44 protein-coding genes and 1 riboswitch (1 of these 45 cut by a window edge) are annotated in these 47,355 nt (G+C 64.2%); of the genes, 17 read left to right on the forward strand and 27 right to left on the reverse strand.

The genetic code is table 11. The annotated features are described in order from the left end of the window. From KBB36_RS03695 to KBB36_RS03715, 5 genes are all read right to left on the reverse strand, one after another. A protein-coding gene (locus KBB36_RS03695) for a tripartite tricarboxylate transporter substrate binding protein (protein ID WP_290977039.1) crosses the window boundary here: on the reverse strand, positions 1–230 show its 5' portion. The gene continues 754 nt to the left of window position 1, outside the view; the window shows 230 of its 984 coding nt (coding positions 1–230); it begins with the start codon at positions 228–230; its stop codon lies off the left edge, out of view. Between the two features lie 43 nt (positions 231–273). Continuing rightward, positions 274–1,419: an acetyl-CoA acetyltransferase gene (locus KBB36_RS03700; protein WP_290977041.1), complete on the reverse strand. Its 1,146-nt coding sequence runs from the start codon at positions 1,417–1,419 to the stop codon at positions 274–276. Next, positions 1,419–1,805, reverse strand: a complete 387-nt coding sequence (locus tag KBB36_RS03705; RefSeq protein WP_290977044.1) for a Zn-ribbon domain-containing OB-fold protein — start codon at positions 1,803–1,805, stop codon at positions 1,419–1,421. The genes KBB36_RS03700 and KBB36_RS03705 overlap by 1 nt, the downstream gene beginning before the upstream one ends. A 203-nt stretch (positions 1,806–2,008) precedes the next feature. After that, a complete protein-coding gene (locus KBB36_RS03710; protein WP_290977047.1) occupies positions 2,009–2,794 on the reverse strand; it encodes a GntR family transcriptional regulator in 786 nt (261 codons plus the stop codon). Between the two features lie 96 nt (positions 2,795–2,890). Further along, positions 2,891–4,381: a cobyric acid synthase gene (locus KBB36_RS03715; RefSeq protein WP_290977050.1), complete on the reverse strand. Its 1,491-nt coding sequence runs from the start codon at positions 4,379–4,381 to the stop codon at positions 2,891–2,893. A 72-nt stretch (positions 4,382–4,453) separates the two neighbouring features. On the opposite strand from KBB36_RS03715, the gene cobU reads away from it, so the two are divergent. Beyond that, positions 4,454–4,978, forward strand: a complete 525-nt coding sequence (cobU, locus tag KBB36_RS03720; protein ID WP_290977052.1) for a bifunctional adenosylcobinamide kinase/adenosylcobinamide-phosphate guanylyltransferase — start codon at positions 4,454–4,456, stop codon at positions 4,976–4,978. On the opposite strand, the gene cbiB is transcribed toward cobU, so the two are convergent. Genes cbiB through KBB36_RS03735 form a run of 3 tightly spaced genes read right to left on the reverse strand, consistent with a single transcriptional unit; the run spans position 4,964 to position 7,507 of the window. Next, entirely contained in the window at positions 4,964–5,929 is a 966-nt protein-coding gene (cbiB, locus tag KBB36_RS03725) for an adenosylcobinamide-phosphate synthase CbiB (protein ID WP_290977055.1), read from the reverse strand. The genes cobU and cbiB overlap by 15 nt on opposite strands. Then, positions 5,929–6,546 (reverse strand): cob(I)yrinic acid a,c-diamide adenosyltransferase, encoded by a 618-nt coding sequence (gene cobO / locus KBB36_RS03730; protein WP_290977057.1) that lies wholly within the window; start codon positions 6,544–6,546, stop codon positions 5,929–5,931. The genes cbiB and cobO overlap by 1 nt, the downstream gene beginning before the upstream one ends. Continuing rightward, positions 6,539–7,507 carry an aminotransferase class I/II-fold pyridoxal phosphate-dependent enzyme gene (locus KBB36_RS03735; protein ID WP_290977059.1) on the reverse strand — a complete coding sequence of 323 codons (969 nt, stop codon included), beginning with the start codon at positions 7,505–7,507 and terminating at the stop codon, positions 6,539–6,541. The genes cobO and KBB36_RS03735 overlap by 8 nt, the downstream gene beginning before the upstream one ends. Positions 7,508–7,592: 85 nt before the next feature. Here KBB36_RS03735 and cobT point away from each other — a divergent pair, with 85 nt between their 5' ends. From cobT to cobJ, 9 genes are all read left to right on the forward strand, one after another. Next, positions 7,593–8,612, forward strand: coding sequence for a nicotinate-nucleotide--dimethylbenzimidazole phosphoribosyltransferase (cobT, locus tag KBB36_RS03740; protein WP_290977061.1), 1,020 nt, complete (start codon positions 7,593–7,595; stop codon positions 8,610–8,612). Beyond that, on the forward strand, positions 8,609–9,391 hold the full coding sequence (locus KBB36_RS03745) for an adenosylcobinamide-GDP ribazoletransferase (RefSeq protein ID WP_290977063.1): 783 nt from the start codon (positions 8,609–8,611) through the stop codon (positions 9,389–9,391). Before cobT ends, KBB36_RS03745 begins: the two co-directional genes overlap by 4 nt. Beyond that, positions 9,380–9,576, forward strand: a riboswitch (cobalamin riboswitch). Its footprint overlaps the gene before it by 12 nt. A gap of 104 nt (positions 9,577–9,680) precedes the next feature. Further along, a complete protein-coding gene (locus tag KBB36_RS03750; RefSeq protein ID WP_290977066.1) occupies positions 9,681–10,052 on the forward strand; it encodes a DUF1636 domain-containing protein in 372 nt (123 codons plus the stop codon). 4 nt (positions 10,053–10,056) lie between these two features. After that, entirely contained in the window at positions 10,057–11,106 is a 1,050-nt protein-coding gene (gene cobW / locus KBB36_RS03755) for a cobalamin biosynthesis protein CobW (RefSeq protein ID WP_290977069.1), read from the forward strand. Continuing rightward, the gene (gene cobN / locus KBB36_RS03760) at positions 11,090–14,458 is read left to right on the forward strand and encodes a cobaltochelatase subunit CobN (RefSeq protein WP_290977072.1); all 3,369 of its coding nucleotides are present in this window, start codon (positions 11,090–11,092) and stop codon (positions 14,456–14,458) included. The genes cobW and cobN overlap by 17 nt, the downstream gene beginning before the upstream one ends. Then, positions 14,455–15,501, forward strand: a complete 1,047-nt coding sequence (locus KBB36_RS03765; protein WP_290977075.1) for a hypothetical protein — start codon at positions 14,455–14,457, stop codon at positions 15,499–15,501. Before cobN ends, KBB36_RS03765 begins: the two co-directional genes overlap by 4 nt. Before the next feature lie 5 nt (positions 15,502–15,506). Continuing rightward, entirely contained in the window at positions 15,507–16,133 is a 627-nt protein-coding gene (locus KBB36_RS03770; protein ID WP_366933167.1) for a precorrin-8X methylmutase, read from the forward strand. Further along, complete coding sequence (locus KBB36_RS03775) at positions 16,130–16,855, forward strand: precorrin-2 C(20)-methyltransferase (protein ID WP_290977080.1); 726 nt, start codon at positions 16,130–16,132, stop codon at positions 16,853–16,855. The genes KBB36_RS03770 and KBB36_RS03775 overlap by 4 nt, the downstream gene beginning before the upstream one ends. Beyond that, positions 16,852–17,610 (forward strand): precorrin-3B C(17)-methyltransferase, encoded by a 759-nt coding sequence (gene cobJ, locus KBB36_RS03780; protein WP_290977082.1) that lies wholly within the window; start codon positions 16,852–16,854, stop codon positions 17,608–17,610. Before KBB36_RS03775 ends, cobJ begins: the two co-directional genes overlap by 4 nt. A 5-nt stretch (positions 17,611–17,615) precedes the next feature. On the opposite strand, the gene KBB36_RS03785 is transcribed toward cobJ, so the two are convergent. Continuing rightward, positions 17,616–18,356: a cobalt-precorrin-6A reductase gene (locus KBB36_RS03785; RefSeq protein ID WP_290977084.1), complete on the reverse strand. Its 741-nt coding sequence runs from the start codon at positions 18,354–18,356 to the stop codon at positions 17,616–17,618. Here KBB36_RS03785 and cbiE point away from each other — a divergent pair. Genes cbiE through cobM form a run of 3 tightly spaced genes read left to right on the forward strand, consistent with a single transcriptional unit; the run spans position 18,349 to position 20,704 of the window. After that, positions 18,349–19,575, forward strand: coding sequence for a precorrin-6y C5,15-methyltransferase (decarboxylating) subunit CbiE (gene cbiE / locus KBB36_RS03790; protein ID WP_290977087.1), 1,227 nt, complete (start codon positions 18,349–18,351; stop codon positions 19,573–19,575). The two genes, KBB36_RS03785 and cbiE, sit on opposite strands and share 8 nt — an antisense overlap. Further along, positions 19,572–19,958, forward strand: coding sequence for a cobalamin biosynthesis protein (locus KBB36_RS03795; protein ID WP_290977090.1), 387 nt, complete (start codon positions 19,572–19,574; stop codon positions 19,956–19,958). The genes cbiE and KBB36_RS03795 overlap by 4 nt, the downstream gene beginning before the upstream one ends. Then, positions 19,955–20,704 carry a precorrin-4 C(11)-methyltransferase gene (gene cobM / locus KBB36_RS03800; RefSeq protein ID WP_290977092.1) on the forward strand — a complete coding sequence of 250 codons (750 nt, stop codon included), beginning with the start codon at positions 19,955–19,957 and terminating at the stop codon, positions 20,702–20,704. The genes KBB36_RS03795 and cobM overlap by 4 nt, the downstream gene beginning before the upstream one ends. A gap of 2 nt (positions 20,705–20,706) precedes the next feature. On the opposite strand, the gene KBB36_RS03805 is transcribed toward cobM, so the two are convergent. Beyond that, positions 20,707–21,795, reverse strand: coding sequence for a cobalt-precorrin-5B (C(1))-methyltransferase (locus KBB36_RS03805; RefSeq protein WP_290977095.1), 1,089 nt, complete (start codon positions 21,793–21,795; stop codon positions 20,707–20,709). A 61-nt stretch (positions 21,796–21,856) separates the two neighbouring features. Here KBB36_RS03805 and KBB36_RS03810 point away from each other — a divergent pair, with 61 nt between their 5' ends. Together KBB36_RS03810 and cobA are read left to right on the forward strand one after the other, a co-directional pair. Continuing rightward, complete coding sequence (locus KBB36_RS03810) at positions 21,857–23,179, forward strand: cobyrinate a,c-diamide synthase (RefSeq protein WP_290977098.1); 1,323 nt, start codon at positions 21,857–21,859, stop codon at positions 23,177–23,179. After that, positions 23,169–23,906: a uroporphyrinogen-III C-methyltransferase gene (gene cobA, locus KBB36_RS03815; RefSeq protein ID WP_290977100.1), complete on the forward strand. Its 738-nt coding sequence runs from the start codon at positions 23,169–23,171 to the stop codon at positions 23,904–23,906. Before KBB36_RS03810 ends, cobA begins: the two co-directional genes overlap by 11 nt. Here cobA and KBB36_RS03820 read toward each other — a convergent pair. Then, positions 23,903–24,772: a ribose-phosphate pyrophosphokinase gene (locus KBB36_RS03820; RefSeq protein WP_290977103.1), complete on the reverse strand. Its 870-nt coding sequence runs from the start codon at positions 24,770–24,772 to the stop codon at positions 23,903–23,905. The genes cobA and KBB36_RS03820 overlap by 4 nt on opposite strands. 105 nt (positions 24,773–24,877) lie before the next feature. Here KBB36_RS03820 and KBB36_RS03825 point away from each other — a divergent pair, with 105 nt between their 5' ends. Then, positions 24,878–26,398, forward strand: coding sequence for a thymidine phosphorylase family protein (locus KBB36_RS03825; RefSeq protein ID WP_290977105.1), 1,521 nt, complete (start codon positions 24,878–24,880; stop codon positions 26,396–26,398). Between the two features lie 3 nt (positions 26,399–26,401). After that, positions 26,402–28,009, forward strand: coding sequence for an MBL fold metallo-hydrolase (locus KBB36_RS03830; RefSeq protein WP_290977108.1), 1,608 nt, complete (start codon positions 26,402–26,404; stop codon positions 28,007–28,009). Here KBB36_RS03830 and edd read toward each other — a convergent pair. The 16 genes from edd to cofH all read right to left on the reverse strand — a co-directional run. Continuing rightward, positions 28,006–29,829, reverse strand: coding sequence for a phosphogluconate dehydratase (gene edd, locus KBB36_RS03835; protein WP_290977111.1), 1,824 nt, complete (start codon positions 29,827–29,829; stop codon positions 28,006–28,008). The two genes, KBB36_RS03830 and edd, sit on opposite strands and share 4 nt — an antisense overlap. Before the next feature lie 57 nt (positions 29,830–29,886). After that, positions 29,887–31,542, reverse strand: coding sequence for a hydantoinase B/oxoprolinase family protein (locus tag KBB36_RS03840; protein WP_290977113.1), 1,656 nt, complete (start codon positions 31,540–31,542; stop codon positions 29,887–29,889). Beyond that, positions 31,539–33,638, reverse strand: a complete 2,100-nt coding sequence (locus KBB36_RS03845) for a hydantoinase/oxoprolinase family protein (protein ID WP_290977116.1) — start codon at positions 33,636–33,638, stop codon at positions 31,539–31,541. The genes KBB36_RS03840 and KBB36_RS03845 overlap by 4 nt, the downstream gene beginning before the upstream one ends. 48 nt (positions 33,639–33,686) lie before the next feature. Next, the gene (locus KBB36_RS03850; RefSeq protein ID WP_290977119.1) at positions 33,687–34,310 is read right to left on the reverse strand and encodes a flavin reductase family protein; all 624 of its coding nucleotides are present in this window, start codon (positions 34,308–34,310) and stop codon (positions 33,687–33,689) included. Between the two features lie 19 nt (positions 34,311–34,329). Continuing rightward, positions 34,330–35,334, reverse strand: coding sequence for an LLM class flavin-dependent oxidoreductase (locus KBB36_RS03855; protein WP_290977122.1), 1,005 nt, complete (start codon positions 35,332–35,334; stop codon positions 34,330–34,332). Continuing rightward, the gene (locus tag KBB36_RS03860) at positions 35,331–36,308 is read right to left on the reverse strand and encodes an LLM class flavin-dependent oxidoreductase (protein WP_290977124.1); all 978 of its coding nucleotides are present in this window, start codon (positions 36,306–36,308) and stop codon (positions 35,331–35,333) included. Before KBB36_RS03860 ends, KBB36_RS03855 begins: the two co-directional genes overlap by 4 nt. After that, positions 36,301–36,777: a (2Fe-2S)-binding protein gene (locus tag KBB36_RS03865; protein ID WP_290977127.1), complete on the reverse strand. Its 477-nt coding sequence runs from the start codon at positions 36,775–36,777 to the stop codon at positions 36,301–36,303. Before KBB36_RS03865 ends, KBB36_RS03860 begins: the two co-directional genes overlap by 8 nt. Then, positions 36,770–37,645 carry an FAD binding domain-containing protein gene (locus tag KBB36_RS03870; protein WP_290977130.1) on the reverse strand — a complete coding sequence of 292 codons (876 nt, stop codon included), beginning with the start codon at positions 37,643–37,645 and terminating at the stop codon, positions 36,770–36,772. Before KBB36_RS03870 ends, KBB36_RS03865 begins: the two co-directional genes overlap by 8 nt. Next, positions 37,645–38,073, reverse strand: a complete 429-nt coding sequence (locus KBB36_RS03875) for an SRPBCC domain-containing protein (RefSeq protein WP_290977133.1) — start codon at positions 38,071–38,073, stop codon at positions 37,645–37,647. Before KBB36_RS03875 ends, KBB36_RS03870 begins: the two co-directional genes overlap by 1 nt. 18 nt (positions 38,074–38,091) lie before the next feature. After that, positions 38,092–40,383 (reverse strand): xanthine dehydrogenase family protein molybdopterin-binding subunit, encoded by a 2,292-nt coding sequence (locus tag KBB36_RS03880; protein WP_290977135.1) that lies wholly within the window; start codon positions 40,381–40,383, stop codon positions 38,092–38,094. Next, a complete protein-coding gene (locus KBB36_RS03885) occupies positions 40,380–41,900 on the reverse strand; it encodes a tripartite tricarboxylate transporter permease (protein ID WP_290977138.1) in 1,521 nt (506 codons plus the stop codon). The genes KBB36_RS03880 and KBB36_RS03885 overlap by 4 nt, the downstream gene beginning before the upstream one ends. Further along, the gene (locus KBB36_RS03890) at positions 41,893–42,330 is read right to left on the reverse strand and encodes a tripartite tricarboxylate transporter TctB family protein (protein WP_366933168.1); all 438 of its coding nucleotides are present in this window, start codon (positions 42,328–42,330) and stop codon (positions 41,893–41,895) included. The genes KBB36_RS03885 and KBB36_RS03890 overlap by 8 nt, the downstream gene beginning before the upstream one ends. Positions 42,331–42,342: 12 nt before the next feature. Then, positions 42,343–43,302, reverse strand: a complete 960-nt coding sequence (locus tag KBB36_RS03895) for a tripartite tricarboxylate transporter substrate binding protein (protein WP_290977144.1) — start codon at positions 43,300–43,302, stop codon at positions 42,343–42,345. A 1-nt stretch (position 43,303) separates the two neighbouring features. Further along, positions 43,304–44,173: an IclR family transcriptional regulator gene (locus KBB36_RS03900; RefSeq protein ID WP_290977146.1), complete on the reverse strand. Its 870-nt coding sequence runs from the start codon at positions 44,171–44,173 to the stop codon at positions 43,304–43,306. Positions 44,174–44,354: 181 nt separating this feature from the next. Continuing rightward, positions 44,355–45,122, reverse strand: coding sequence for a coenzyme F420-0:L-glutamate ligase (gene cofE / locus KBB36_RS03905; protein ID WP_290977149.1), 768 nt, complete (start codon positions 45,120–45,122; stop codon positions 44,355–44,357). A 4-nt stretch (positions 45,123–45,126) separates the two neighbouring features. Continuing rightward, positions 45,127–47,355, reverse strand: a 2,229-nt coding sequence (gene cofH / locus KBB36_RS03910; protein ID WP_290977152.1) for a 5-amino-6-(D-ribitylamino)uracil--L-tyrosine 4-hydroxyphenyl transferase CofH, incomplete at its 5' end; no start/stop codon positions are given.

Consider the following 47,355-nt stretch of genomic DNA (forward strand, 5'->3'; position numbering starts at 1 on the left):
GCGATCATGCCGTTGGCGCCAGTGCGGTTTTCCACCACAAAGGGCTGGCCCAGCTTGGTGGCCAGATGCTCGCCAATAATACGCGCCACCACATCAATGGTGCCACCCGGGCTGAAACCCACGACCAGCTTGACCGGCCGGCTGGGATAAGACTGCGCCATTGCTGCTGTGGACAGGCCCGCTACGGCAAGGCCAAGCAACGCAGCGCGCAAGGTGTTGACGAATTTCATTCTGTGTTTCCTCCGGTTTTTGGTTTTTGTTTATGAAAAATCGTTACAGCGTGGCTTTGCTGCCCAGAATGTTGGTGACCTGGCTGGAAAACACACCGCCGCTGCCCTGGCACAAAGCCAGTTCGGCACCCTGCACCTGGCGGTCGCCGGCTTCGCCACGCAATTGCCGGATCGCTTCCACCAAAGTGAACAGGCCATACATGCCGGGATGGCAGCAGGACAGGCCGCCGCCATTGGTGTTGACCGGCAGATCACCGCCCGGCCCTATATGGCCATCGGCAACGAAGCGGCCGCCCTCGCCCTTGGGGCAGAAGCCGAGGTCTTCCAGCAGCATCACGGTGTTGATGGTGAAGGCATCGTAGAGCTGCACCACATCGATATCCGCCGCGCTGGTGCCGGCTTCAGCATGGGCACGACGGCCGGAAGCCAAAGCCGCCGTGTGGCAGAGATCAGGCATGGCGGAAATTGCCTTATGGCCGATTTCGGCCGCAGCACCGAGCAGGTAGACCGGCGGCTTCGCCGTATCGCGAGCCAGATCGGCGCGGGTCATGATCACGGCCGCCGCGCCATCGGTGACCAGGCAACAATCCAGCTTGCCGAGCGGATCGGAGACCAGCGGCGCCGCCAGCACGGCATCGCGGCTCAGCGGATTGCGGGCGAAAGCCTCCGGGTTGAGCCGCGCCCAGTCGCGTGCCGCCACCGCCACGGCGGCGAGCTGTTCGCGCGTGGTGCCGAATTCATGCATATGGCGCGCGGCTGCCAGGGCATAGGAGCTGACCGGAAACCGCGCCGCATAGGGCGCCTCAAGGTCAGACCAGTTACCCGCCACCGAGGTTTGCAGCCGGCCAAGGGCGCTGCGCTGGTTACTGGCGTAGCAGATCAGCGCCACATCGCAGAGCCCGGCATTCAGCGCCAGCGCGGCCTGTTGCGTATGGCACAGGAAAGACGAACCGCCAACCCGGGTATTCTCGGAAAACCTTGGCTGGATGCCGAGATATTCGGCGAAAGCCAGGGTGGAGAGGAATTCCTGCTGCATGCCGACAAACAGGCCATCAACCTGGCGCAGTGACAAACCGGCATCGGCGGCAGCTTGCCGCGCCACCAGCGCCATCATCTCCAGCGCGCTATAGCCCCGGGCGCCCTGGATGAAGCCGGTGGCGGCACCGGCAAAGGCCACGCTGCCACGCATCAAGCTGCCTCCGGCAGGAATACCGGCGCCAACTGGCCGTTCACATCGGCAATCCTCACCTGCACACGCAAACCGATGGCCACCTGCTCGGGCGCCAGACCATCGACGCGCGACATCAGCCGCACACCTTCATCCAGTTCGATCAAGGCGACATTATAAGGCCCACCCTTATCGGCCGGGCGGCGCACCACGGTGGTGGAATAGACCACGCCGCGCCCGCTGGGCTGCACCCAGCGCAACGCCGTACTGGCACAATGCGGGCAGACCACACGCGGATAAAACACATGCTTGCCGCAATCGGCGCAATGCTGAATCTGAAACTGGCCGGCCTTCAGCCCGGCCTCATAGGCCGCCATGGCCGCACCAATCGGCGCCTCCGTCAGCATGGCTTTCCCATCCTCCGTTTTGGGCCGGCACTGGGCGGCGGCCTGGAACAGAATAGATGACAAATTTTATGTCATCTGAAAACTGTCTACATATATTTTTGAAAGTAATGCCTTTTCACCACAGCGTCAACGCAGAAATCTCAGCAACGCTATGCTGGCGGCCTATGCAGGGCTGGTGAATGCAATATGGCTAAAGCGGCCGGCTAAGCTTCGGCGCGGATGCGCGGCTTGCGCTTGGCATGGGCGCCAAGCCCGGTGCTTGGCGGGGCGGCTGCCGGCGCCAGCATGGCCTGGGCCGCAGCATGCTGCTCAATCTCGCGCTGCTCATGCTCTTCCACATAGGCGCGGGCATTACGCAGATGCTGACGCATGGCGGCTTCGGCACGATCAGGGTCGCGGCTGGCAATGGCCTCCACGATGGCCTGATGTTCCTTGAAAGCCTGCACCGCACGGCCGGCCCGGGTGCTCGACTTGAAGCGGTAGACCCGCAATAGGTCGTAAAGCCCGTCGCACAGCATGTCGATCAGCCAGTTATTGCGGCTGCCTTTGACGATGCAGAAGTGAAAATCCTGGTCCTTCGGATTCTGGTAATAGCTGGTGCCTTCCACCACGCCATCCTGCCGGCCATGCTCGGCCAGCAGCCGGCGCAATTCGACAATTTCCTTGTCGGTCATCGCCTGGGCAGCCAGCCGGCAGGCCATGCCCTCCAGCGCCTCGCGCACTTGCAGCAGGTTCTTCAGATCCTGGATCGAAACATTAGCCACATGCACGCCGATATTCGGCGTACGTTGCAACAGCTTGCGGCCTTCAAGCCGGCGGATCGCCTCGCGCAGCGGACCACGGCTGACCCCCAAAGCCGCCGCCAGGGCCTGTTCGCTGATGCGGCTGCCGGGCTGTAATTCGCCGGCCATGATCGCGGCTTCAAGCCGCTCGGCTACGGAGTCGACCAAGGATTGCGGCCGTACCTGGCTGGTCAGGATGCTATTCATCGGCTCCGACAGGATTTCAATTCTAAAACAAAGGATTACCGCCTTTTATAATATAATTGTCGGCAGTTTGCACCTGAATTTATCGGTTTCGGCGCCTCAAGCGCTGTGGCCGCGCACCGGGGCGGCCAGCGCCAGCAGCCTATCGGCATCCAGATGCTGCTCCAGATGGGCCGCCAATTCATCCAGGATGGCCTCAACCTGAAGCTCATAGGACACCTGGCTGCGCCGTTCGGGCCGCCATTGCGCCAGAAAATGCCGCCGGAAGGCATCGCTGGCGAACAGGCCGTGCAGATAACAACCCGCCACCAGGCCATCGGCCGAAACCGCCCCATCCAGCCGGCCATCGGCAAAACGCAGCAAGGGCCGCGCCAGGGCCGTGCCAAGGCTGCGCCCGGCATGGATTTCATAGCCCTGCACCGGCACAGCATCGATCAGGGTTTCACCCTGCATCGGCCCAACGATCTTATGCGCATCCAGGCTGGTTTCCAGATCAAGCAGGCCAAGGCCGGCGATGCGGCCGGGCGGACCTTCCAGGCCGAGCGGATCGTCGATCCAGCGCCCCAGCATCTGATAGCCGCCGCAAATGCCGAATACCGGTTTGCCCTGGCGGTGATGCGCCAGCAGATCGATATCCCAGCCCTGCTGGCGCATAAAAACCAGATCGGCAATGGTGGTTTTGGAACCAGGCAGCAGGATCAAGTCGGCATCCTGCGGCAAGGGCCGGCCGGCAGCGATGAATTCCACCGCCACATCGGCTTCACTGGCCAGCGGGTCAAGATCGTCGAAATTGGCGATACGCGGAAAACGCGGCACAATGATGCGGAAGCCGGCACCCTGGCGCACCTGGCGCTGTTCGATCTGCATCGCATCTTCCGCCGGCAGCAGGCCGGCGCGCGGCAGCCAGGGAATCAGCCCCAGCCCGGGCCAGCCGGTATCCTGTTCGATCCGCGCCATGCCGGCCTCAAACAAAGCCGGATCGCCGCGAAACTTGTTGACGATAAAACCCCGAATCAGCGCCACATCGGCTGGCGCCAGCACCGCCTTGGTGCCAACCAGGCTGGCGATCACACCGCCGCGCTCGATATCACCCAGCAGCACCACCGGCAGGCCGGCGGCATGGGCAAAGCCCATATTGGCAATGTCATTGGCGCGCAGATTCACTTCCGCCGGGCTGCCGGCACCTTCCACCAGCAGCAGATCGGCCTCGGCGGCAAGTAGCTGAAAACTATGCAGCACCGCCGGCATCAGGCTCTGGCGCTCGGCAAAATACTGCCGCGCCTGGCTCTGGCCCAGCACGCGGCCCTGCACCACCACCTGCGCCCCGGTATCGCTTTGCGGCTTGAGCAGCACCGGATTCATATGGACCGAAGGCGCGGCAAAACAGGCCCGTGCCTGCAAAGCCTGGGCGCGGCCAATCTCGCCGCCATCCGGCGTGGCGGCGGCGTTGTTGGACATATTCTGTGGCTTGAATGGCCGCACCCGCAGCCCACGGCGCGCAAACAGCCGGCACAGGCCGGCCACGATCAGCGACTTGCCGGCATCGGAATGGGTGCCCTGGATCATCAAGGCGACGGGCGGCTGAGCCATGGTGCCGTTTCGGTTGCGGATGTTATAGGGTTCGGGCCTAGGGTGCGGACCCTAGCTTGTATCGGAATTGAAATGCCCGGAACAACCCTCATCCTTGGCGGCGCCCGTTCGGGCAAGAGCCGTTTTGCCGAAAGCCTGCTGGCCGACAAGCCGGGCGATGCCCGACTCTATCTGGCCACCGCCGAGGCGCGCGATGCCGAAATGGCCGAACGCATTGCGCGCCATCGCGCTGATCGCGGCAGCGCCTGGATCACCATCGAGGAGCCACTCGAAATCGCCCCGATCATCCAGCGCGAATGTGGCCTGGGCCGGTATGTGCTGGTGGAATGCCTGACATTGTGGCTTAGCAATCTGATGGAAGCCGGCCGCGATGTGGCGGCGGAAACCGGCCGGCTTTGCGCCGCACTGCCGCAGCCGGGCAGCGCCGGCGGTGCCGTGCTGGTCAGCAACGAAGTTGGCCTGGGTATCATGCCGATGAATGCATTGGCGCGGGCTTTCGGCGATGAAGCCGGGCGCCTGAATCAGCGCATCGCCGCCGCCGCAGACAAAGCCTATTTCATCGCTGCCGGCCTGCCGCTGAAGCTAAAGGGCGAGTGAAAGGCCCCAGGCCACGGCCAGGCCCGACCATAACAGCAGCAGGCATTGCCGATAGAGCCGCAGGGCGGCGCGGATATCTGCGGCGCCGGCCTCAGGCCGGCCATCGCCCATCCAGGCATCAGCCACGATTTCGCCGGCATAGCGGCGCGGCCCGGCCAGGCGCAGGCCCAATGCCTGTGCCATCGCCGCTTCCGGCCAGCCGGCATTGGGCGAACGATGCCGTGGCGCATCGCGCCAGATCACCCGCCAGGCAGCAACCAGCCGGCCCGGCGCCACAAGACTGAGCAGCAAGGCGCTGAGCCGCGAGGCCGGCAGATTGACCAGATCGTCGATCCGCGCTGCCGCCCAGCCGAAGGCCAGATAGCGCGGACTCTTGTGACCGATCATGCTATCGGCGGTGTTGATTGCCTTGTAGAGCAGGATGCCCGGCAGGCCGCCCAGCAACAGCCAGAAAAACGGTGCCACCACACCATCGGAAAAATTCTCGGCCAGACTTTCTATCGCCGCACGCGCCACACCGGCTTGATCCAGGCTTTGCGGATCACGGCCAACAATCTGGCTGACTGCTTCGCGCCCGGCTGCCAGACCGCCGGTTTCCAGCCCCAGGGCCACGGCGGCCACATGGCGCCCCAGACTCTGCTGCGCCAGTAGTGAGCAGGCCAGGGCGGCTTCCAGCAGAATGCCGTAGGGCAAAGCCCGCAAAATCTGGCTGATCGCAAAGCCGATGCCGCCGCAGACAACAAGCAGCACCAGCAAAGCCAGTACACCGCCGGCGCGGCGCCAGAAAAAAGACCAGGCAGTGTGGTTCAGGCTCCGTTCCAACAGGCTGATCAGGGCGCCGATCCACACCACCGGATGACGGATGATACGGAACAGCAAATCCGGATAACCGCAGGCGGCTTCCAGCAGCAAAGCCAGCAGGCCCAGTAGCAGATGGTCGCTGAGCGGCATCAGAATTCTATGCCGCGCTGTGGCTTCACACCCTGGCGGAAGGGATGTTTGAGCAATGTCATCTCGGTGGCCAGATCGGCCAGCTCAAGCAATTCCGGCTTGGCATTGCGGCCGGTTATCACCACATGCTGTGCCGGCAATTTGGCCTGCAATGCCGCCAGCACCTCGTCCAGTGCAAGATAATCATAGCGCAGCGCGATATTCAGTTCATCCAGCAGCACAAAATCAAAGCCCGGGTCTTGCAGCATCGCCACCGCTTCGGCCCAGGCGGCCTGCGCGGCGGCGATGTCGCGGACACGATCCTGGGTTTCCCAGGTAAAGCCTTCGCCCATGCTGACAAAACGGCACAATTCTGGAAAGCGATTGAAAAACAGCTTCTCGCCGGTGGGCCGATCCCCCTTGATGAACTGCACCACACCAACCCGCAGGCCCCAGCCCAGGCAACGCAGCGCCATGCCAAAAGCCGCCGAGGATTTGCCCTTGCCATTGCCGCTATGCACGATCAGCAGGCCCTTCTCCACGGTCTTCTCTGCCATCATACGGTCGCGTGCGGCCTTGATGCGGGCTTTCTTCTCGGCATGCTGGCGATTGATTTCCACTTCGTCGGCTTCAGTCATCATAAGCCTCCAATGCCGCTTGCAGGCGCTGCCATTCAGCATCAGCGCCAGGCAAGCCAAGGCGCAGCCAGCTGCTGTCATAGGCGAAGATACGCGTGAGAATGCCATGCCGCGCCAGATGGCGGAACAGGCGTGGTGCGCGGCGATCTGCAATCAGGCGAAACAGATCGGTGCCGCCGGCGGCATGCCAGCCGAACCGGGCCAACAGCTCATCCAAGCGTTGCCGTGCCGTAGCAAGATGCTGGCCGGTTGCCGCGATCCAGGCATCGTCGCCATAGGCCCGGCAGGCCACATGCAGCGCCAGCGCATTAACCGGCCAGGCCCCCAGCGCATCGCGCAATCGCGCCGCCCAAGCCGCTGAGGCCACGGCAAAGCCGAAGCGCAATCCCGGCAGACCAAAGAATTTTCCGAAGGAATACAGCGACACGATATTCGCGTTATCGGCGGCTGGCGCAAACGGCGCGAAGGCGCGGTCCAGCACCAGCAGGCCATCCGGTGGCGCTGCCATGTCGAACACCCGGCCATCGGGATTATTGGGCGATACGATCACCCGCACTGCCGCCGGCTCGGAGAGCGGATTTTGGCTCGGCATCACCTGATGCCCGGCCAAGGCCCAGGCCTCGGCATGGCCGCCATAGCTCGGCGCCAGGATTGCCACGCGGTCCGGCGGCAGCAGGCGCGGCAACAAACGGATCAGGCTCTCACTGCCCGGCGCCAGCACGATGCGGTGCGGCTGATCCAGACCGAGTCGCTTGGCAATGGCGTGGCACAAAGCGGCTTCCAGCGCTGCATCCGGCAGGCGGTGCAGATCGGCCATATCCTGCGGCAAGAGCGGATAGGGCCAGGGGTTGATGCCTGTGCTGAGATCAAGCCACGGCCTGGGCGCGGCCGGAAACCGCGCTTCAGCCCAACTCAGATTGCCGCCATGGGCGGGATAGGAAACAGCCGCATCATCTGTCATCGCGGCGCAGCCTATAGCAAAGGCCGCCGCTTGCAATAAAGGGCCGGGCCGGTATGGTCGGCGCCATTCTTCAGGATTTGCCGCCATGTCAGACCAACTGCGCCAGAAATTGCAAAGCCGTATCGACGGCAAGACCAAGCCGCCAGGCTCGCTGGGGCGGCTGGAGCATCTGGCGCTGCGCCTGGGCCTGATCCAGCAGAGCGAGCAGCCAAGCATCCAGCTTCCCAGCCTGGTGGTGTTTGCCGGCGATCATGGCGCCGCCAGCGCCGGCATTTCAGCCTATCCGCAGGATGTGACCTGGCAGATGGTGCTGAACTACCTGCAAGGTGGCGCCGCCGTGAATGTGTTTGCCCGCCAGGCCGGCTGGAACCTGCTGGTGGTGGATGCCGGCGTGAAGCATGATTTCGGCATCATGCCGGGGCTGCTGGATCGCAAGATCGCGCCCGGCACGGCGAATTATCTGCATGAACCGGCGATGACACCGGCGCAATGCACGGCGGCCCTGGCTGCCGGCCGCGCCATCGTGGCAGACTTGGCGGCGCAGGGCTGCACCTTGCTGGGCCTGGGTGAGATGGGCATCGGCAATACCGCCGCTGCCTCGCTGCTGGCGCATCGCCTGCTGGGCCTGCCGCTGGCCGATCTGGTGGGGCGCGGCACCGGGCTGGATGATGCCGGCCTGGCGCGCAAGACCGCCTTGCTGGAACAGGCCTCATTGCGCTGCCCGGAAAACCTGAACGCCTTTGAGACGCTGCGGCAATTCGGCGGCTTCGAGATAGCCATGATCTGCGGCGCCATGCTGGAAGCCGCCGAACGCCGCATCGTCATCCTGGTGGATGGCTTTATCGTTACCGCCGCCCTGCTGGTGGCACGCGGCATGGCACCCGCTGTTGTTGATGCCTGCCTCTATGCGCATTGCTCCGAGGAACGCGGCCATCGGCTGCTGCTCCAGCATCTGCAAGCCGAACCGCTGCTTGATCTGGGCCTGCGCCTGGGTGAAGGCACCGGCGCGGCACTGGCCCTGCCGCTGGTGCAGGCGGCGGCAGCCTTCCTGGCTGAGATGGCAAGTTTTGACGATGCCGGTGTCAGCCAGCAGACAACGCCATGATCGGCCAGGAAATCCGCCTGCTGCTCACTGCCGTGCAGTATTTCACCCGGCTGCCGGTGCCGGCCTGGATCGGCCATGGTCCGGCACAGCTTAATCAGGCGGCGCGTTATTTCCCGGCCGTCGGTGTGCTGGTGGGGGGCGTGGCGGCCTTGGTACTGTGGCTGGCAGCGCTGGTGGCGCCACTGCCCATCGCGGTACTGCTCAGCATGATGGCGGGTATTCTGCTCACCGGCGGCTTTCACGAGGATGGCCTGGCCGATAGCTGCGACGGTTTTGGCGGCGGCTGGCAGCGCGAAGATGTGCTGCGCATCATGAAGGACTCGCGCCTGGGCAGCTTCGGCGCGCTGGGGCTGTTTCTGGTGCTGGGGCTGAAAGCAGCTTTGCTGATGGCGCTGCCGCTGGCCTGGCTGCCGGCAATCCTGGTGGCAGCACATGGCTACAGCCGCTGGCTGCCCATGCTGCTGATCTGGCGCCTGGATTATGTGCGCGATGAAGATGCGGCAAAGGCCAAGCCGATGGTGCAGGCAATGGCGCCGGCCAGCCTGATCATTGGCGCAGCATGCGGCATCCTGCCGGCGCTGCTGCTGCTGCACGACCTGGCGCTGCCCGGCCTGCTGCTGGGCCTGCCCCTGGCTGTGCTGCTGGGGCTGTATTGCCGCAAGCGGATCGGCGGCTATACCGGCGACGCTTTGGGCGCAGTACAGCAACTGACTGAAATCGCCTTCTATTTTGGCTGTGGCCTGATCCTGTGGCACAGCCCGGGCATCGCTGCCGGTTGACAGCACGGCATCGCAAGCGATATGGCCTAGGGCGACGGATACGGGAATGCGGTGCCAAGCCGCAGCTGCCCTCGCAACTGTAAGCGACGAGTCCGCGCCAGAATGCCACTCGGCAAAAGCCGGGGAAGGCGGCGCGCGATGATGACCCGCAAGCCAGGAAACCTGCCGTCGATGCCTATGAGCCGTGCGGACGGGGTGCGCCGCTGCGGTTTAGTTACGGACGGCCAATGCGGGCATTTTATGCCTGTTTCCCGCCCGACATGCATCCCGCGAATGAGGAAAGCTGTCGGTGGCCACCATCCTGCATGTCTGCACATCCTGCCGCCCGCCAGATCATCCTGGCGATACTGGCGCACGCCCCGGCCAGGACATGCTGGCCTGGCTGAGCGCAGCCATCCCCGCAGATGCACAAATCAGCCTGCACGGCGCCAGTTGCCTTTCGGTCTGCAAACGGCCCTGCACCGTCGCCGTCTCGGCGCCGGGCAAATGGAGCTATGTGATCGGCAATCTTGAACCGGTGCGCGACGGCGCCGCTTTGCTGGATTACCTGGCGCAATATGCCGCCGCAGCCGATGGTGTGACGCCGCTGCGCCAGCGTCCGGCGCCGATCCGCGCCGGCATCATTGCCCGTCTGCCGCCCGCCCCGGCGCAACAAGGATAAAGTCATGGCCGTCACGGCAAAGATTCCCTGCACCATCATCACCGGCTTTCTCGGCGCCGGCAAAACCTCGTTGATCCGTCACCTGATGCAGCATGCCGAAGGCCGCCGCATTGCATTGCTGATCAATGAATTCGGCGATGTGGGTGTGGATGGCGCTATCCTGAAAGCCTGCGGCAATACCGATTGCCCGGAAGAAGCCATCATCGAATTGCCCAATGGCTGCATCTGCTGCACCGTGGCGGATGATTTTCTGCCCGCCATCGAGCGCCTGCTGGCGCTGCCCGGCCGCTTTGACCATATCGTGATCGAAACCTCCGGCCTGGCCCTGCCCAAGCCGCTGGTGAAAGCCTTCGACTGGCCGGCAATCCGCAGCCGGCTGACCGTGGATGGTGTGATAGCCGTGGTGGATGGGCCGGCGGTTGCCGATGGCCGCTTTGCCGAGGATGCCGCCACCCTGCTCCAGCAACGCGCCGAAATCGGCCTGATCGATCACGATAACCCGGTGGCCGAGGTTTACGAGGATCAACTGCTCTGCGCCGACATGGTGATCCTGAACAAGACCGACCTGATGGACGCTGCGGCGCGCGAACGGGTACGCGGCAATATCCGCGCCGAACTGGCGCGCCAGGCGGTGCCGATCATCGAAGCCAGCCATGGCGCGGTGGCGCCGGCTGTGCTGCTGGGCCTGGGCGCCGCGGCAGAAGACGATCTGGCCAACCGCCCTTCGCATCATGATGCCGAGGCCGAGCATGACCATGAGGATTTTGAAACCATGGTGCTGGATCTGCCCGCCCTGGCTGATCCGTTGGCCCTGTTACAAGCTTTGGGCGATCTGGCGGAACGCCATAATGTGTTGCGCGCCAAAGGCTATCTGCGCGTGGTCGGCAAGCCGATGCGCTATCTGGCGCAGGCGGTCGGCCCGCGTGTTTCAGGCCATTTTGACGGTGCAGCCCAAGGCAATGAAGGCCGCCTGGTGCTGATCGGCCTGAAAGGCTTCGACCAGGCCGCGATTCGTGGCCAGATTGAGGGAGTTGCACTTGCATCTGTCGGTTAGGCACGCCCAGGCCCTGGATGCCGAGGATGCACCGGTCAACCCGGAGCAGCAACCGGCTGACATTCTGGTGCTGTCCTTCACCGATTCCGATCTCGCCGGCATAGCCGCCGCTTATAATGCCGACCCTGCCGCATCGCCCAGTCTGGCCCTGACCAATCTGGCACCGATGCGGCATCCGCTATCGGTTGACCTCTACATCGAGCAGGTAGCGAGCCAGGCCAAGGTGATCCTGGCGCGCCTGCTGGGCGGGCATGATTGGTGGCCTTATGGCGCCGAGGAACTGGCCCGGCTGGCGCGCGAGCGCGGGATTGCGCTGCTGCTTCTGAGCGGTGATGGCCGGCATGATGAACGCCTGACCGCACTTTCCACCGTGGCACCGGCACTGACGGGCGCGGCGCAAGCCTGCTTTGATCATGGCGGCACAGCCAACATTGCCACCCTGCTGCATCTGCTGCGCAGCCTGGCGTGTGGTGAAACGCCCGCGCCTCCGGTTGCGGTAGCCGTACCGCCGGCGGGGCTTTATCGCGCCGAATCTGCCAAGGTGCCGTGCCTGGGCCAAGCCTTGCTGTTATTCTACCGCTCGCATTATCTGGCTGCCGATACCGCGCCGATTGATGCGCTGGTGCTGGCCCTGGCCGAACGCGGCCTGGAAGCGCGCGCCTGCATGCTTACCAGCCTGAAGGACAAGGTTGCTCTGGCCGGCTTGCGCACCATCATCGGCGATGCGGCACCGGATGTGATCCTGGATGCCACAGCGTTTTCTGCCGGCGACGGCCTGCATCCGCTGGCCGATTATGGTGTGCCGATCCTGCAATGCGCCCTGGCCAATACGCCGGAAGCGGCCTGGGCAGCCTCGACGCGCGGTTTATCTGCCAGCGACCTGGCGATGCATGTGGTGCTGCCGGAAGCTGATGGGCGGATATTCACCCGCGCGGTTTCGTTCAAGGGCGAAGCCGGCTTTGATGCCGCCACGCAATACCGCCGCATCGCGCATATTCCATTGCCTGACCGCATCGCCTATGTCGCCGATCTGGCACAAGCCTGGGTCAGGCTTGGCAAAACCGCGCCACGGCAACGCCGACTGGGGCTTGTGCTATCGGATTATCCCGACCGCCAGGGCCGCCAGGGTTATGCCGTGGGCCTGGATGCGCCGCAAAGCGCGCTGGAAATCCTGCATCTGCTGCATGGCGCCGGCTATATGCTTGGCGATCTGCCGCCCGATGCTGCAGCCTTGATGACCCGCCTGGGCGAGACCGAATTCTATCCGCTGACGCGCTATCACCAACGCCTGGCCGCGCTGCCGGCCAGCCTGCGTGATGCGATATGCGCCGCATGGGGTGAGCCGGAACAGGATGCCGACCACATGCCGCAAGGCTTCCGCATCCAGGTGGCACGGCTGGGCCATCTGGTGGCAGCCTTGCAACCGGATCGTGGCGGCAAAGCCGACCGGCGCAGCGATTATCACGATCCTGCGCTGCCGCCGCGCCATGGCTATCTGGCGTTTTATTGGTGGCTGCGCGATGTGGCTAGCATCGATGCGCTGATCCATCTCGGCACCCATGGCAATCTGGAATGGCTGCCGGGCAAGAATGTGGCTTTATCAACGGCCTGCGCGCCGGAAGCCGCGCTTGGCCCGCTGCCGGTGGTTTATCCCTACATCGTCTGCGATCCCGGCGAGGCCGCCCAGGCCAAGCGGCGCCTGGCTGCTGTGACACTGAGCCATCTGACGCCGCCGCTGGCGCCGGTAACCCTGGCGCCGGGCCTGGCCGAGCTGGAAATGCTGGTGGACGAATACAGCGCCGCCGACGGGCTGGATGCGCGCCGCATGCGGCACCTGCGGGGCGAGATCGTGGCGCGGGCGCGTCAGGCCGGCCTGCCAGGCGCAACCGAGGCCGATGCCGACGAGGAAGCCGTGCTGGCGCTGCTGGAGACCCAGCTTTGCGACATCAAGGAGCAGCGTGTCGGCGACGGCCTGCATATTTTTGGCCAGTCACCACCACCCGAACAACTGGCCAGCATGGCGGCGGCGATGGCGGAAGCCGCCGGTGGCGCGGCGGATCAGATGGCAATCGCAGCAAGGCTGCGCGAAGCCGCCGCCAATGAGGCGCATGGCCTGCTGACAGCGCTTTCCGCCGGCTTTGTGGCACCCGGCCCGGGCGGTTCGCCGGTGCGCGGCCGGCTCGATATCCTGCCCACCGGCACCAATATGGTGAGCGTTGATCCGCGCCTGCTGCCCACGCCAACCGCCCATGTCATCGGCCAACGCGCGGCGGCGGAATTTGTGCGCCGCTATCTTCAGGATCATGGCGACTGGCCGCGCCGGGTGATGCTGGACCTATGGGGTTCCGCCAGCCTGCGTAATGGCGGCGACGAAATTGCCCAGGCTTTGTGCCTGATGGGGGTGATGCCGCGCTGGAATACCGCTACCGGCCGGGTCGATGGCTTTGAAATTCTGGCGCCCGAGGCCATGCAATGGCCGCGTGTCGATGTCTGCCTGCGCATTTCAGGCCTGTTCCGCGATATCTTCGCCACCATCATCACGCTGTTTGATGATGCGGTGCGCGCTGTGGCGCGGCTGGCCGAGCCGGATGATGTCAATCCCCTGGCCGGCGCCACACGCGGCCTGGAGGGTGAGGCCCTGCGCGCCGCCACCTGGCGTATCTTCGGCAATGCACCGCAGGCCTTTGGCGCCGGGCTGACCGACATGCTGGATCGTGGCACCTGGCAACAACGCGATGAACTGGGCGCCGCCTATATCGCCGCCTCGCGCTATGCCTATGGCCGCGATGCCTTCGGCCAGCCACAGCAAGCCGCACTGGAGCAACGGATCAGCAGCAGCGATGCCCTGATCCATATGCAGGACCAGCGTATCAGCGACGTGCTGAGCCATGCCGATTTCGCCGATGCTGAAGGCGGCTTTGCCGCTGCTGCTGCTGCACTGGGCGCCAGGCCGGCGCTGTATCATGTTGATAGCAGCCGGGTGACGGCGCTGAAGGTGCGCAGCCTGGCGGAAGAGATTTCACTGACCTTGCAGGCGCGCGCACTCAATCCGCATTGGATTGCCGGCCAGATGCGCCATGGCTATGCCGGCGGCGCCGCGCTGGCCGATACCGTGGATCAGCTCTTTGCCTTTGCCGCCAGCACCGATGCGGTGCAGCCCGGGCAGTTCGAGGCGCTGTATGCGGCCTATTGCAGCGCGCCCGAGGTGAGTGATTTCCTGGCGCAGCATAATCCGGCGGCACAAGCGGCGATGCAGGCGCGTTTCGCCGAGGCGATCCGGCGCGGCCTGTGGAATCCGCGCCGCAATGCCGTGTGGCGCGAATTGGCGCAGCCGCTGGAGGCCGCGCCATGAAGCCGGCACCAAAAGGCTGGTGCCCGACCGCGCGGCGCCCGATGGCCAGCGGCGACGGTCTGCTGCTGCGGCCGCATCTGCGCCACGGCCAATTGCCCGCCGATCTGGCGCGCCACCTGGCCATGCTGGCCGTGCAGTATGGCAATGGCCAGCTTGACCTGACGCAACGCGGCAACCTGCAACTGCGCGGCATCCGGCCGGAACATTACGATGCAATGCTGGCCGCGCTGGAAGCACGCGGCATCGCCGATGCGCCGGCGGCAGCAATCCTGACCAGCCCCTTGGCCGGTCTGGACTCCAGTTGCGCTGATGGCCTCTGGGCTATGGCCGATGCTGTGGAACTTCTGCTGCGGGATGTTGTGCTGCCGGTAAAATTTCTCTGCCTGCTGGATGGCGGCGGTGTATGGCCGCTGCATCTGCCCGCCGACCTGCATTGCCGGCCGCCATTTGATGCAGCGGCAATTGCAGCAGCAATTCAGCACTGCGCCACGCAACCGCGGCGGCGCTTGCCACCGCCAGCAGCCGTGGCGGCACCGGGTTATCTGGCCGCCTGCCATGTGCTGGCCCTGGCACCACCTTATGGCAGCCTGGATGCCGCCATGCTGAACCGCCTGGCCGATCTGAGTGAGCAATATGGCAATGGGCAAATCCGCCTGGCACCCTGGCGCCTGATCCTGCTGCCCGGCCTGGCGCCAGATGCCGTGCCGGCCGCCTGCCGCGCAGCCCAAGCCGCTGGTTTCATCGCCGACGCTGCCGATCCCAGGCGGATGATCCAAGTCTGCCCTGGCGCACCGCATTGCGCCAGCGGCCTGGGCGATACCAGGCAACTCGCCGCCAGGCTGGCACCGCATCTGCCGCAGGATGGCGGCATCACCCATATCGCCGGCTGTGCCAAGGGCTGCGCCCATGGTGGGCCGGCGGCGCGGGTGATCGTGGCCCAGGCCCGGCAGAGTTATGGCCTGGGTTTTGACAGCGCTGCCGATGCCGCCCTGCCATACAACACCCTGCAACCGGACCAACTTTTAGCCATGCTGCCATCATGACCAACCTGCGTAGCTATATCCGCGATGGGGCTGCGATCTATCGGCAATCCTTCGCCACCATCCGGGCCGAAGCCAACCTAGGGCGTTTCAGCGCAGAGGAGGAAGTGGTGGCGGTGCGCATGATCCATGCCTGCGGCATGGTGGAGATTGCCGCCGATATCGTGTTTTCGCCCGGCGCCGTGGCGCTAGCCCGGCAGGCGCTGCAAGCCGGCGCACCGATACTCTGCGATGCCAAGATGGTGGCCAGCGGCATCACCCGCGCCCGCCTGCCGGCCAATAATGAGGTGATCTGCACCCTGGCCGACCCGGCAGTGCCGGCCCTGGCGCGCCAGCTTGGCAATACACGCTCGGCAGCGGCGCTGGAATTATGGCGCGACCGTATGGCCGGCGCCGTGGTGGTGATCGGCAATGCCCCCACGGCCTTGTTTCACCTGCTCGACATGCTGGATGCCGGCGCAGCACGGCCAGCCATCGTGCTGGGTCTGCCGGTGGGCTTTGTTGGTGCCGTGGAATCGAAACAGGCCTTGATCGAGGATGGCCGCCTGCCTTTCCTGGCCCTGCATGGCCGGCGTGGCGGCAGCGCCATCGCGGTGGCGGCGGTGAATGCGCTGGCACAGGAGAGTGAACTATGACCGGCTGCATTTATGGCGTTGGCCTTGGCCCCGGCGATCCCGAATTGGTGACGCTGAAAGCCGCCCGTGTGCTGGCCGAGGCGCCAATTGTTGCCTGGTTTTCCAAGGCCGGCGCCCGCAGCCATGCTTATGGCATTGCCGAAAAGCTGCTGCGGCCGGGCCATCTGGAGATGCCGCTGATCTATCCGGTGACCACCGAATATCCGGTGGACGACCCGCGCTATTCCGAGCCGATTGCCGACTTCTATGCCGCATCCAGCAACCGCATCGCGCAGCATCTGGCAGAGGGCCGGGATGTGGCCGTGCTGTGTGCCGGCGATCCGTTTTTCTACGGCTCGTTCATGCATCTGTATCATCGCCTGGTGACGCGCTTCCCAACCCGTGTGATTCCGGGCATCCCCGCCATGGCAGGCAGTTGGACCAATGCCGGCCAGCCGATCACCTGGGGTGACGATATCCTGACCGTGCTGCCCGGCACCTTGCCCGAAGCCGAATTGACCGAACGGCTGGGCCGCACCGATGCGGCGGTGATCATGAAGTTGGGCCGCAACCTGCCGCATGTGCGCCGCGCCTTGCGCGCCAATGGCCTGGAGCAGCGCGCCATCTATGTGGAATACGGCACCATGCAGGCGGAGAAGATCATCCCGCTGGCCGACAAACCCGATGACAAGGCGCCGTATTTCTCGCTGATCCTGGTGCCGGGCCAGGGGCGGCGGTTATGACAAGCACCGGCCACTTACGCATCCTCGGCCTTGGTCCCGGGCCGCTGGCCTGGCGCACCCCGGAAGTGGAAGCCGCCTTGGCCGAAGCCGAGCATATTTTTGGCTACACGCCCTATATCGCGCGGCTGCCGGCGACGATCACTGCCCAGCGCCATGCAAGCGACAATGGCGACGAATTGCTGCGCGCCCGCGCCGCCTTGCAGCTGGCCGCCAGCGGCGCCCGGGTGGCAATGGTATCAGGCGGCGATGCCGGCATCTTCGGCATGGCCAGCGCGGTATTCGAAGCCATCGACCAGGGCGAAGCCGCCTGGCGCGACCTGGATGTGCTGGTATTGCCTGGCCTGAGCGTGATGCTGGCGGCGGCGGCGCGGCTGGGCGCGCCTTTGGGACATGATTTCTGTGTCCTGTCGCTGTCTGACCGGCTGAAACCCTGGAGCATCATTGAACGCCGGCTGCAAGCCGCCAATCACGGCGATCTGGCGCTGGCGCTTTACAATCCGGCCTCGCAGACCAGGCGGCAGCAGCTTGAATGGGCGCTTGCCTGCCTGCGCCAGGGCAGGGGTGATGAAACCGTGGCGATGATTGCGCGCGATATTGGCGGCGCCGATGAGCGTGTGTCGATCACCAGCCTAGGCGGATTGAACCCGGCTGATGTGGATATGCGTTGCCTGCTGCTGGTGGGCAGCAGCACCACGCGGCTGATTGCCCGGCCGGGCCGGGCGCCGCTGGTCTACACCCCCCGGCATTACCCATGACGGCGTCAAGGATGCAGCGCGCGCAACCAGTCCAGCGCCGCGGCAGCAGTGGCGGCCACCGGCAAGGCTGGCTTCTGCGGCCGGCGCAACAGCAAAACCGGCAGGCCCAGGCTTCGCGCCGCCAGCAGCTTGGCCTCGGTAGCGAAACCGCCGGAATTTTTGCTCACCACAGCGTCAATACAATGTTGGCGCAGCAGGCCGAGTTCGTGATCGAGATCAAATGGCCCGCGTTCGGTGAGCCAGGCCGCTTCGGGCAATGGCTGCGGCACAACCGGATCAATGCTGCGCACCAGATAAAAATGCTGTGGCGCAGTGGCATAGGCCGGCACTTCCAACCGGCCGACGGTGAGGAAAACCCGCCGCGGCGCAGCGCCCAAAGCGGCGATGATGCCGGCATGGTCATCGAATTCACGCCAGTCATCCCCAGGTCCGGCCTGCCAGGCTGGGCGGCGCAAAGCCAGGATCGGTATGCCGCAGATGGCGGCCGCTTCGGCGGCATGAAACGGCATCACACGGGCAAAAGGATGGGTGGCATCCACCAGGGCAGCGATATGCTGCGCCCGCAGCCATTGCACCAGGCCGGCAACACCGCCAAAACCGCCGATGCGGTGGCTTATGCCGGCCGCTACTTGCGGCTGCCGCGTGCGGCCGGCCAGCGACAAGGTGGCCTGGAAAAACGATTCTTCGGCCAGAAGCTTTACCAGTTCGCTGGCTTCGCTGGTGCCGCCAAGAATGAGGATGCGCATGGCTGATGCTTTAGCATGGCTCAGCATTCTTGGCATCGGCGAGGACGGCCTGGATGGCCTGAATCCCGTTGCCCGGCAACGTCTGACGGAAGCCGCTTTGGTGATCGGCGGCCAGCGCCATCTGGACTTGGCGCAACCACTGATCCAGGGCGAAAGCCAGGTCTGGCCAACACCTTTGGGCGACATCGCCGCCACTTTGCTGGCCTGGAAGCCAAAGCCGGTCTGCGTGCTGGCCAGCGGAGACCCTTTCACCTATGGCATCGGCGCCACCCTGGCGCGCAGCATTCCGGCCAACGAGATGCTTGTGTTGCCGGCAGCATCGGCGTTTTCGCTGGCTGCCGCGCGGCTGGGCTGGGCCTTGCAGGATACAATAACGCTGGGCCTGAACAGCCGGCCATTGCCGCATCTGCTGCCGCATCTGCAACCTGGTGCCAGGCTGATTGCGCTGTGCAGGGATGCCGGCACACCCGCCGCCATTGCTGCCCTGCTCTGCGACCATGGCTGGCAGGATGCACAACTGACCGTGCTGGAGCGGCTGGGCGGGCCGCATGAACGGATAAGCCAGACAACAGCGGCTGGATTTGCCCTGGAAGACATCGCGGCGCTGAATTGTGTTGCACTCGCCTTGCCGGCAGATGCCGCCAGCCATCGCCGTGCCCTGCCGCGCGGCTTCGGCCTGGCCGATGACCTGTTTGAACATGACGGGCAATTGACCAAGCGCGAAATCCGCGCCGTCACTCTTTCATCCCTGGCGCCACGGCGCGGCGAATTGCTGTGGGATATCGGCCTTGGCGCCGGCTCGGTGGCGATTGAATGGCTGCTGGCCGATCCGGCCAATCAGGCCATCGGGCTGGAACGCGATGCCGAACGGGCGGCGCGTGCCCGGCGCAATGCCTTGCGCCTGGGCGTGCCGCATTTGCGCGTGATCGAAGCCGAGGCCCCGGCCGGGCTGGATGATCTGCCGGCGCCGGATGCGATTTTCATCGGTGGCGGCGGCGCCGCGCCCGGCCTGATCGAGCTTTTGTGGCAACGGTTGCGCCCCGGCGGCCGGTTGGTGGCCAATGCCGTGACACTGGAAACCGAGGCGGCTTTGCTGGCTGCCTATCAGCGCTGGGGCGGGCAATTGATCCGCCTGGGGCTGGAACGTGCCAGCCCGGTGGGCGGCGTTACCGGCTGGCGCCCGGCCATGCCGGTGCTGCATTGGAGCCTGGACAAATGATCGCCCTGGGCATCGGCTGCCGCGCCGGCTGCGAGGCCGCTGAAATCATCGCCCTGGCGCAGACCACGCTGGCGGCTTTGCATCTGGCGCCTGCACAAGTGGCGGTGATCGCCAGTTTGCAGGATAAACCTGGTCTGCTGGCCATTACGGCTGCCGCCGCGCAACTTGGCCTGACCCTGCGGCTGCTGCCGCTGGCTGCCTTGCAGGCCGCCAGCCCGCGCGCCTTGAGCCGCTCAGAGGCCGCTTTGCGGGCGTATGGCCTGCCCTCGCTGGCGGAAACCGCCGCCCTGGCCGCGCTGGGGCCGGATGCAGCCTTGCTGGCGCCGCGCCGCCTGAGCCCACGGGCAAGCTGCGCTATCGCGTTAGAGAAGCCATCATCATGACCGTGCATTTCATCGGCGCCGGCCCCGGCGCACCCGATCTTCTGACCCTGCGTGGCCGCGACCTGATCGCCGCCTGCCCGGTCTGCCTCTATGCCGGCTCGCTGGTGCCGGCGGAAATCCTGCGCTACTGCCCGGCCGATGCCCGCATCATCGATACCGCGCCGCTTGATCTGGATCGCATCGAGGCGGAATTTGTGGCAGCGCATCAAGCCGGCCAGGATGTCGCCCGGCTGCATTCCGGCGACCTTTCGGTATGGTCGGCGTTGGGCGAACAATTGCGCCGGCTGCGCAAGCACAACATCCCCTACAGCATCACCCCGGGCGTGCCGAGCTTTGCCGCCGCCGCTGCTGCTTTGGGCCAGGAACTGACCCTGCCCGAAGTGGCGCAAAGCCTGGTGCTGACGCGTAGCGGCGGCCGCGCCTCGGCCATGCCGGCGGGCGAGGAACTGGCGGCCTTTGCCCGCACCGGCGCCACCTTGGCGCTGCACCTGTCGATCCACAATCTGGGCAAGCTGGTGGCGGAACTGACGCCGTTGCTCGGCGCGGATTGCCCGGTGGCGATAGTGTACCGCGCTTCCTGGCCGGATCAGCGCATCCTGCGTGGCATGCTGGGCGATATTCTGGCCCAGGCCGAGGCGGCGCCGATGGAGCGCACGGCGCTGATCCTGGTGGGGCGCGTGCTGGCAGCCGAGGATTTCCGCGATTCAGCGCTCTACGATCCCGATTATCACAGGCGCTATCGATGAGCTCAGCAGGCTTGAAACGGCCGTTGCGCCACCGGTCGGCCGTCGCGGTCGGTGACCAGGATTTCCAGCTCCATGCCGGTGCCATCCAGCACCGCCGCCGCCGTGTGCCAGGCGCGTTCGGCCACCTGGGCGGCCAGCGCCGGGGCGATGGCTTCGGCCAGATCGAGGGCATGTTTGGCGGTGTTGGCCTGGGCAATGGCCTGGCACAGATCCGGCCCGGCACCAGCCTCGGCCGCCAGTTGCGCCATGAAGGCCAGATCAACCGCGCCGGCGCGCGAATGCAGATCAAGCAGCCCCTGGGCCAGCTTGGTCATCTTGGCAAAACCGCCGGCAATGCTGATGCGCGGCACCGGATGGCGGCGCAGGTATTTCAGCATGCCGCCGGCAAAATCACCCATCTCGATCAGCGCCGGATCGGGCAGGCCATGCAAGCGCTGGATGCTGCTTTCCGAGACATTGCCGGTGGCGCCGGCAACATGGCGCAGGCCGCTGGCACGCGCCACATCGATGCCGCGATGGATCGAATGAATCCAGGCGGCGCAGGAAAACGGCACCACGATGCCGGTGGTGCCCAGCACCGAAAGGCCGCCGACAATGCCCAGGCGCGGATTGAGCGTGCGCTGCGCCAGCGCCTCGCCGCCGGGAATCGAGATCTCCACCACCAGATCGGCGGCCACGCCCAGGGCTGCCGCCAGGGCGCCGAGATTATCCCGCATCATCTGGCGCGGCACCGGATTGATTGCCGGCTCGCCCACCGGCAGCGGCAGGCCGGGCCGGGTTACCGTGCCTACCCCTTCTCCGGCACGGAATTGCACACCGCTGCCGGGCGCGCCGCGCCACAGCTTGGCGCAGATCAGCGCCTGATGCGTCACGTCGGGATCGTCGCCGGCATCCTTCACCACGGCGGCAAAGGCCCAATCCGGGCCGATGGCACAACGCGCCAGGCTGAAACTGGGGGTTTGCCCGCCCGGCAGCCGGATGCTGACCGGATCAAGGCATTCACCAGTAGCCAAGCCCGCCAGCGCCGCCGTGGCGGCAGCAGTGGCGCAGCTTCCCGTGGTCCAGCCGGTGCGCAGGGGTGCAGCTTGCATGATGCCGGGTTTTACCGCAAAGCCGGATTTGAAGCGAGGCGCCCATGTCAGGACTGATAGCATGCGCGGTCTGATGATAGCGGCGCCACGCTCCGGCTCGGGCAAGACCACGCTGACCCTGGGCCTGCTGCGCGCCTTTGCCAAGCGCGGCCTGCGCGTGGCCGGCTTCAAATGCGGCCCGGATTATATCGATCCGGTATTCCATCGGGTTGCCACCGGCCATGTCAGCCTGAACCTGGATAGCTGGTGCATGGCGCCGGCGCTGCTGGACGCGCATCTGGCGCAAGGCACCCGCGATGGTGTTGACCTGGTGCTGGTGGAAGCCTCGATGGGGCTGTTTGACGGCGTGGCGCAGCCCGGTGCTGCCGGCAACGGCGCCTCGGCCGATATCGCGCGCCGTTTTGGCCTGCCGGTGCTGCTGGTGCTGGATACCAGCGGCCAGGCGCAATCCGCCGGGGCGGTGGCGCTGGGTTTCAGCCAGTTTGATCCGGGCATCCAGGTGGCCGGCGTGGTCCTGAGCAACCTGGCCAGCGAACGCCATCGCGATCTGGCGCAACGTGGCCTGGCGCAGGCCGGGTTGCCGGTTTTCGGCGGCCTGCTTCGCGGCGGCGTGCCGGCCCTGCCGGAACGCCATCTTGGTCTGGTGCAGGCGGATGAACTGCCTGAGGCGGCACGTATCGTGGAAAAACTGGCCGACGCCATCGAACAGGCGATTGACCTGGATGCCGTGCTGGCGGCAACGGCAAAGCTGACCCTGCCGGCAAACGATGACGCTATCGTGGCGCTGCCACCGCCGGGCCAGCGCATCGCCTTTGCCAATGATGTAGCCTTTTCCTTTGCCTATCCGCATCTGCTGACGCTGTGGCGCTGCCTGGGCGCGGAAATCCTGCCTTTCTCGCCGCTGGCCGATCAGGCGCCCGATGCAGCGGCGGATTGCTGCTGGCTGCCGGGCGGCTATCCCGAATTGCATGCCGGGCGTTTAAGCAGCAATGCCGGCTTCCTTGCCGGTTTGCGGCATTTTGCCGAGAGCCGGCCGGTGCATGGCGAATGCGGCGGCTACATGGCCTTGGGCCAGGCGATTATTGCCGCCGATGGCCAGGCCTGGCCGATGGCCAGTTTGCTGCCGCTGGTGACATCCTTTGCCAAGCGCAAACTGCATCTGGGCTATCGCGCCATCAGGCTGGCCGCCGATGCGCCGATTGGCCGGGCCGGCACGCTGCTGCGCGGCCATGAATTCCACTATGCCACGATCCAGCAGATGGGCGATGCCGCACCGCTGGGCCAGGCCTGGGATGCGAATGGCACAGCACTGGGCCCGGTTGGGCAAAGGCTGGGCCAGGTCAGCGGCAGTTTCTTTCATGCGGTGGCGCTTGATGTTGGTTGAAGCAAACAAACTTGGCCGCATCACCCTGGCTGGCGCCGGGCCGGGCGATCCCGATCTGCTGACGCTGAAGGCCCTGCGCGCCATACAAAGCGCCGAGGTGATCCTGCATGACGCCCTGGTTTCACCGGCCATCCTGGCACTGGCGCCGCCCGAAGCCGAACGGATATTTGTCGGCAAAAAAGGCCATGGTCCGTCAATCCGGCAAACGGATATCAACGCCCTGCTGGTGCAGCATGCCCGCGCCGGCCGCCATGTGCTGCGGCTGAAGGGCGGCGACCCGCTGATCTTCGGCCGTGCCGGCGAGGAGATTGCCGCCGCGCAAGCCGCCGGCATAACGGTGGAGATCATTCCCGGCGTCACTTCAGCCCAGGCAGCCGGCGCCGCGCTTTCAGTATCGCTGACACATCGCGACTTTGCCCGGCGGCTGCAATTTGTCACCGGCCATGACCGCACCGGCGCGCTGCCACAGGATTTCGACTGGCAGGCGCTGGCCGACCCGGTGGCCACCACGGTGGTTTACATGGCGAAAAGCAGTTTTGCACCGCTGGCGGCGATGCTGCGCGGCAAGGGCTTGGCCGATGATACGCCGGCCGTGGCGGTGATGGATGTTTCGTTGCCGAGCCAGCTTGTGCTGCATGGCACACTGGCCGATCTGCCGCAGCGCCTGCGCGAAGCCAACCTGCCCGGCCCGGTGCTGGTGCTGATCGGCCGCGCCATCAAGAGTTAGCGCAAAGCCGCCGCCAGCAGGGATGCCACAGGAATGGCGTTGCTTGGATGCTGCACCGTGTCGCAGGAAACGATGCGGCTGGCGGCCGCCTGCAATTGCGCATAGGCATCCTCGGCAAACAGGGCATGCACCACGGCGCAGACCGGCCTGGGCAGGCCCTGCCCGGTGAGCAATTGCGCCGCCTCAATCAAGGTGCGGCCGGAAGAGGCGATGTCATCCACCAGCACCGGCTGATGGCCGCGCCAGGCCGAAAGATCGGGCATGGTGATCGCCACATTGCGGTCGCCATGGCGGACTTTTTGCAAAACCATATGCGGCGCGCCGGCCCGTGCTGCCACGGCAGCAACCCATTGCTCACTTTCCGCATCCGGCCCAACCAGCAGCGGCGCGGTCACTTCAGCGGCGATCCAATCCGCAAGCAACGGCGCCGCCTGTAGCGCTTGCGCTGGCATCGTATAAAGCGCATCCAAAGCCGGATAGCGATGCAAATGCGGATCGATGGTGAGCAGCCGGTCAAAACTGGATGACAGCAGCCTAGCAAAACTGCGCGAGGAAATTGCTTCACCCGATTTGAAACGTATATCCTGCCGCATATAGGCCAGATAGGGCGCGATCAGTCCGACAGATGCCGCGCCCAGATCACGTGCCGCATCGGCCGCAAAGATCAGCGCCAGAAAATCCGCATCGGGCCGGGCCAGCGAAGCAACCAGCTCAACATCAAGCCCGGCCACATCATCCAGCAGCCGCAGATAGCTTTCGCCATCGGGAAAGCGGCGGGTTTCGATGCGGCCAAGCCTGTGGCCGCCAAGCCGGGCCAGATCGGCGGCCAGCGCTTCGTTGCCGGGCATCGGGAGCAGTATTCGCATAGTGTCTCTCGCAATCATCCGGTCGCGGCGGCACTCTGGCGCTGGTGATCCAGCAGGGCTAAGTTGGGCCGGGGTGAGAAGCGGCTATCATACAATGAATCCAGCATGTTGAAACTAAAACGCATCGCCATCGACACACACCGCGAAAGCATCGCCTATCTCAGCCGTGCCTGCCCGCATTATCGCGTGGATGAATTCCAGGCATTGGGGAAGATCGAAGTACATGCGGCGGGCGGCACCTGCATATTGGCCACGATCAATATCGTTGACGATGCCGCCCTGCTGGCGCCGGACGAACTTGGGCTTTCCGAGGAAGCCTTCCGTGTCTTTGGCCTGCCGCCGGAGAGCCGTGTGCGCATCGCCCATCCCAAGCCGGTGGAAAGCCTGGATGCCTTGCGCGGCAAAATCGAGGGCCACGAGCTTGATGACGCCGAATATACCGCGGTGATCCGCGATATCGCCGCATCGCGCTACAGCAAGATGGAAGTGGCTGCCTTTCTGGTTGGCTGCGCCGGTTTCATGACGGTGGAGGAAGTGCTGCGCCTGACCCGGGCCATGGCCAATGTGGGCCAGCGGCTGGATTGGGGCGACCGGCTGGTGGTGGACAAGCATTGCATCGGCGGTATTCCCGGCAACCGCACCTCGATGATCGTGGTGCCGCTGGTGATGGCACATGGCCTGACGATTCCAAAAACCTCGTCGCGCGCCATCACCTCGCCGGCCGGCACCGCCGATACGATGGAAGTATTGGCGCGGGTGGATATCAGCACCGATGAAATGCGCGCCATCGTTGATCGCATCGGCGGCTGCCTGATCTGGGGCGGCAGGGTCAATCTTTCACCGGCCGATGATGTGATGATCACCGTGGAGCGGCCATTGGGGATCGACACACGCGAGCAGATGGTGGCTTCCATCCTGTCAAAAAAACTCACCGCCGGCTCGCGTCATCTGGTGCTGGACATACCCGTGGGGCCCAGCGCCAAGGTGCGTAGCCAGAATGATGCCGTGCGGCTGCGAAAGTTATTTGAATATGTCGGTGGCAAGATCGGCCTGTCGCTGGATATCCGGCTCACCGATGGCAGTCAGCCGATCGGGCGCGGCATCGGCCCGGTGCTGGAAGCCCGCGATGTGATGGCGGTGCTGCGTAATGAGCCGATGGCGCCGGCCGATCTGCGCGAACGCGCCTTGCTGCTGGCCGGCGCCTTGATCGAAGCCGACGAAGCTGTGAAGGGTGGCCAGGGCATCCATCGTGCCCGCGCCCTGCTGGAAAGCGGTGCCGGTTTGCAGGCGATGGAGCGGGTCATTGAGGCACAAGGGTCGAATCTCGGCCCGGACGGCATCATTCCGGCGGCCAGCAGAAAATGCCACGAGGTGGCCGCGCAGCATAGCGGCCTGGTGAACGGGATCGATTGCCTGCGCATCGCCCGTGTTGCCCGCATGGCTGGCGCTCCGGCCTTCAAGGATGCCGGCGTTGACCTGCTGAAAAAAATCGGCGATCCGGTGCGCCAGGGCGAGCCGCTGTATCGCATCCATGCCGGGCTTGATGCCGATCTGGGTTTTGCCGCCGAACTGGCAATGCAGGATAACGGCTTTACGATCAACGGTATGTCAGGCCATGGAGTGTAAGTCATGACGATCAATCTCAGCTTCCACGGCGCCGCCGGCACGGTCACCGGTTCCTGCTATCGGCTTGAAGTGGGCGAGCATAGCGTGCTGATTGATTGCGGCATGTTCCAAGGCGACAAGACCCTGAAGCAGCTCAACTACAATGCCTGGCCATTTGATCCGCGCCATATCGGCGCCGTGCTGCTGACCCATGCCCATACCGATCATAGCGGCCTGGTGCCGAAACTGGCCAAGGCCGGCTATGACGGCCCGATCTACACCACACCGGGCACCGCCGACCTGCTGCAATTCATGCTGCCCGATTCCGGCGGCATCCAGGAAATGGAAGTGGAGCGGCTCAACCGCCGCAACCAGCGCCGTGGCCTTGGCATCGTGCTGCCGATCTATACCGAGCAGGATGCGCAGGACAGCCTGCGACTGCTGATGCCGCGGGATTATGGCGCCTGGTTCGATGTGGTGCCGGGTCTGCGCGCCCGCTTCTGGAATGCCGGCCATATCCTCGGCGCGGCTTCTATCGAGCTGGAAGCGGAAAGCAGCGGCGAGACCTTGCGCCTGTTATTCTCCGGCGATATCGGTCCCGAACACAAGGCATTGCAGGAAATTGCCGCCGCCCCCCAGGGCCTCGATATCGTGGTGATGGAATCAACCTATGGCGGCCGGCCCCGGCCAAAACTGAACGATGCCGAGCGCCGCATGGCCTTGGCCGAGGAAGTGAATGCCGCGCTGGCCAATGGCGGCAATCTGGTGATTCCGGCTTTTGCCGTGGAGCGGACGCAGGAATTGCTGGCCGACCTGACCAAACTGATTGCCGAGGGCGCGATCAAGCGCGTGCCGATTTTTGTCGACTCGCCGCTGGCTACACGCATCACCAGCGTGTTTGCCAAATACCTGCACAAGCCCAACGGCGTGCAGACGGATAACAAACAGCCATTTCAGGGCGGCAGCCTGCATTTCACTGGCAGTGTGCAGGAGAGTATGCAGATTGAGCAGGTAACCGGCGGCGCCATCATCATTTCGGCCTCCGGCATGTGCGAAGCGGGCCGCATCCGGCACCATCTGAAAAACAACCTGTGGCGCGCCAATGCCACCATCCTGCTGATCGGTTATCAGGCCACCGGCACGTTGGGTGCGCTGCTGGAACAGGGTGTCAACCCGGTGCGTATCCAGGGCGATGAAGTGCAGGTGCGCGCACGCATCCGCAAGCTGGAGATCTATTCCGGCCATGCTGATCATGACGAATTGCTGGACTGGCTGCGCGACCGGCTGCCGGTGCGGCGTGGCCTGCTGCTGACCCATGGCGAGCAGGATGCCATTGCTGCCCTGCGCGCCGCGATTGCCGCCTGGGGTGATGATGCGCCGCATGTCACCGCACCCAAGCTGGATGAATGCTACACACTATCCGACAAACATCCGCGCCTGCTGAAAGCAACGCCACGACCAAAGCGACTGGATCGGTATGCCGAAGCCGAGGCGATCAGCGGCCATGACTGGCATAACGATTATGCCCAGTTGATGCTGCGGGTGCAGCAGCAATTGCGTAATGCCGGCAGCGACGCCGAGCGGCGCCGGCTGTTGCGCAAGATGCACCGGGTGCTTGGCAAAACCGGCTAAAAAATACTGGCGCCAACTTCGGCACTGCCGACAGAGCGGCGAAACAGGCCGAACAATTCCCGTCCGCTGCCACCAGGCGATGGCGGACAGGCTGCTGGCTGGCGTGAAGCCAGTTCGGCATCGGAAAGCAGAACCTCCAGCCGGCCGGTTTCCGCATCCAGGCGCAGCCTGTCGCCATCGCGCAGCCGTGCCAGCATGCCGCCGGCTGCGGCTTCCGGGGTGACATGGATTGCCGCCGGCACCTTGCCTGATGCGCCCGACATGCGGCCATCGGTAACCAATGCAACATGATAGCCGCGATCCTGTAGCACGCCGAGCGGCGGCGTCAGCTTGTGCAATTCCGGCATGCCATTGGCCTGCGGCCCCTGGAAACGCACCACGGCAATAAAATCCTGTTCCAGTTCACCGCGCGCAAAAGCGGCCTGGAATTCGGCCTGATCCTCAAAAATCCGCGCTGACGCTTCCACCAAACGATGCTGCGGCTTGACCGCCGAAACCTTGATCACGGCGCGGCCGAGATTGCCATCCAGCAGCTTGAGACCGCCATCGGCGGCAAAGGCTTCAGCTACAGGCCGCAACACATCGCGGTCCAGGCTGATGGCTGCCATGTCGTGCCAGGCAAGCTTGCCGGCAGCATCCAGCAATGGCCGCTGGCGATAGCGCGCCAGGCCGGGGCCGGCCACGGTTTGCACATCATCATGCAGCAGGCCGGCATCAAGCAGGAAACCGATCAGCACCGGCATGCCGCCGGCGGCCTGAAACGCATTCACATCGGCAGTGCCATTGGGATAGATCCGCGCCAGCAGCGGCACCACGGCGGAGAGATCGCTGAAATCCTGCCAGGTCAGCGTGATGCCGATGGCCGCTGCCATTGCCAGCAGATGCAGGGTGTGGTTGGTGGAGCCGCCAGTGGCCAGCAGGCCGATAATGGCGTTGACATAGCTGCGCTCATCCAGCAGATGAGCCAACGGCAAGGCTTCTGCGCCGGCCAGCGCCACCACGCGCTGCACCGCCGCCTGGGTCAGGGCATCACGCAATGGCGTGTTGGGGTTGACAAAACTGGCGCCGGGCAGATGTAGGCCCATGATCTCCATCAGCATCTGGTTTGAATTGGCGGTGCCGTAGAAGGTGCAGGTGCCCGGCGCGTGATAGGCTTTCGCCTCGGCATCGAGCAGCCCGGCGCGATCCAGCTTGCCTTCGGCGGCCAATTGCCGCAGCCGTGATTTCTCGGTGTTGGAAAGGCCCGAAGGCATTGGCCCTGCGGGCACAAAGAGAAAAGGCAGATGGCCGAAACGGCTGGCGCCGATCAGCAGGCCAGGCACGATCTTGTCGCAGACACCCAGGCAGAGCGCGGCATCGAAGCTGTTATGCGACAATGCAACAGCAGTGGACAACGCAATGACATCGCGGCTGAACAGTGACAATTCCATGCCCGGCTCACCCTGCGTGATGCCATCGCACATCGCCGGCACACCGCCCGCCACCTGCGCCACCGCACCGGCTTCTTGTGCCGCGACGCGGATCAAAGCCGGGAAACGCTCCAGCGGCTGATGCGCCGACAGCATGTCGTTATAGGCGGTGACAATACCGATGCTCACGGCATCGCCACGCAGGCCGGCCTTGCCGGCATCGTCACAAGCCGCGAAGGCATGCGCCAGATTGGCACAGCCAAGCCGGGGCCGGGCCGGGCCGGCAGCGATGGCGGCCTCAATCTGCGCCAGATAAGCCTGCCGGCCAGCGTGGCTACGCTGCCTGATCCGTTCGGTGACTTCAGACACCACCGGATGCAGCGCTCTCTCTCCATGCCCAGCAAAAGCCATCGGATCGCCTCCCACATCGGTTGTGAGCGACGATCCTATAGCAAAAGCCGTGCTGGGTCAGGTGCCGAGGCGGCCCTCGGCCTTGTCGCGCTGGCGCATCTCTGGCGTGCGTTCGGCAACCTGGCCATAACCGCCGCCGCCCGGCATTTCCACAATCAGCCGATCACCCGCCGGCACCATCTGGCGCCCCTTGGCTTTCAGTTTCGGGCCAGATGCCAGCCGCACCACACCGGCTGCACCCGGCGCACCACCGGCCCGACCGCGCGCCGGATTGTCCACCCGCTCGAAAGTGGCGTTGAGCATAAACGGCTCGCCGGCGGCATGCGCCAGTTCGATGATCTGGCCATCGCCGCCGCGCCATTTGCCGGAACCGCCGGAATTCTCGCGCAGCTCTTTGCGCCAGAATACCAGCGGGGTCATGGTTTCAACGATTTCCAGCGGCACATTCCGCACACCGGCCGGGAAGGATGTGGCCGAGAGACCATCCGATATCGGCCGCGCCCCGGCGCCGCCGGCATTGAAGGTGGTGATCGCGAAGCGGCGGCTGTTGCGGCGCAGTTCCGGCGCCAGGCCAGCGGTTTCCGGGCCACCGGCAACGCGGATATTCCACAGGCAGGAAGCCCCTTCCGCCGGCACGCGCTCCGGTGCGGCCTGGAACAGGCACCCCAGCACGGCATCGGGCAGCATCTGGCCGATCATATGGCGCGCCGCCACGGGTGCTGGGTAGGGCGCATTGAGGATGCAGCCTTCCGGCGCCACCACCTGCACCAGTTCCAGCGAGCCGGCATTATTTGGGATACGCGGCCCGACGACACAGCGCACGCCAAAGCTGGTATAGGCATCGGTATAGCATTTCGGCACATTGATGCCGGCCTGCGACAGCGACGACGTGCCATCGAAATCGATCAGGATACGATCATCCTCGATGGTGGCAGCCACCACGATATCCACCGGATTGTCGAAGCCGTCGATGGTCATGCGGTTTTCATAGCGGCCGCGCGGCAATTCGCGGATCGCCTTCAGCATCGCCTGGCGCGAGGTGGTGAAGATGTAATCAGCCAGTTCACCAAGGTCGGTCTGGCCGAATTCGTGCATCATTTCCAGCAGCCGGTCGATGCCGCCCTGGTTGCTGACGATCAGCGAATGCAGGTCGCCTTCCACCTGCATCGGTTCGCGCACATTGGCGCGGATCATGCGCAGCAGGGTTTCGTCAATGCGGCCGGCGCGTGCCAGCGGCATGATCGGCACATAAAGCCCCTCCTGGTGCACATCGCGCGCCTCGGTGCCAACGCCCAGGCCGCCGATATCCACCACATGCACGGTGGCGGCAAACATCGCCACCACACGGCCATCGAGATGCGCCGGCGAAACAACGGTGAAATCGTTGAGATGGCCGCTGGCGAGCCAGGGATCATTGGTGATGAACACATCGCCCGGCTGCATGGTGTTGACCGGGTATTCCTTGATGAAATGCCCCACCGCCATGGCCATGGAATTGATATGGCCGGGTGTGCCGGTGATGGCCTGCGCCATCATGCGGCCATCCGGGCTGAACACGCCGGCCGCCAGATCGCCAGCTTCGCGGGTGGAGGTGGAAAACGCAGTCCGGATCAGCGTCTGCGCCAATTCCTCCACCACCGAGATCAGGCGATTCCACATCAACTGGCGACGGATGCCGGACATCACATTGTTAGTGCCAACGGCGCTGCTCATGCCTGGTTCTCCTCAATGCGGTCGATCATCAGATAACCGCCCTCATTCACGCTCAAAACATAACCCTCCAGCACGATGGTGGTGGTTTCGCTTTCCACCACGGCTGCCGGGCCGTATAGCCTGCCACCGCTGCCAAGCGTCTGGCGGTCGCTGATGCCAAGCTCGCCGGGCAGGCCGGTTTGTGGATCGGTCCAGCTGCGGCGCAATTGCGGTGGCAGGGCCGGGCCATCGGCGGGCGCTTCCTTCAGCCGCGCCACCGGCACCGGCTTGGTGCCAAGCCGTAGCGACCAACTCAGCACTTCGGATTCAAGGCCCGGGATCGAACGGCCATATAACGCCACATAAGCAGCAACGAACAGGTCATGCAGATGGCCGCCATCCTCGGCCGTAAGGGCGCGAGGCGGCAATTGCACTTCGATCTCATGGCCCTGGCCGACATAGCGCATCAGCACAGAGCCGCGCTCGACCAGCGGCACGTCGGTGGCCGAGCGGATCAGCCCGGCGGCCTGTTGCCGCATGCCATCCAGCCGGGCATTGGCGGCAGTATAATCGAGCGTGTTTGTGCGCTGATACCAGCTCTGCGTCAGGTCGAAGGCAATCGGCGCTTGCAGGAAACCAACCGCCGAGCCGACACCGGCAGCGCTTGGCACGATGATGCGGCGGATACCGAGCCGCTTGGCCACCGACACGGCATGCAGCGGCGCGGCGCCACCGAATGCCACCATGGTATAGGCGGCCACATCGCGGCCACCTTCGATGGCATGCACGCGGGCGGCATTGGCCATGGTTTCCTCAATCGTCTCACTGATCGCTAGGCCGGCCTGCTCGGCATTCAGATCAAGCTGCTTGCCGAATGCCGCCAGCGCCGCCTTGGCCTTGCCGGCATCCAGCGAAAAGGCCCCACGGGCAAAACGCTCGGCGTCAATCCGCCCGGTGATGAAATCGCCATCGGTCACAGTCGGTTCGCTGCCGCCACGGCCATAGCAGACCGGGCCGGGCTCGGAGCCGGCGCTATCCGGGCCGACGGTGAGCACGCCAAGCTGGTTGACCCGGGCGATGGAGCCACCACCGGCGCCGATCTCGATCATTTCGATCACCGGAATGCGCAACGGCAGGCCACTGCCCTTGGTGAAGCGGTAGACGCGGCCAACCTCGAAGCTGCGCGAGGTTTGCGGCTGGCCCTTGTCGATGAAGCAGATTTTCGCCGTAGTGCCGCCCATATCAAACGACAGCACCCGATCCAGACCGCATTCCTGCGCCACCTGGGCTGCCAGCAGAGCGCCGCCGGCCGGGCCGGATTCAACCAGCCGCACCGGAAATTGCTTTGACACTTCCACGCTGGTCATGGCGCCGCTGGATGTGATCAGGAAAATCGGGCAGGCAAAGCCTGAGGCCTTGAGCTGGCGCTCCAGATCATCCAGGTAGGTCTGCATGATCGGGCGGATATAGGCATTGGCGCAGGCGGTGGAGAAGCGGTCATATTCCCGAATCTCCGGGCAGACCTCGGCCGCCAGGGTGATGAACAATTCCGGCATTTCCTGTTGCAGGATGGCGCGCGCGCGCTCCTCATGCACCGGATTGGTGAAGGCTTGCAGGAAGCCAATAGCGAGGCTTTTGACGCCGCGTTCACGCAACACCGGCACCAGGGCGCGCAACGCCGCCTCATCCAGCGGCAGGATCACCTTGCCGCTGGCATCAACACGCTCTGGCACAGTGAAGCGCAGATCACGCGGCACCAGTGGTGCCGGCTTCTCGATCATCAGATCATACTGGTCGAAGCGGTTCTCGTAGCCGATCTCCAGGATGTCGCGGAAGCCGCCGGTGGTGAGAAAGGCGGTGCGCGCGCCCTTGCGCTCGATCAACGCATTGGTGCCCAGCGTGGTGCCGTGAATAATCCCGGCAATCTCGCCCGGCGCCAGGCCGGTATCGGCCAGGATATGGCGGATCGCGGTCATGAAACCTTCGGCCGGCCGCTGCGGTGTGGTGAGCACCTTGCCGGTCCAACGCTGGCCGCCCCGCTCCAGCACGATATCGGTGAAGGTACCGCCGATATCAACGGCGATACGGGCTTCTTGCTTGCTGCGACTGATGGACATGTCTCTTCTCTGCTTCCTGGAACTGGCGCTGTGGGGCCGGGGCGTGCCTCACACCGCGATAAACTCTCTGACACGGCAGTAATTGCGGCCGCCGATGCGCCCAAGCGCGGCAATGGCGGCAGAATCCACATGGTATTTTTCGTCGATCAGGCCATGGCGGGCATGCATCTGCATCACACGGCCCACCACCAGATGATTCGGCGCATCACCAATGGCGATGATCTGTTCCAGCCGGCATTCAAACTGGATCGCGCATTCGGCCACGCGCGGCGGCGCCACATGCAGCGACGGCAGGGCGGTGAGCCCGGCGCGCTGCAATTCGCTGATGCCGCTTTCCTCGATATCGGCACAAAGCTGCACCGCCTCGGCCAGATTTTCCGATACCGTGTTGATGACAAATTCGCCGCTGCGGCGGATGTTGCGCAGGGTATCCTTCTCACCCTCGGGCTTGGTCCCCTTGGGTGGCGGACCAACCGAAAAGCCGAGCAGGCCGGGATCGGCGGCTACAATGATGAACTGGCTGAATGGGGCAGCGTTGACACTGCCATCCTGGTTCAGCGTGGTCACCAGGGCGATGGGCCGCGGGATGACACTGCCGGTCAGCAGCTTGTAGCGCTCCTGCCGGCTCAATCCGTCAAGACTGAGCCGCTGATAGAGGCCAGCATCGGTCATCGTCACGGCCCGCCCCGTCTCAGGCCGGCACGCGGCGCATGACGTCTTCGGCGAACCACTGCACCTGGTCCTCGAACTCGCTCATGTTGTCGGCCGGGATCATCAGGGCCGAGCAATGGTCAACCCCGATGGATTTCAGATAGGCGATCTTTTCCAGGATCACATCAGCCGAGCCGACCAGATTGGCCACCACCTGCTGGCTCAGATCGCGGCCGGTATAAGCCAGCGACTTGCGATGCGCCACCAGGCCGCTTTCCATGTAGATGCGTTCGGCTTCTTCCATGGTCTTGGCGATGGTGAAGGAGAATTGCGGCGCCACTTCCACGCTCATCGGATCACGGCCGTTTTCCGCCGTGCGGCGGCGCAGCAATTCGATCCGCTCCTTCATTTCGCTGAGCGGGCGCCAACCCGGCAGCCAGCCATGGCCGATGCGGGCAGCACGTTCCACCGCCTCGATATTATGGCCGCCGATAAACAGCGGGAACGGGTCCTGCTTGGCCTTCGGGAACATCTCCACATCCTTGAAGGCATAAAACTTGCCTTCATGGCTGGCGCTCTTTTCGTAGAGCAGCTTGAGCAAAGCCTCGATGCCTTCATCCAGCATATCGCCACGCCGCGCCGAGGCGAGGCGCGAATTCCAGGCGGCGAATTCCTCACGATAGGCGCCAAGGCCAACCGCCATGACAAAGCGGCCATTGGTGAGCTGATCCAGCGTGGTGAGCTGCTTGGCAAGATAGACCGGATCTCGCATCGGCAGCACCAGCAAGGCAGTGCCGAGGCGCAGCTTTGTGGTGGCGGCGCCGATAGCGGTCAGTGTGATCAGCGGCTCATAAAAATTCGGCGGCGTGTTGGGGAACAGCTCGGCGACATATTTCTGCGTGGTGATGTGATCATTGCCCCAGACCGAATCATAGCCGAGCTTTTCGCACATCACGCCGAGACGGACAAAATCCTCCGGCTTGACGAACGGGATCGGATACATCACGCCCTCGAAGCCGGTGGGCAGGCAGATACTGAACTTCATGATTCCCCCTTCGCGGCCAGGCCCGCCGCATCGATAAGGCCTGTAAGTTGCTGGCTGTCGGTTACGCCGCTCAGCACCAGCTCGTCGAGCCCGGCTGAGCGATAGGCGGAAAAGCGCGCCGCCACATCGGACGGCGTGCCGCTTGCGGCGTGGGTCGCCACAATCCGGTCGGAAATCAGCCCGAAAGCTGCCGGCCAATCCTCGGCGGCCACCGCCGCTGCCAGAGCCGCCTGGTCCAGCTTGTTGCCGGCCAGTTCCAGATTCTGTGTGTGATGCGCACCGCGCAGGGTGATGGCCAGCATGCGGCGCAGGCGCTGATGCGCGCTTGCCGCTTCATCGGCCACGGCGCCATAAACCAGACCAATGCGGCGCACGGCGCGGCCTTTGGCACCCTCTGCCACATGCGCCAGACACCAGCGCACAAACTCCACCGACGTGGCGGCCGAGATCAGCACTCCATCGGCTTCGGCGCCGGCCATTTCCAGCATCTTCGGCCCGGAAGCCGCCAGGATGATCGGCACATCCGCTGCCGGGTTGACCAGGCGGCGCTGGCGCACAGTGAAGCTCTGGCCCTCGAATTTCACGGTCTCGCCGGCGAGCACGGCGCGGGTGATACGAATCGCCTCGCGCATCGGGCCGAGCGGCTTGTCTGCCGCCACCGCCACAGAGGCCAGATCGGCCGGCGCGCCAACGCCAAGACAAAGTGCCACGCGGCCGGGATAAAATTCTGCCAGCGTTGCCACGCTCATGGCCAATTGCACTGGATGTAGCGTGAATGGGCTCATCGCCATCAGCGCCACATCGATATTGGCATCGGCAGCCAATGCTGCGCCGGCCAGAGCGATCGGATCACGCTGGAACAAATGATTGGCGATCCATATACGGCGGCGCCCGGCCTTGCTGCCAGCCGCCAGCTTGGCCAGGAAGGCTGCGGCCGGATCGCGGCCATCGGAACTGATGCTCAGGTCATACAAGGCTTTTCACCGCTTCGATGATCTTCACGTAGCCGGTGCAGCGGCAGATATTGCCGCGCAGGAAATGCGTGATGGTGGCGTGATCAGGTTTTGGATGCAGCGCCAGCAGGGCACGCACCGCCAGCACAAAACCCGGAGTGCAGAAGCCGCATTGCAAGGCGCCATGCTCCACAAAAGCGCGCTGGATACGATCCAGCTCACCCTCTGCCGCCACGCCCTCAATGGTCAGCACGTCGCGGCCATCGGCATCGGCAGCCAGGGTGGTGCATGAACTGGCCGGCAGGCCGTCGATCAGCACGGTGCAGGCACCACATACTTCCACATCGCAGGAGCGTTTTGTGCCGGTCAGGCCCAACTGGCGCCGCAGCATGTCGATCAACAATTCGCGCGGCTCAATCTCGATCTCGCGCAACACGCCATTCACCACCGGGGTGATAGTCAGGCGCGTGGTATCCGCAACATCATGCATGGCTGGCCTCCGGCTGGGTCAGGGCGGCGGCCAGGGCACGGCGCAGCATGGTGGCAGCCAGATGGCGTTTGTAATCGGCGCTGCCATGGGCATCGTCGAAAATATCGATGACGCCGATTTCCGCTGCCAGCGTGGTTTCCAGAGCCGGCAAAAGCTCACTTTGCCGCAGACCAATCAGCGCGGCTGCCGTTTCAGGCAATGGCAGCGGCCGGCCAGCGACAGCACCGATCCACAATGCGGCTGAACGGCAGATGCCATGCTCCAGTTCCAGTACCACAGCGCCACCGGCCACCGGGCGCTCACCGGCACCATAAGAGCGATAGGCGGCGTGCTGCCCCGCCATTGGCAAAGGCACCAGAATATGGCTGAGGATTTCGCCGGACTGGCGATCCGTCTCGAAATCGCCATGGATAAAATCGGCCATCGCCACCTCGCGGCTGCCAGCCAGACTTTGCAGCCGCAACTTCGCACCCAGCGCCGCCAGCAAGGCTGGTGGATCAGCATGCGGCTCGGCAAAACATAGATTGCCGCCCAAAGTGCCGGCGCAGCGCACGCGGATATTGGCGATGTTGTTGCTCAATTCGGCATAGGCCGGCAACACACGCTGCACCAGTTTGTCGGCGGCGATACGGTGATGCGTCGCCAGGGCGCCGATCACCAGGTGATCATCCTCCAGCGCGATGGCGCCCAGGCTCGATATGGCCTTGAGATCAATCAGATGTGGGTAATGCAGCACGCGGGCTTTGAGCGCGATCAGCAATTCAGTGCCGCCGGCATAAACCGCTGCATCCTCGCCAAACCTGTCGATCAATTCAAACAAGGCGGGCAGGGTCGTCGGGCGGTGCAGGTCGAAGCGCTTGAGCAGCATCAGGTGGCTACCTCCTGCTGCAAACGCTGGCTGAACAGGGTGAAATTCTCCTCCGCCTTCTTGCGGATGGTGCCATAGCCCAACGAGGCAAGCCGGCCGGCCACGCTCAATTCAGCCTGCACTTCCAACACCGCCGGTTCGGGCCGCAGATAAACCCCAAGTTTGACGGTGAAGCTGGTACCGGTAAATTTGTCACGCCCGGTAGCCCGCGCCAGCACATGGCTGGGCGCCAGCATTTCATCCACATGAATTTCAGCCGGCACTTCCAGCTTGAAGGGGCCGATCTTCTGCTTCATCACCGCCTTGTAATGCGCCAGCGGTGCCAGTTCCTCCACCTGCTCGCAGCCCGGAATACACGCCGCAATACGCTGGAAATCCAGCAGCAAGGGCCACACATCGTCCGGCCGGCGCGGCAGTTCCATGGTCATGACAAAATCCATGGCGCTTCAGCCCTTCTTCTGCTGCAACGCAGCCCAGACTTTTTCCGGCGTCAGCGGCAGGCTGGTGACACGGATGCCCCAGCCCTTGGCCAGCGCGTTGGCGATCGCCGGTGCAGCCGGCAGAATTGCGCCCTCACCCATGCCGCGCGCCCCGCCGGGGCCAGGCCCGGTGCCGCTCTCGATCAGGATGGTGTGGAATTCCTCCGGCACATCCTCGATATCCGGCACCTTGTAATCGATCAGGCTGGCATTCACCGGCTGGCCATCTTCGTAATGCAGCGCCTCGCACAGGCCATGGCCCAGGCCCTGCATCACCGCGCCTTCATCCTGGCCCTCGGCAGCCACGCGATTGATCGCCTTGCCGATATCGGCAACGCTGACATACCGCTTCACGGCAATGGCGCCGGTATCTTCGTCCAGCTCAATCTCGCAGCCGGCGGCAGCGGTTTCCCAGAAGAGTGGTGCCTGCACCAGACTGCCGCCCTTGGATTGCGGCGTGATACTGCCCAGGCCGGTGATATCGCCGCTATCAACGCCAAAAGCCTTGTGCAGAATGGTGCGGATGGAAAACACCGTGCCATCGCCAGCCACACGGCACACACCGCCTGGCACCAAGCGCAGATTTTCCACTGCCGTTTCCAGCGCCAGGGCGGCATAATCCAGCAGCTTGGCGGCGGCATCGGCGGCTGCGGCCTGCACCGCCAACCCCATCACCACGGTGGAGCGGCTGGCGCCGGTGCCCCAATCGAACGGCGCTGCCAGTGTATCCGGCGTTGCCACGGTGACAGCATCCAGCGGCTGGTTCAGCGCTTCGGCCGCCAGTTGCGCCAGCACCTGGCGCACACCCTGGCCGATCTCGACGCTGTTGGCATATACAATCACCGAGCCATCAATCTGGATACGCAGCAAAGCCGAAGCCAGCGGCAGGATGCCAGGGTCGCTGGCCGCCACCGCCACGCCGCGCGCCCGCTTGCGACCAGCGGCCTCTGCCGGTTGCAGCATCGGCCCCAGGCTTTGCGAGACCTGGCCCAGAGCTTCGGCCATATCCACATCAATTGGCCTCAGATCAGGGCGTACATATTCGCCACGCGCCAGCAGATTACGATAGCGGAAATCCAGCGCATCCAGGCCCAGATCGGCGGCGATGCGATCCATCTGCGATTCAGTGGCCCACACCGCCTGCGGCCCGCCGATGGAGCGGAAGGCGGCGCCCGGCACCGTGTTGGTATAAACCGCCTGGGCTTCCAGGCGCAGCGCGCCAAAACGATACGGGCCGATGGCACGATTGGCCGCCTTGATCGCCACGGCCGGGCCGGTATCAGCATAGGCGCCGCCATTCATCAACACCCGCACCGCCTTGGCCAGCAGAATGCCATCGGGCCCTACGGCGGTGCGCAAGGTCACCTTGGCATTCAAACGGCGGCAGGTCAGCATCGATTCCGAAATCGACAGGCAGAGCCGCACTGGGCGCTGCAGCTTCCAGGCCATGCCGGCCACCAGCGGATCAAGTTTCACCGAAGCCTTGCCGCCAAAACCACCGCCTACATAAGGCACGATGACGCGGATCTTGCTGAGCGGTGTGCCGAATATGCCGTTCAACACCTTCTGCACGGCGCTGGGCGACTGGCCGCAGCTCCACAATGTGAAGCCATGGCGCGGATCGTAATCGGCGATGGCGCAATGCGGTTCCATGGCATAATGGAACACCATCGGGAAATCAAAGCTGTCTTCATAAACATGGTCGGCGGCGGCAAAGGCCGCATCCACATCGCCATGCTCATAGGCAAAATTCTGGAAGGCATTGCTGCCGGCAAGCGGCTTGGCCTCGCCCTTGAAATAAAAATCTTTCAGCGTCTCGTGCTGTGGATGCAGCAATGGCGCATCCGGCAGCAGCGCCGCTTCGGCATCGGTGACATAAGGCAATTCTTCATAATCAACAACAATCGCTTCCAGCGCCTCCTCGGCGCTGTATTCATCCTCGGCGATCACCGCCACCACCGGCTCGCCGACATAGCGCACACGGTCTACGGCAATCAGCGGGCGATCCCGCAGGAACAAGCCCCAATGATGATTCAGTGTGGCGAAATCGGCCCCGGTCAGCACCGCCACCACACCCGGCACGGCCCGCGCCGCCGCACAATCGATGCCACGGATCAGCGCATGCGGCATGCTGCTGCGGAGCAGGCGGGCATGCAGCATGCCCGGCACGGTCACATCGGAGATGAACTCTGCCTGGCCGCTCACCTTCTCCAGCGCATCACGGCGCGGCGTTGCCGCCGTATCGGGGGATCGGCTCATGTTGTGCCATCTTCCTGCTGCAAGCCGAGCGCGCGCGCGCTGCGTCGCCAGGTCAGCAATTGCAGCACCAGGATGCCAAGGCCTAGCACCAGGATCACCGCCGACATCGGCCGACTGATCAGGATTAGCGGGCTACCATCGCCCATCAGCAGGGCCTGGCGCAGCGAGGTATCCAGCAGATCGGCCAGAATGAAGGCCATGATCAACGGGCTGGCTTCCAGATTGGCCTTGCGGAAGACATAACCGATGGCACCGCCCGCAACCAGCACACCCACATCGAACCAGGCATTACGCAGGCTGTAGGCACCCAGAATGGCGATGGTCAGCACCACCGCGTTCAACACCCAACTTGGCACCCGCAACAACTGCACCCACAAACCAACCAGCGGCAGATTGAGGATCAGCAGCATAACATTGCCGACATACATCGAGGCGATCACACCCCAGAACACATCGGCATGTTTCACCAGCATCAGCGGGCCGGGTTCGATATTCTGGATCAGCAGGGCGGCGAGCAGAACGGCCGTGACCGCATTGCCCGGAATACCAAGCGTGAGCAGCGGAATGAAAGCGGCGGAAGCCGCCGCATTATTGGCTGATTCCGGACCGGCAACACCGGCAATGGCGCCTTTGCCAAATTCCTCCGGCTTCTTCGACAGTGTCTTTTCCACTGTGTAACTGATCAACGCCGCCAGGATGGCGCCGCCACCGGGAATCAGGCCGAGCAGAAAGCCGAGCACCGAACCACGCCCGATCGGGCCGGCCGAGTCTTTCCAATCCTGGCGTGATGGCATGATGCGGCCGATCTTGTCGGTGATCAGCTTGGCGCCGCCGCGTTGCTCCATATTGTGCAGAATCTCGCCAAGGCCAAAGATGCCCATCATCAGCGGCACAATGCCGATGCCATTGGTCAGATCAAGAATGCCGAAACTGAAACGCGCATCGCCGGTCATGGTATCAAGGCCAACCAGGCCCAGCAGGATACCGATGAACACCATGCAGAGGCCATGCAAAGGCGGGCCGCCAGACAACGTGCTGGCCAGGATCAAGCCAAACAGCGCCAGGGCAAAATATTCCGGCGGGCCAAAACTGAGGGCATAGCGGGCAAAAAGCGGCCCGATCAGCGACAGGCCAACCACCGCCACCGTGCCGGCGACAAACGAGCCGATGGCGGCAATGGCCAGCGCCGGGCCGGCGCGGCCACGTTTGGCCATCTCGTAGCCATCCAGGCAGGTGATGACCGAAGCCGCCTCGCCCGGCACTTTCAGCAGGATCGATGTGGTGCTGCCACCATACATGGCGCCGTAATAGATCGCCGCCAGCATGATCAATGCACCCAGCGGCGAGCCGACCTGATAGGTGATCGGCAACAGAACCGCGATGGTGGTGACCGGCCCAAGGCCCGGCAGCACACCCACCAAGGTGCCGAGCAACGATCCGATCAGGGCGTAGAGCAGATTCTCCGGCTGGATTGCCAGAGAAAAACCATGCCCCAGTAGTTGTAACGCTTCAAACATTGGGCCAAGCCTGGATTGGGGCGTCGAGAAAAACGTTGAACAACAACAACCCGCCGCCCGTGACCAAAATGCTTACCAAGGCGGCTTCCAGCATATTGCGATGCTGGAAAAACCGCACCCAGACGAACAACAGCAACAGATTGGGCAGCAAAAAGCCGGCATAAGGCAGGCTGGCCACATAAACCGCCAGCAACAGCAAAGCGGCAACCGGCTCGATGCGGAAACCGGCGCCGGGCGGCTGGCGCAACGACTGCACCAGCAGCAGGCCACCCACCAGCATCAATGCGCCGCTGGCGATTGCCGGCAACAGCCCGGATCCCGGGATGCCATGCTCCCAGAATCCGAGCTTGAACGAGCCCAGGCCAAAAGCCACGGCAAGAACAATCATGCCGAGCGCCGAAAGGCGAAGGGGCGACAGGCTCGCCAGCATCACCGGATGGCCTTACTGCTTGATCTGCGCCAGCAGCGTGCGGGCGCGGGCAATTTCACCATCCACCAGGGCCTTGGTCTCGGCGCCCGGCATATCAACGATCACCATGGCAAGGCGGTTCATCGTATCGATGAAGGCCTGATCCTTCAGCGCGCCTCGGAAAGCCGCTTCAAGCTTGACGCGCACCGGCTCGGGCATGCCGGCCGGGGCAATGATCGCCTGCACCGAACGCAGCGACTTGTAGCCCATCTCCTGCATGGTCGGCACATCGGGGAAACGCGGCGAGCGCGCCGGCGTGGTCACCGACAGGGCGCGCAATTCCTTCTGATCAACGAACGGCGCCCAGACCGAGGTTTCCGAGATGAAATCAACATGCTGGCCGAGCAAAGCCGGCACCGAGCCGGCCGAACCCTTTTGCGGGATATGGATGAACTTGGCGCCGGTATCCACCATCAGGCCCTCAATGGTGAGATGCTGCGTGGTGCCGACACCGCCAGTGCCGAATTTCAGCTTGCCGGGATTCTTCTTGCCGTCCTCGACCAGATCCTTCAGCGTCTTCCACGGTGCATTGGCCGGCACCGCCACGCCGATCAGGTTGTCGCCGTAATAGCTGATAAAGCTGAAGCTCTTTTCCGGATCATACTGCACCTGGCGGCCAGCCAGCGGGATCAGGTATGAGCTGCTCGACAACACGCCGATGGTGTAGCCATCCGGCTTGGCGGCGGCCAGTTCGGTCATGCCGAGCACGGTGGCGGCGCCCGGCTTGTTCACCGGCACCACTGGCTGGCCGAGCGCCTTCTCGGCCGCCTTGGCCAGCACACGCGCGGTCTGGTCAGTGCTGCCGCCCGCATCCCAGGGGATGATCAGCGAGATCGGACGTTCCGGAAATTCGGCCCGTGCCGCACCGGCAGCGGTGATGATGGAAACGGCCGCGACGGCGGCAAAAACCCAATTGGCTGTGCTGGCAGACATTCTAGTTCCCCTTGCTTCGAATGGTTGGCGTGGATTTACGGGTGATGAGTGTGCCGCCGGTGGCAACAGCGGCCAGGCGGCGCGGCGCGCCCAGGCGCTGCGAAATACGGGCTGCCGTGGCCACGACGGCGCGGCTGAGATGATCCAGGTTGCCACGGCCGACCAGATCAACCGGCAGTGCGCCGCTGATCGCCGCAATAATATGGCCGGTCGCGTCATAAACCGGCGCGCCGATGGAATAGATGCCGACGATGTTTTCGCCTTCTGAAATTGTGAAGCCGAGCGCCTTGGCCTGCCGCACTTCCTTGATCAAAGCGGCAATGCCGAGTTTCGACTTGGCGGTGCGCCGCTCCATCTGCGTGCCTTCCAGCAACGCACGGATTTCCGCGTCGCTCATATCGAACAGCAAAGCCTTTCCCAGCGCCGTGGTATGCAGCGGGATACGATCTCCCGGCGACACTTGGATCGCAATCGGGCCGCTGCTCTGCAAGGTAGCCAGATAGAGTGCGGTATTATCGCGCAGGATACCGAGATAGGAATTGAGCTGGTGCTGCTTGGTCAGCAATTCCAGTTCTGGTGTGGCAATCTGCGCCAGGCTGCCGCTGCGGGTGAAGCCACTGCCGATCTCAAACGCCCGCGCGCCAATGCGGTATTTGCGCGATACCGGGTCCTGTTCGACAAAGCCACGTTCAAACAGCGTGTTGAGCAGCCGCTGCACGATGCTCTTGGCGATGCCAAGCATGCGCGCAAGGTCGCGAACACCAAGATCGGCATCGGCGGCGCCAATGGCTTCCAGCACCATCAATCCCCGGTCAAGGGATTGACTTTTGCTTTTACCGTCCCTATTATCGGAACTAGGTTCCTTTTCCATGACGGTACAATGACCGCCGTGGCGCCGGAGTGTCAAGCGCAAATCGCTTCACCCCGCCGAACTTGCATGCCTGTTGCGCAGCAAAGAATATCCGCAATGCGGAATTGCCCGCATCGCGTCGCTTAAAAACATCCTTGGCAAATTATTGGTGCAGCCTGCGCCTGCGCATGGCTGTGCTGCATCAGGGAAACAGGTCTTTCGCCGGTGGCCGAATCAGATCGGCGACGCTGCCTGCATTGCGCCGGCCAGCATAGCCGCGCAGGAAGACCACCGGCCGGCCTTCTGCTGCCTGCCCCATCAGCAGCGAAGCGGCTGCCGCAATTTCATCCGCCTGCCCCACTTCGGTACTCACCAGAACACGGCCATGGCGATCATCCTCGCCACGCATATCCACCAAAGCAGCCAGCCCGCTAACGCCAATGGCGGCACCCACCGTGCCAAATCGCCAGGCGCGGCCCAGACTGTCATTGATGATCACCGGCAGATCAAAACCAAGCCGCGCCAGCATCGCCTGGCGCAGACCGGCAGCGGCGGCATCGGGATCAGCGGGCCACAGCAATGCGTATTCGCGGCCATCCTGATGCAGCACGTTGGATTGATCGATGCCGGCATTGGCCAGCACGGTGCCATGGCGATGGCGCACAATGATCACCCCCGGCACGCAACGCAGCACAGCGCTCGATTCGCGCAGGATCAGTTCAACGATGCGGGCATCCTTGCCGGCCTTGAGCGCCAGGGTCCGTGCCTCGGCGGAGGGCGCAACTTCATCCAGCGCCACCAGACGGCCTTCGGCCTTGGACACGATCTTCTGCGCCACGATCAGGATATCGCCGGCCTGCGGCACCAGGCCATCGCCGGCGCAAGCAGTCAGGATTTCACTTGCGAGATCGCAGCCGGGACGGATTTCGCCAATGCCGCCCGGGGCCAGCAATTGCAATGCGGCCGGCATCGCCTCACACCGCCAGGGCGGGTTGCGGCATCGGCTGCTCTGCTGCTCTGCGGCGATAAGGCGTCTGCACCGTCGGCAGCAGCGGTGCTGCGCTGTGGCTGGCGCGGCGGCGCTCCTCGCTCACCGGCTGGTACAGCGTGCTGCGCTGCTGTGGTTCGCGTCCGGCATCGCGGATCAATTGCTCCATCGCATGCGGCGGCAATTCGGAACCATGCTCGGCACCGGCCGCGCGCGAGATGCTTTCGTCCATCAGCGTGCCGCCAAGATCATTGGCGCCATAGCGTAGCGCAGCCGCCACCCCTTCCGACCCGAGCTTGACCCAGGAACCCTGGATATTCGGGATCAGCGGATGCAGCACCAGCCGCGACACGGCATACATCAGCATGGTTTCACGCCAGGTGGGGCCGCGCCTTGCCTGGCCGCGCAGATAAATCGGCGCCTCAAAATGGATGAATGGCAGTGGCACAAACTCGGTAAAGCCGCCGGTGCGCGCCTGTAGGTCGCGGATATGCAGCAGATGCCGCGCCCATGCAATTGGCGCCTCGATATGGCCGAACATGATGGTGGCCGTGGTGCGCAGGCCGACGCGATGCGCCGCGCCGATGATCTCAAGCCAGCGCTCGGTGCCGATCTTGTCGGGGCAGAGCACGCGGCGCACGTCATCATCAAGAATCTCCGCCGCCGTGCCGGGCAGGGTGCCAAGGCCATGATCACGCAATTGGGCCAGGAAATCCGCCACCTCAACGCCCAGGGTCTTGGCGCCCTGATGCACCTCCAGCGCCGAAAAGGCATGTACATGCATTTCAGGCTCGGCCGCCTTCACCATATCCAGCAGGTTGATATAGGTCTGGCCGGTATAATCCGGATGAATGCCGCCCTGCATGCAGACTTCGGTGGCGCCACGCGCCCAGGCTTCGCTGACCCGGCGTGTGATCTCCTCACGCGACAGGTCATAGGGTGAGCCGCGCAGATGATCGTGTGTCTTGCCCTTGGAGAAGGCACAGAAGCGGCATTTGTAGTAACAGATATTGGTGTAGTTGATGTTGCGGTTGACGACATAGCGCACCACATCGCCGTTCATCCGCTGCCGCAGCGCATCGGCGGCCTGACGCACGGCCTCCACCTCGCCACCGCGGGCATCAAACAGCCGCACGATGCCGGCCGCCTCCAGCCTTTGACCGGCCTCGGCGCTGCGCAACAGCTGATCCAGTTCGCGTGTGGCACCATCCTGCACCGCAGGCAGCGGCGCCGGCAGGCGCTGCGGCGGCGGCTTGATGCCTGGCACGCCGGGGCTCCATTCATCCTCGCGTGCAAAGCCATCGGCATCACCATGTGCCAGCAAAGCCGGCGCCATGCCCGCATCCTGCCAGGCGGCGGCATCGCGCAGATAAGCCGGATAAGCCGCCAGGCGCTGCACCAGGCGCAAACCCTTGGCCAACGTGGCGGCTTCCAGCCGCGACACGGCAGGCCAGGGCGCTTCCGGATTGACATAATCCGGTGTCACCGGCGAGATGCCGCCCCAATCATTGATACCGGCATCCAGCAGGCGCGGAAAATCGGCATAGCTCAGATTGGGCGGCACCTGGATATTCATTTCGGCGCCCAGGATCAGCCGCGCCGCCGCCACGCTCCAGAGCAGTTCGTCCATATCCGGCTCGGCCTCTCCGGCCATCTTTGTATCCGGCTTGGCGCGGAAATTCTGCACGATCACTTCCTGCACATGACCATATTCGGCATGCAGGTTGCGCAAGGCCAGCAACGAGGCGATGCGCTCTTCGCGCGTTTCGCCGATGCCGATCAGAATGCCGGAGGTGAACGGCACGCGCGCCTTACCCGCCGCCGCGATCATCTCCAGCCGCACCGCCGGCTGCTTGTCGGGCGAACCAAAATGCGCGCCGCCGCGCTCGCATAGCCGCTCGGAAATACTTTCCAGCATGATGCCCTGCGAAACGCTGACCTGGCGCAGCCGCTCGATATCGGCCAGTGGCATCACCCCGGCATTGACATGCGGCAGCAGCCCGGTTTCGCGCTGCACCAGCGCACACATGGCATATAGATACTCCACCGTGCTGGCATAACCCTGCTGGCGCAGGAAATCCGCTGCCTCGCGGTAGCGCAGTCCCGGCTTGTCGCCGAGCGTGAACAAAGCCTCATGGCAGCCGGCTTCGCGCCCCCTGCGGGCAATATCAAGCACCTGTTCTGGTGTGAGAAAAGCCGCCGGCAGGTTTTTTGG

Source organism: Ferrovibrio sp. (genome assembly GCF_017994015.1).
Lineage (GTDB): Bacteria > Pseudomonadota > Alphaproteobacteria > Ferrovibrionales > Ferrovibrionaceae > Ferrovibrio.

Coding starts and splice junctions, on each gene's coding strand:
- cobM (WP_290977092.1), top strand. CDS start 19,955: ATGACCGTGCATTTCATCGGCGCCGGCCCCGGCGCACCCGATCTTCTG.
- KBB36_RS03820 (WP_290977103.1), bottom strand. CDS start 24,772: ATGCGAATACTGCTCCCGATGCCCGGCAACGAAGCGCTGGCCGCCGAT.
- KBB36_RS03855 (WP_290977122.1), bottom strand. CDS start 35,334: ATGAAGTTCAGTATCTGCCTGCCCACCGGCTTCGAGGGCGTGATGTAT.
- KBB36_RS03845 (WP_290977116.1), bottom strand. CDS start 33,638: ATGTCCATCAGTCGCAGCAAGCAAGAAGCCCGTATCGCCGTTGATATC.
- KBB36_RS03900 (WP_290977146.1), bottom strand. CDS start 44,173: ATGGAAAAGGAACCTAGTTCCGATAATAGGGACGGTAAAAGCAAAAGT.
- KBB36_RS03895 (WP_290977144.1), bottom strand. CDS start 43,302: ATGTCTGCCAGCACAGCCAATTGGGTTTTTGCCGCCGTCGCGGCCGTT.
- cobJ (WP_290977082.1), top strand. CDS start 16,852: ATGACAAGCACCGGCCACTTACGCATCCTCGGCCTTGGTCCCGGGCCG.
- KBB36_RS03850 (WP_290977119.1), bottom strand. CDS start 34,310: ATGACCGATGCTGGCCTCTATCAGCGGCTCAGTCTTGACGGATTGAGC.
- KBB36_RS03700 (WP_290977041.1), bottom strand. CDS start 1,419: ATGCGTGGCAGCGTGGCCTTTGCCGGTGCCGCCACCGGCTTCATCCAG.
- KBB36_RS03785 (WP_290977084.1), bottom strand. CDS start 18,356: ATGCGCATCCTCATTCTTGGCGGCACCAGCGAAGCCAGCGAACTGGTA.
- KBB36_RS03735 (WP_290977059.1), bottom strand. CDS start 7,507: ATGACAGATGATGCGGCTGTTTCCTATCCCGCCCATGGCGGCAATCTG.
- KBB36_RS03885 (WP_290977138.1), bottom strand. CDS start 41,900: ATGTTTGAAGCGTTACAACTACTGGGGCATGGTTTTTCTCTGGCAATC.
- cofE (WP_290977149.1), bottom strand. CDS start 45,122: ATGCCGGCCGCATTGCAATTGCTGGCCCCGGGCGGCATTGGCGAAATC.
- KBB36_RS03865 (WP_290977127.1), bottom strand. CDS start 36,777: ATGCATGATGTTGCGGATACCACGCGCCTGACTATCACCCCGGTGGTG.
- KBB36_RS03705 (WP_290977044.1), bottom strand. CDS start 1,805: ATGCTGACGGAGGCGCCGATTGGTGCGGCCATGGCGGCCTATGAGGCC.
- KBB36_RS03825 (WP_290977105.1), top strand. CDS start 24,878: ATGTTGAAACTAAAACGCATCGCCATCGACACACACCGCGAAAGCATC.
- cbiE (WP_290977087.1), top strand. CDS start 18,349: ATGCGCATGGCTGATGCTTTAGCATGGCTCAGCATTCTTGGCATCGGC.
- edd (WP_290977111.1), bottom strand. CDS start 29,829: ATGGCTTTTGCTGGGCATGGAGAGAGAGCGCTGCATCCGGTGGTGTCT.
- KBB36_RS03870 (WP_290977130.1), bottom strand. CDS start 37,645: ATGCTGCTCAAGCGCTTCGACCTGCACCGCCCGACGACCCTGCCCGCC.
- cobA (WP_290977100.1), top strand. CDS start 23,169: ATGTTGGTTGAAGCAAACAAACTTGGCCGCATCACCCTGGCTGGCGCC.
- KBB36_RS03745 (WP_290977063.1), top strand. CDS start 8,609: ATGATCGGCCAGGAAATCCGCCTGCTGCTCACTGCCGTGCAGTATTTC.
- KBB36_RS03765 (WP_290977075.1), top strand. CDS start 14,455: ATGAAGCCGGCACCAAAAGGCTGGTGCCCGACCGCGCGGCGCCCGATG.
- KBB36_RS03880 (WP_290977135.1), bottom strand. CDS start 40,383: ATGAGCCGATCCCCCGATACGGCGGCAACGCCGCGCCGTGATGCGCTG.
- cobW (WP_290977069.1), top strand. CDS start 10,057: ATGGCCGTCACGGCAAAGATTCCCTGCACCATCATCACCGGCTTTCTC.
- cbiB (WP_290977055.1), bottom strand. CDS start 5,929: ATGCCGCTCAGCGACCATCTGCTACTGGGCCTGCTGGCTTTGCTGCTG.
- KBB36_RS03830 (WP_290977108.1), top strand. CDS start 26,402: ATGACGATCAATCTCAGCTTCCACGGCGCCGCCGGCACGGTCACCGGT.
- KBB36_RS03875 (WP_290977133.1), bottom strand. CDS start 38,073: ATGACCATGGAACTGCCGCGCCGGCCGGACGATGTGTGGCCCTTGCTG.
- cobO (WP_290977057.1), bottom strand. CDS start 6,546: ATGACTGAAGCCGACGAAGTGGAAATCAATCGCCAGCATGCCGAGAAG.
- KBB36_RS03805 (WP_290977095.1), bottom strand. CDS start 21,795: ATGCAAGCTGCACCCCTGCGCACCGGCTGGACCACGGGAAGCTGCGCC.
- cobU (WP_290977052.1), top strand. CDS start 4,454: ATGCCCGGAACAACCCTCATCCTTGGCGGCGCCCGTTCGGGCAAGAGC.
- KBB36_RS03890 (WP_366933168.1), bottom strand. CDS start 42,330: ATGCTGGCGAGCCTGTCGCCCCTTCGCCTTTCGGCGCTCGGCATGATT.
- KBB36_RS03840 (WP_290977113.1), bottom strand. CDS start 31,542: ATGAGCAGCGCCGTTGGCACTAACAATGTGATGTCCGGCATCCGTCGC.
- cobT (WP_290977061.1), top strand. CDS start 7,593: ATGTCAGACCAACTGCGCCAGAAATTGCAAAGCCGTATCGACGGCAAG.
- KBB36_RS03775 (WP_290977080.1), top strand. CDS start 16,130: ATGACCGGCTGCATTTATGGCGTTGGCCTTGGCCCCGGCGATCCCGAA.
- KBB36_RS03715 (WP_290977050.1), bottom strand. CDS start 4,381: ATGGCTCAGCCGCCCGTCGCCTTGATGATCCAGGGCACCCATTCCGAT.
- KBB36_RS03810 (WP_290977098.1), top strand. CDS start 21,857: ATGCGCGGTCTGATGATAGCGGCGCCACGCTCCGGCTCGGGCAAGACC.
- KBB36_RS03795 (WP_290977090.1), top strand. CDS start 19,572: ATGATCGCCCTGGGCATCGGCTGCCGCGCCGGCTGCGAGGCCGCTGAA.
- KBB36_RS03710 (WP_290977047.1), bottom strand. CDS start 2,794: ATGAATAGCATCCTGACCAGCCAGGTACGGCCGCAATCCTTGGTCGAC.